The organism is Phenylobacterium sp., assembly GCF_030651755.1.
GTDB lineage: Bacteria > Pseudomonadota > Alphaproteobacteria > Caulobacterales > Caulobacteraceae > Phenylobacterium.
This window is the reverse complement of the sequence record NZ_JAUSBZ010000121.1, coordinates 1-55,928: the sequence shown is the minus strand read 5'-3', so window position 1 is coordinate 55,928 and position 55,928 is coordinate 1. Positions and strand designations below refer to the sequence as shown.

At 67.4% G+C, this 55,928-nt stretch carries 51 protein-coding genes and 1 tRNA gene (1 of these 52 running past the window's edge); 24 read left to right on the top strand and 28 right to left on the bottom strand.

Annotated features, from left to right (window positions below):
• Nucleotides 1–237 carry the 3' portion of an RNA polymerase-binding protein DksA gene (gene dksA, locus Q7V15_RS11320; RefSeq protein WP_304755669.1) on the top strand. The gene continues 189 nt to the left of window position 1, outside the view, so only the last 237 of its 426 coding nucleotides appear in the window; the start codon falls outside the window, past its left edge; the stop codon is at nt 235–237.
• Between the two features lie 45 nt (nt 238–282).
• Here the strand turns inward: dksA and Q7V15_RS11315 are convergent, their stop codons facing one another.
• Entirely contained in the window at nt 283–891 is a 609-nt protein-coding gene (locus Q7V15_RS11315) for a TIGR00730 family Rossman fold protein (RefSeq protein ID WP_304755668.1), read from the bottom strand.
• 100 nt (nt 892–991) lie between these two features.
• Between Q7V15_RS11315 and Q7V15_RS11310 the strand changes: the two genes are divergently transcribed.
• Nucleotides 992–1,756 (top strand): hypothetical protein, encoded by a 765-nt coding sequence (locus tag Q7V15_RS11310; RefSeq protein ID WP_304755667.1) that lies wholly within the window; start codon nt 992–994, stop codon nt 1,754–1,756.
• Between the two features lie 91 nt (nt 1,757–1,847).
• On the top strand, nt 1,848–3,602 hold the full coding sequence (locus Q7V15_RS11305; RefSeq protein ID WP_304755678.1) for an ABC transporter ATP-binding protein/permease: 1,755 nt from the start codon (nt 1,848–1,850) through the stop codon (nt 3,600–3,602).
• A 4-nt stretch (nt 3,603–3,606) separates the two neighbouring features.
• Here Q7V15_RS11305 and Q7V15_RS11300 read toward each other — a convergent pair whose 3' ends face one another.
• Together Q7V15_RS11300 and Q7V15_RS11295 are read right to left on the bottom strand one after the other, a co-directional pair.
• Nucleotides 3,607–6,843, bottom strand: coding sequence for an efflux RND transporter permease subunit (locus tag Q7V15_RS11300; RefSeq protein ID WP_304755666.1), 3,237 nt, complete (start codon nt 6,841–6,843; stop codon nt 3,607–3,609).
• 27 nt (nt 6,844–6,870) lie between these two features.
• On the bottom strand, nt 6,871–7,932 hold the full coding sequence (locus Q7V15_RS11295; protein ID WP_304755665.1) for an efflux RND transporter periplasmic adaptor subunit: 1,062 nt from the start codon (nt 7,930–7,932) through the stop codon (nt 6,871–6,873).
• Between the two features lie 245 nt (nt 7,933–8,177).
• Between Q7V15_RS11295 and Q7V15_RS11290 the strand changes: the two genes are divergently transcribed.
• A complete protein-coding gene (locus tag Q7V15_RS11290) occupies nt 8,178–8,618 on the top strand; it encodes a VOC family protein (RefSeq protein ID WP_304755664.1) in 441 nt (146 codons plus the stop codon).
• A 39-nt stretch (nt 8,619–8,657) separates the two neighbouring features.
• Here Q7V15_RS11290 and Q7V15_RS11285 read toward each other — a convergent pair.
• Nucleotides 8,658–8,733: transfer RNA gene (locus tag Q7V15_RS11285), tRNA-Asn, on the bottom strand.
• A gap of 311 nt (nt 8,734–9,044) precedes the next feature.
• Between Q7V15_RS11285 and Q7V15_RS11280 the strand changes: the two genes are divergently transcribed.
• The 5 genes from Q7V15_RS11280 (at nt 9,045) to phnE (Q7V15_RS11260) (ending at nt 13,668) form a co-directional block, all read left to right on the top strand.
• On the top strand, nt 9,045–10,019 hold the full coding sequence (locus tag Q7V15_RS11280; protein WP_304755663.1) for a sensor histidine kinase: 975 nt from the start codon (nt 9,045–9,047) through the stop codon (nt 10,017–10,019).
• A gap of 142 nt (nt 10,020–10,161) precedes the next feature.
• Entirely contained in the window at nt 10,162–11,109 is a 948-nt protein-coding gene (phnD, locus tag Q7V15_RS11275; RefSeq protein ID WP_304755662.1) for a phosphate/phosphite/phosphonate ABC transporter substrate-binding protein, read from the top strand.
• A complete protein-coding gene (locus Q7V15_RS11270; protein ID WP_304755661.1) occupies nt 11,106–11,963 on the top strand; it encodes a PhnD/SsuA/transferrin family substrate-binding protein in 858 nt (285 codons plus the stop codon). The genes phnD and Q7V15_RS11270 overlap by 4 nt, the downstream gene beginning before the upstream one ends.
• Nucleotides 11,960–12,847, top strand: coding sequence for a phosphonate ABC transporter, permease protein PhnE (gene phnE / locus Q7V15_RS11265; protein ID WP_304755660.1), 888 nt, complete (start codon nt 11,960–11,962; stop codon nt 12,845–12,847). Before Q7V15_RS11270 ends, phnE (Q7V15_RS11265) begins: the two co-directional genes overlap by 4 nt.
• Complete coding sequence (gene phnE, locus Q7V15_RS11260) at nt 12,847–13,668, top strand: phosphonate ABC transporter, permease protein PhnE (protein WP_304755659.1); 822 nt, start codon at nt 12,847–12,849, stop codon at nt 13,666–13,668. Before phnE (Q7V15_RS11265) ends, phnE (Q7V15_RS11260) begins: the two co-directional genes overlap by 1 nt.
• On the opposite strand, the gene Q7V15_RS11255 is transcribed toward phnE (Q7V15_RS11260), so the two are convergent.
• Entirely contained in the window at nt 13,665–14,537 is an 873-nt protein-coding gene (locus Q7V15_RS11255) for a PfkB family carbohydrate kinase (RefSeq protein WP_304755658.1), read from the bottom strand. The two genes, phnE (Q7V15_RS11260) and Q7V15_RS11255, sit on opposite strands and share 4 nt — an antisense overlap.
• Before the next feature lie 182 nt (nt 14,538–14,719).
• Here Q7V15_RS11255 and phnC point away from each other — a divergent pair, with 182 nt between their 5' ends.
• From phnC to Q7V15_RS11230, 5 genes are read left to right on the top strand one after another with little or no spacing between them, the layout of a single operon-like run.
• Nucleotides 14,720–15,502: a phosphonate ABC transporter ATP-binding protein gene (gene phnC / locus Q7V15_RS11250; RefSeq protein WP_304755657.1), complete on the top strand. Its 783-nt coding sequence runs from the start codon at nt 14,720–14,722 to the stop codon at nt 15,500–15,502.
• Complete coding sequence (locus Q7V15_RS11245; RefSeq protein WP_304755656.1) at nt 15,502–16,194, top strand: hypothetical protein; 693 nt, start codon at nt 15,502–15,504, stop codon at nt 16,192–16,194. The genes phnC and Q7V15_RS11245 overlap by 1 nt, the downstream gene beginning before the upstream one ends.
• A complete protein-coding gene (gene phnN / locus Q7V15_RS11240) occupies nt 16,121–16,741 on the top strand; it encodes a phosphonate metabolism protein/1,5-bisphosphokinase (PRPP-forming) PhnN (RefSeq protein ID WP_304755655.1) in 621 nt (206 codons plus the stop codon). The genes Q7V15_RS11245 and phnN overlap by 74 nt, the downstream gene beginning before the upstream one ends.
• 60 nt (nt 16,742–16,801) lie before the next feature.
• The gene (locus Q7V15_RS11235; protein WP_304755654.1) at nt 16,802–17,776 is read left to right on the top strand and encodes a sodium-dependent bicarbonate transport family permease; all 975 of its coding nucleotides are present in this window, start codon (nt 16,802–16,804) and stop codon (nt 17,774–17,776) included.
• A 5-nt stretch (nt 17,777–17,781) separates the two neighbouring features.
• The gene (locus Q7V15_RS11230; protein ID WP_304755653.1) at nt 17,782–18,090 is read left to right on the top strand and encodes a hypothetical protein; all 309 of its coding nucleotides are present in this window, start codon (nt 17,782–17,784) and stop codon (nt 18,088–18,090) included.
• On the opposite strand, the gene Q7V15_RS11225 is transcribed toward Q7V15_RS11230, so the two are convergent.
• From Q7V15_RS11225 to phnG, 8 genes are read right to left on the bottom strand one after another with little or no spacing between them, the layout of a single operon-like run.
• On the bottom strand, nt 18,087–18,791 hold the full coding sequence (locus Q7V15_RS11225; RefSeq protein ID WP_304755652.1) for a DUF1045 domain-containing protein: 705 nt from the start codon (nt 18,789–18,791) through the stop codon (nt 18,087–18,089). The genes Q7V15_RS11230 and Q7V15_RS11225 overlap by 4 nt on opposite strands.
• Nucleotides 18,788–19,930: an alpha-D-ribose 1-methylphosphonate 5-triphosphate diphosphatase gene (locus Q7V15_RS11220; RefSeq protein WP_304755651.1), complete on the bottom strand. Its 1,143-nt coding sequence runs from the start codon at nt 19,928–19,930 to the stop codon at nt 18,788–18,790. Before Q7V15_RS11220 ends, Q7V15_RS11225 begins: the two co-directional genes overlap by 4 nt.
• 2 nt (nt 19,931–19,932) lie before the next feature.
• Nucleotides 19,933–20,637 (bottom strand): phosphonate C-P lyase system protein PhnL, encoded by a 705-nt coding sequence (phnL, locus tag Q7V15_RS11215; RefSeq protein ID WP_304755650.1) that lies wholly within the window; start codon nt 20,635–20,637, stop codon nt 19,933–19,935.
• Nucleotides 20,638–20,641: 4 nt separating this feature from the next.
• Complete coding sequence (gene phnK, locus Q7V15_RS11210) at nt 20,642–21,439, bottom strand: phosphonate C-P lyase system protein PhnK (protein WP_304755649.1); 798 nt, start codon at nt 21,437–21,439, stop codon at nt 20,642–20,644.
• Complete coding sequence (locus tag Q7V15_RS11205; RefSeq protein ID WP_304755648.1) at nt 21,436–22,365, bottom strand: alpha-D-ribose 1-methylphosphonate 5-phosphate C-P-lyase PhnJ; 930 nt, start codon at nt 22,363–22,365, stop codon at nt 21,436–21,438. The genes phnK and Q7V15_RS11205 overlap by 4 nt, the downstream gene beginning before the upstream one ends.
• Complete coding sequence (locus Q7V15_RS11200) at nt 22,362–23,471, bottom strand: carbon-phosphorus lyase complex subunit PhnI (protein ID WP_304755647.1); 1,110 nt, start codon at nt 23,469–23,471, stop codon at nt 22,362–22,364. The genes Q7V15_RS11205 and Q7V15_RS11200 overlap by 4 nt, the downstream gene beginning before the upstream one ends.
• 1 nt (nt 23,472) lies before the next feature.
• On the bottom strand, nt 23,473–24,090 hold the full coding sequence (gene phnH, locus Q7V15_RS11195; protein WP_304755646.1) for a phosphonate C-P lyase system protein PhnH: 618 nt from the start codon (nt 24,088–24,090) through the stop codon (nt 23,473–23,475).
• Nucleotides 24,087–24,560: a phosphonate C-P lyase system protein PhnG gene (phnG, locus tag Q7V15_RS11190; RefSeq protein WP_304755645.1), complete on the bottom strand. Its 474-nt coding sequence runs from the start codon at nt 24,558–24,560 to the stop codon at nt 24,087–24,089. Before phnG ends, phnH begins: the two co-directional genes overlap by 4 nt.
• Nucleotides 24,561–24,726: 166 nt before the next feature.
• On the opposite strand from phnG, the gene phnF reads away from it, so the two are divergent.
• Both phnF and Q7V15_RS11180 read left to right on the top strand, forming a co-directional pair.
• On the top strand, nt 24,727–25,434 hold the full coding sequence (gene phnF / locus Q7V15_RS11185; RefSeq protein ID WP_304755644.1) for a phosphonate metabolism transcriptional regulator PhnF: 708 nt from the start codon (nt 24,727–24,729) through the stop codon (nt 25,432–25,434).
• 27 nt (nt 25,435–25,461) lie between these two features.
• Complete coding sequence (locus Q7V15_RS11180) at nt 25,462–26,595, top strand: alpha-D-ribose 1-methylphosphonate 5-triphosphate diphosphatase (RefSeq protein WP_304755643.1); 1,134 nt, start codon at nt 25,462–25,464, stop codon at nt 26,593–26,595.
• A 288-nt stretch (nt 26,596–26,883) separates the two neighbouring features.
• Here Q7V15_RS11180 and Q7V15_RS11175 read toward each other — a convergent pair whose 3' ends face one another.
• The 3 genes from Q7V15_RS11175 to Q7V15_RS11165 all read right to left on the bottom strand — a co-directional run bounded on the left by Q7V15_RS11175 (nt 26,884) and on the right by Q7V15_RS11165 (nt 31,090).
• Nucleotides 26,884–29,583, bottom strand: a complete 2,700-nt coding sequence (locus tag Q7V15_RS11175; RefSeq protein WP_304755642.1) for a TonB-dependent receptor — start codon at nt 29,581–29,583, stop codon at nt 26,884–26,886.
• A 166-nt stretch (nt 29,584–29,749) separates the two neighbouring features.
• The gene (gene wrbA, locus Q7V15_RS11170; protein WP_304755641.1) at nt 29,750–30,349 is read right to left on the bottom strand and encodes an NAD(P)H:quinone oxidoreductase; all 600 of its coding nucleotides are present in this window, start codon (nt 30,347–30,349) and stop codon (nt 29,750–29,752) included.
• 42 nt (nt 30,350–30,391) lie between these two features.
• Nucleotides 30,392–31,090, bottom strand: coding sequence for a pirin family protein (locus Q7V15_RS11165; RefSeq protein ID WP_304755640.1), 699 nt, complete (start codon nt 31,088–31,090; stop codon nt 30,392–30,394).
• A 100-nt stretch (nt 31,091–31,190) separates the two neighbouring features.
• Here Q7V15_RS11165 and Q7V15_RS11160 point away from each other — a divergent pair, with 100 nt between their 5' ends.
• Complete coding sequence (locus Q7V15_RS11160; RefSeq protein WP_304755639.1) at nt 31,191–32,129, top strand: LysR family transcriptional regulator; 939 nt, start codon at nt 31,191–31,193, stop codon at nt 32,127–32,129.
• 14 nt (nt 32,130–32,143) lie between these two features.
• On the top strand, nt 32,144–33,349 hold the full coding sequence (locus Q7V15_RS11155; RefSeq protein WP_304755638.1) for a patatin-like phospholipase family protein: 1,206 nt from the start codon (nt 32,144–32,146) through the stop codon (nt 33,347–33,349).
• A gap of 3 nt (nt 33,350–33,352) precedes the next feature.
• On the opposite strand, the gene Q7V15_RS11150 is transcribed toward Q7V15_RS11155, so the two are convergent.
• The 5 genes from Q7V15_RS11150 to Q7V15_RS11130 all read right to left on the bottom strand — a co-directional run bounded on the left by Q7V15_RS11150 (nt 33,353) and on the right by Q7V15_RS11130 (nt 41,409).
• The gene (locus Q7V15_RS11150) at nt 33,353–33,823 is read right to left on the bottom strand and encodes a polymer-forming cytoskeletal protein (protein ID WP_304755637.1); all 471 of its coding nucleotides are present in this window, start codon (nt 33,821–33,823) and stop codon (nt 33,353–33,355) included.
• A 62-nt stretch (nt 33,824–33,885) separates the two neighbouring features.
• On the bottom strand, nt 33,886–35,751 hold the full coding sequence (locus Q7V15_RS11145) for an acetyl-CoA hydrolase/transferase C-terminal domain-containing protein (protein WP_304755636.1): 1,866 nt from the start codon (nt 35,749–35,751) through the stop codon (nt 33,886–33,888).
• Nucleotides 35,748–37,865, bottom strand: coding sequence for a 3-hydroxyacyl-CoA dehydrogenase NAD-binding domain-containing protein (locus tag Q7V15_RS11140; RefSeq protein ID WP_304755635.1), 2,118 nt, complete (start codon nt 37,863–37,865; stop codon nt 35,748–35,750). The genes Q7V15_RS11145 and Q7V15_RS11140 overlap by 4 nt, the downstream gene beginning before the upstream one ends.
• A gap of 11 nt (nt 37,866–37,876) precedes the next feature.
• Nucleotides 37,877–39,160: an acetyl-CoA C-acetyltransferase gene (locus Q7V15_RS11135; RefSeq protein ID WP_304755634.1), complete on the bottom strand. Its 1,284-nt coding sequence runs from the start codon at nt 39,158–39,160 to the stop codon at nt 37,877–37,879.
• Entirely contained in the window at nt 39,157–41,409 is a 2,253-nt protein-coding gene (locus Q7V15_RS11130) for an acyl-CoA dehydrogenase (protein WP_304755633.1), read from the bottom strand. Before Q7V15_RS11130 ends, Q7V15_RS11135 begins: the two co-directional genes overlap by 4 nt.
• 162 nt (nt 41,410–41,571) lie before the next feature.
• Here Q7V15_RS11130 and Q7V15_RS11125 point away from each other — a divergent pair, with 162 nt between their 5' ends.
• From Q7V15_RS11125 to Q7V15_RS11115, 3 genes are all read left to right on the top strand, one after another.
• The gene (locus Q7V15_RS11125; protein ID WP_304755632.1) at nt 41,572–42,027 is read left to right on the top strand and encodes a hypothetical protein; all 456 of its coding nucleotides are present in this window, start codon (nt 41,572–41,574) and stop codon (nt 42,025–42,027) included.
• Nucleotides 42,028–42,091: 64 nt separating this feature from the next.
• Nucleotides 42,092–43,048 carry a bifunctional enoyl-CoA hydratase/phosphate acetyltransferase gene (locus Q7V15_RS11120; protein ID WP_304755631.1) on the top strand — a complete coding sequence of 319 codons (957 nt, stop codon included), beginning with the start codon at nt 42,092–42,094 and terminating at the stop codon, nt 43,046–43,048.
• 11 nt (nt 43,049–43,059) lie between these two features.
• Entirely contained in the window at nt 43,060–44,235 is a 1,176-nt protein-coding gene (locus Q7V15_RS11115) for an acetate/propionate family kinase (RefSeq protein WP_304755630.1), read from the top strand.
• Between the two features lie 61 nt (nt 44,236–44,296).
• On the opposite strand, the gene Q7V15_RS11110 is transcribed toward Q7V15_RS11115, so the two are convergent.
• Nucleotides 44,297–44,944 (bottom strand): OmpW family protein, encoded by a 648-nt coding sequence (locus Q7V15_RS11110; RefSeq protein ID WP_304755629.1) that lies wholly within the window; start codon nt 44,942–44,944, stop codon nt 44,297–44,299.
• 176 nt (nt 44,945–45,120) lie between these two features.
• Between Q7V15_RS11110 and Q7V15_RS11105 the strand changes: the two genes are divergently transcribed.
• Both Q7V15_RS11105 and Q7V15_RS11100 read left to right on the top strand, forming a co-directional pair.
• The gene (locus Q7V15_RS11105; protein WP_304755628.1) at nt 45,121–45,447 is read left to right on the top strand and encodes a hypothetical protein; all 327 of its coding nucleotides are present in this window, start codon (nt 45,121–45,123) and stop codon (nt 45,445–45,447) included.
• 123 nt (nt 45,448–45,570) lie between these two features.
• Nucleotides 45,571–46,416 carry a universal stress protein gene (locus tag Q7V15_RS11100; RefSeq protein WP_304755627.1) on the top strand — a complete coding sequence of 282 codons (846 nt, stop codon included), beginning with the start codon at nt 45,571–45,573 and terminating at the stop codon, nt 46,414–46,416.
• A gap of 17 nt (nt 46,417–46,433) precedes the next feature.
• Here Q7V15_RS11100 and Q7V15_RS11095 read toward each other — a convergent pair whose 3' ends face one another.
• The gene (locus tag Q7V15_RS11095; RefSeq protein ID WP_304755626.1) at nt 46,434–47,378 is read right to left on the bottom strand and encodes an iron-containing redox enzyme family protein; all 945 of its coding nucleotides are present in this window, start codon (nt 47,376–47,378) and stop codon (nt 46,434–46,436) included.
• Nucleotides 47,379–47,453: 75 nt separating this feature from the next.
• Between Q7V15_RS11095 and Q7V15_RS11090 the strand changes: the two genes are divergently transcribed.
• Nucleotides 47,454–48,059 (top strand): flavodoxin family protein, encoded by a 606-nt coding sequence (locus Q7V15_RS11090; RefSeq protein WP_304755625.1) that lies wholly within the window; start codon nt 47,454–47,456, stop codon nt 48,057–48,059.
• Here the strand turns inward: Q7V15_RS11090 and Q7V15_RS11085 are convergent.
• The 5 genes from Q7V15_RS11085 to Q7V15_RS11065 all read right to left on the bottom strand — a co-directional run.
• Complete coding sequence (locus Q7V15_RS11085) at nt 48,053–49,936, bottom strand: response regulator (RefSeq protein WP_304755624.1); 1,884 nt, start codon at nt 49,934–49,936, stop codon at nt 48,053–48,055. The two genes, Q7V15_RS11090 and Q7V15_RS11085, sit on opposite strands and share 7 nt — an antisense overlap.
• Nucleotides 49,933–51,567, bottom strand: a complete 1,635-nt coding sequence (locus Q7V15_RS11080) for a response regulator (protein ID WP_304755623.1) — start codon at nt 51,565–51,567, stop codon at nt 49,933–49,935. The genes Q7V15_RS11085 and Q7V15_RS11080 overlap by 4 nt, the downstream gene beginning before the upstream one ends.
• Nucleotides 51,564–52,631, bottom strand: coding sequence for a chemotaxis-specific protein-glutamate methyltransferase CheB (cheB, locus tag Q7V15_RS11075; RefSeq protein ID WP_304755622.1), 1,068 nt, complete (start codon nt 52,629–52,631; stop codon nt 51,564–51,566). The genes Q7V15_RS11080 and cheB overlap by 4 nt, the downstream gene beginning before the upstream one ends.
• Nucleotides 52,628–54,808: a response regulator gene (locus Q7V15_RS11070; RefSeq protein WP_304755621.1), complete on the bottom strand. Its 2,181-nt coding sequence runs from the start codon at nt 54,806–54,808 to the stop codon at nt 52,628–52,630. Before Q7V15_RS11070 ends, cheB begins: the two co-directional genes overlap by 4 nt.
• 9 nt (nt 54,809–54,817) lie before the next feature.
• Nucleotides 54,818–55,928: methyl-accepting chemotaxis protein (locus tag Q7V15_RS11065; RefSeq protein ID WP_304755620.1), on the bottom strand; the 1,111-nt coding region annotated here is incomplete at its 5' end.

Sequence of the window (55,928 nt, the reverse complement as noted above, 5' to 3'; positions counted from 1 at the left end):
CGGGCCTGGTCGGCGACCGACCGGGCGCTGGAGCTGCGCACCCGGGACCGCCAGCGCAAGTTGATCTCGAAGATCGACGAGGCCCTTCGCCGTATCGAGGATGGCAGCTACGGCTATTGCGAGGAAACCGGCGAACCCATCGGTCTGGCCCGTCTTGAGGCTCGCCCCATCGCCACCCTGAGCCTTGAGGCGCAGGAACGCCATGAGCGGCGCGAGCGGGTTCACCGCGACGACTGAGGTCAGGCGCTGACAAGTCGCTGACCATCGCGCCGCGGCGGGGGGTCAGGTGATCCGGGTTGTGGTCAGGACGGCGTCCTCGGCGTCGCCCACGGTCAGGCGGCCGTCCAGCTTCGGCAGGATGTCGGCGACCCTCGCGGCGACGGCCCAGCTGTCCATGAAGTCGGCCGGCGTGAGGTTGGCGGCCACGGTATGCTCCAGCAACTTGAACAGCGGGTCCCAGAATCCTTCGGGGCTGTAGAAGACCACAGGCTTGCGATGCAGATCGAGCCGGCGCCACGACAGCAGCTCGATGATCTCCTCAAGGGTGCCGATGCCGCCCGGCAGGACGACAAAGCCGTCGGACCGCTCGAACATGATCTGCTTACGTTCGTGCATGGAGCGCACGACGATGGTCTCCACCACCTCCAAGGCCCGCTCACGGCTGGTGAGAAACTGAGGGATGATCCCCAGCACGTCGCCGCCAGCCTCATGAGCGGCCCGGGCGCAGGCGCCCATCAGCCCAACCCCGCCGCCTCCATAGATCAGGCGGCGGCCGTCGGCGGCCAGGGCGCGGCCCAGCCCGGCGGCGTCAGCCAACAGGCTGGGGGCCGCGGCGTCGGAAGAGCCGCAGAAGACACAGACAGACTCGATGGCGGGGGGCGAAGCGCCCATAGGGTGTTGACTCCTGGAACGTCGTCGGCGCGCCAAGCGGGCCGGGGAATCTGTGTAGCTAGGGTCTGACATGATGCGATTCAAGCAAACCCTCCTCAGGATGGCGCTGGCCCCGACCCTGGCCCTCCTGGGTCTGGCGGCCTGCGGCGAGGCGCCTGTGGGGGCCGGCTCTCCGCTGAACCGGGAGCCTGCGCCCCGCTCGACCTATCTTTCGCCGCCCCAGGCCCTGACGATCGATCCCGCGGCTGAGGGGCTGGTCCTGATCGGCAAGGCTACGCCGGGAGCCAGCGTGCGCCTGGCGACGCCGGACGGGGAGGTGCGGACGGCCGAGGCGGGAGGGGATGGGGGCTGGCGGATCGCCCTGGACGCCAGCACGGCCCCGCAGATCTTCGGCCTGTCCATGACGATCGCCAACCGCACGGTGCAGGCCGAAGGCTATCAGCTGGTCCTTCCGGACGGCCGGCTGGTGCTGTTGAGAGCCGGAGCGGGCGCCATCGTGGTCCAGGGCGCCGAGGCTCCGGGCATCCTGGCCTTTGATTTCGACGAAGAGGGCGGGGCGGTGATCTCCGGGATCGCCGCGGCGGACGCCAGCCTGTCGGTCAGAATCGACGGCCGCACTGTTTCCACCAGCGGCCGGGCCAACCCCCAGGGGCGCTTCAATCTGCCTTTCGGCGCGCCCGTTCCGTCGGGAACGCACCAGATCCGTGTTCAGGGGGAGTCGCTGGATCTCAGCGCCGAGGTGGACGCTACACCTGCCCCCGCCATCACCGCCGGCGCTTTTCGCGCGGCGCGGACACCCCATGGATTGAGGGTCGATTGGCTGACTCCTGGCGGCGGTCTGCAGTCGACCCTGTTGCTGGACTGATGGGAGAGGCGTCTTGAATCCCCCAGGACTCGCCCGAGGGCGGGGCAATGGCGAGCCGGCCGTGTCCGCCGACTTTCGCTTCTGGCCCGCCATGGCCGACCTCGGGGCCCTGGTCATGCGCTCGGGCGCGCCGCAGCTGCGCCTGCGGCTGACCGCCGCCGTCATCCTCGTGCTGATCGGAAAGGTGGCCGCCGTGCTCGCCCCGGTCATGCTGGGGGAGGCGATCAACACCCTGTCGGTCTCCAGCGGCGCGGTGGTGGTCGGAACGACCTTTGTGGGCCTGGCGGTGGCCTTCGCCGGGCTTCGGCTCCTGTCGGCCTGCGCCCCCTTCGCCCGGGATGCGGTGTTTACGGCGGTGTCCCAGTCCACCATGGCCACCGCCGCGGTGGAGGGGTTTGGCCATGCGGTCTCCCTGTCCCTGGACTTTCATCAGAGCAAGCAGACGGGAACTCTGGCGCGGGTGATCGAGCGGGGCGCGCGCTCGACGGACTTCCTGATCCGCAGCGTGGTCTTCAATCTCGGCCCGACGGCGGTGGAACTGCTGCTGGCCATGGGCGTGATGATCGTGCGGCTGGACTGGCGATTCGCCGCCACGGCCTTTGTGACCGTGGTCATCTATGCCGTGGTCACCTTCAAGATCACCGACTGGCGGCTGTCCCATCGCCGGGAGCTCAATGAGGCTGACGCCAGCGCCGCGGGGCTGTCGGTGGACGCCCTGATGAACTTTGAAACCGTCAAGACCTTCGGGGCCGAGACCCGGGCGGTGGACACCTATCGCACGGCGCTGAACCGTTATGTCGGGGCCGCGGTCAAGGCCAACACCTCCCTCTCCCTGCTCAATGGCGCTCAGGCGGTCATCCTGAACCTGGGGCTGGCGGTGATGACGGTCCTGGCCGGCCTTGAGGTTGCGGCCGGAACCATGCGCATCGGCGATGTGACCATGGCCATCCTGCTGCTGATCGGCATCTATGCGCCGCTCAACATGCTGGGATTCAACTATCGCGAGATCCGTCAGGCCTTCATCGACATGGAGCAACTGGTGGCCCTGACCGGCCGGACCCCCGACATCCTTGATGCGGCCGGGGCCCAGGACCTGCCGCCCGCCTCGCCGGACGGCGCCCGGCTGGAATTCCGCGAGGTGGGTTTCCGCCATGACGCCCGCAGCCAGGGTCTGCTCGATGTCAGCTTCGTCGCCGAGCCTGGCGCCACCGTGGCCCTGGTCGGTCCGTCAGGGGCGGGAAAGACGACCGCTGTGCGCCTGGCCCTGCGCCTGATCGACCCTCAGGAGGGCGCGATCCTGCTGGACGGGCTGGACCTCCGTCAGGTCCGTCAGACCGCCTTGCGCCAGGCTGTGGCCCTGGTGCCCCAGGATGTGGCCCTGTTCAACGACACCTTGCGGGCCAATATCGCCTTTGGCCGGCCGCAGGCGGGCGCGGCGGACATCGAGGCGGCCGCCCAGGCGGCGGAACTGGGTCCGTTCATCGAAGGCCTGCCGGACGGCCTCGACACTCAGGTTGGGGAGCGGGGGCTTAAGCTGTCTGGGGGCGAACGCCAGCGGGTGGGGATCGCCAGGGCCCTGCTGGCCGATCCACGCCTGCTGATCCTGGATGAGGCCACCAGCGCCCTGGACGGACGCACTGAGGAAGCCATTCAGGCGACCCTTCGCAAGGTGCGCACGGGGCGGACCACACTTGTGGTCGCCCACAGGCTCTCGACCATCGTTGACGCCGACCTGATCGTGGTGCTGCGCCGGGGCCGCGTCGTCGAACGGGGAACCCACGACGCCCTTCTGGCTGCGGCGGGCGAGTATGCGGCCCTATGGCGGCGTCAGACCCGCCAGCGCTGACGTCCTATTCGGCGGCCCTGGGCAGGGTTTCCTCGTTCGCCGCCGCACGCCCGGACCGGGGCCGCAGGCCGAGCTTGCGCCCGCCCCAGCCGGCGGCGCGGCGCAGCCGCTCACCATAGACCTTGGGCGCAGCCAGCATGACGGGGGTCAGGACGAGGGTCAGCAGGGTGGCGAAGGACAGCCCCCAGACCACGGCGGCCGACAGTTGCACCCACCATTCCGATCCTGGCGCCCGATACTCGATATGCCCGACCCGGAAGTTGGGATGCAGCTGGAACATCAGCGGAAGCAGGCCGACCACGGTCACCACGGTGGTCAGGATGACCGGCCGGAACCGTTGGGTGGCCGCTCGCACAGCGGCGTCGTCGGCGGCGTACCCTGAACGGCGTAGCTGATAATAGGTGTCGACCAGCACGATGTTGTGGCCCACCACCACCCCAGCCAGGGCGACGATGCCGGTGCCCAGCATGATCACCGAAACATAGTTGAAGGTGCCCAGCAGGTTGATCTGCACCCCCAGAAGCACCCCGACGGTGGATAGCGCCACTGCCGATAGGGTGACGACCACGCCGTAAAAGCTGTTGAACTGCCAGAGCAATATGATGCCCATCAGGAACAGGGACACCGCCATCGCGACCACGAAGAACTGCGCGGCCTCCTGGCCCTCCTGATCGGCGCCAGTGAATTTCCAGCGAACCTCATCGCTGATTTCAGCCTGCTCCAGCCAGGGGCGCAGTTCGGCGATCTTCTGGTTGGCGGCGACTCCCTTGATGGCGTTAGCCTGGACGATCACCAGACGCTGGCCATCCCGTCGCTGGATGGTGGTCACCTGCTGGGCCGGCGCCTGGCGGATGAAATAGCTGGCCGGAACGGGGCCGAGGGCGGTCGAGATCTTCAGGTCGTCAAAGGCCGCAATATTGCGCGCCTCCGGCGGGAAGCGCACGCGGATGTCCAGTTCGTCGTCCGCATCATCGGGGCGGAAGCGGCCCACCAGCACGCCGGTCGTGACGAACTGGATCGCCTGACCCACTGAAAGAACGTCGACCCCATAGCGTCCGGCGGCCTGACGGTCGACCGTCAGGTTGAGTTCGATGCCTGGGGAGGTGCGGTTATCCTCCAGTTCGAACAGTTGGGGATCGGAGGCCAGCCGCGCGCGGATCAGGTCGGCCGCGGCGTTCAGCGCTTCTGGATTCTGGCTGCGCAGCTCAACCTGCACGTCCTTGCCCACCGGCGGACCGCCCTGGGGCTCACGCACCTCGATCTGCACCCCCGGCAGGTCGGTGAGGCGCGTGCGAATGTCATTGACGATGTCCGCCCCGCGCAGCCCAAGCTCGCCACGCTCTTCGAAGTCGAGCAGGTCGACCTGCAGCCGTCCAACCGTGTCGTTCGGCGGCCCGCCGCCGCCGCCGCGGGAACTTGCGGCCCCGGAGCGGGTGTAGATGGAATCGACGCCGCGAACGTCCAGCAGCCGTTCTTCCACCTGCCGGACCAGGACGTCATGGGCTTCAGGCGACAGGTTTCCCCGCGCCTTTACATAGACCTGGGCCCATTCGGGATCCTCATCGAGGAAGAACTCCGTGCGATGGGTCGACATGGCGAACCAGGCGACGATCGCCACGACGATCAGCAAGGTGGCGGCGAAGGTTCGGGTGGGAGCAGCCCCCAGGGTCCACAGGGCGCGGGCGTACCAGCCCATGAAGCCGGACATGTCCCTGGGATCGCCGCGCTCGGATTTTTCAATCTCCGCCAGATGCGCCTCGTCCACCGCGGTCTTGCGGCCAAAGATCGACCCCAAGGCAGGGGTGAAGATCAGGGCCACAAAGATCGAGGCGCCGAGAACGTACATGAGCGTCAACGGCAGGAAGCTCATGAACTTGCCCGGGATCGAGTTCCAGAACATGAACGGCAGGAAGGCGCAGAGCGTCGTCAGGGTGCCGTTCAGGACCGGGAAGAACATCCGCTTGCCGGCGGCGGCGAAGGCCTCTTCCTTGGGCAGGCCCTCGGCCATTTTGCGGTCAGCGTATTCGACCACGACGATGCCGCCATCCACCAGGATGCCGACGGCCAGGACGAGGCCGAACATCACCATCTGGTTCAGGGTCACGCCAGAGGCGTTGAGCATCAGGAAGGCCAGCATGAAGCAGGCCGGAATGGCCGCGCCGACCATCAGCCCCTGACGGATGCCCAGGGCCGCGACAATGATCATCATCACCAGGATGGTGGCGATCAGCAGGCCCGACTCCAGGACGACTAGGGTGCGGTGAATGAAGTCGCTCTCATCGAAGGTGTAGGAGACCTTGATCGTCTCTGGCCACCGAGCCTGTTCCTCGGTCACCGCGGCGCGGACGGCGTCGACGGTGTCAAGAATGTTGGCGCCGCTGCGCTTGGAGACCTCCAGCGACATGGCCGGCTGCCCGTTGTAGCGGGTGATGAAGTTGGGTTCTTTGAAGGTGCGGCGGACATCGCCGATGTCGGCGACCGTAATGACCCGGTCGCCGCTCTTCTTGATCGGCAGGCTCAGGATGTCGGCCGGCTCTTCGACGACCCCCGGCACCTTGACCGCAAACTGGCTGCCGCCTGTGCGAAGGCTGCCTGCGGCGACCAGCTGGTTGTTGCGGCTGATCACCTGGGCCAGCTCACCGGTCGTGACGTTGTAGGCCTCCATCCGCAGGGGATCGATGGTGACCTCAAGCATCTCCTCGCGCCCGCCGGTGAGGTTCACCTCAAGCACGCCTGGGGCGGATTCCAACCGATCTTTCAGCGCCCGGGAGATGCGATAGAGCTCCCGTTCCGGCGCCGCGCCCGAGAGCACGATGCCGATCACCGGCTCGCCGCTGAAATTAGCCTCCTGGATGATGGGTTCTTCGGCGTTCGGGGGGAACTTGCCCCGGGCCAGGTCCACCTTGGCGCGAACCTCAGACAGGGCCCTGTCCTTGTTGAAGTTCACTTCGAATTCGAGATTGACGATGGCCACGCCCTGGCGGGCGGACGAGTTCATTTCTTTCAGCCCCTCGATGGACTGCAACTCCACCTCGAGGGGCTTGACCAGCAGGCGCTCGGAATCCTCCGGGCTGACGCCGGGATAGGGCACGACCACCGACACGAACGGGAAGTCGATGTCCGGGTTGGCCTCCCGGGGCATGGCCAGATAGGCGAACAGGCCAAAGATGCTGGCGATCAGGGTGACGCCCAGCACCACCTTCCGCCGCTTGATGGCGCCGTCGATCAGCGGACCGATCATACTCTCAAGCCTCCTGTGCGGCGCGCCCTAGCGGGCCAGCGCCACGCGAACCTTCTGGCCCTGGTCGACATAGGACTGGCCCACTGTGATCAGCCTGACGTCTCCGCTCAGGCCCCGCACCCAGACGCCGTCCGGCGTTTCCTCGGTCACCTGCACGGGCGTGAAAACGACGAGGTCGCCCGGCCCCACATGGCGAACGCCCTGCCGTCCCTCGGCGTCGAGCACCATGGCCGACGGCGGAACCAGATGCGCGGGACCAGAGGCCGTCGTGATCCGCACATCGGCCGAGAGACCCGAACGGGTCGCCATCTGCGGGTTGTTCGCGATGATCTCGAGGCGATAGGTGCGGGTCTGGGGGTCGGCCTCGCGACCCACAAAGCGGACCTGGCCAGACAGGACTTCTCCTGACACCAAGGTGGCGGTGGCGGGCTCGCCGCTGCGAATTCGACCGGCCTGGGTCTCTGGCACGTTGCCGACAATAAGGATCGGGTTCAGCTCAATCAGGGTGCCGCAGGGCTGACCAGGGGACAGATAGGTCCCGATCTCAGCTTCGCGGTTGTCAAACACGCCGGCGAAGGGCGCGCGGATATTGACCTGCTCCAGGGCGATTTCCGCCTGCCGGACGGCCGCCGCCGCAGCATCCAGACTGGCCTGATCCTGCAGCACCTGGGTCTCGGAGCGATAGCCCTTCTCGGCCAGGGAAGCCGAGGCCTTGTGTTGCAACTCACGGGAGCGGAGCGCGGCCCTGGCCTGGTCGAGGGAGGCCTGGCGGGCGTCCACCGACAGCCTGCACAACACCGCGCCCCTTTGGACAAAGGCGCCCTCCCGGGTCGGCGTTGCGGCCACCACGCCCGATGTTTCGGCCCGGACCACGACGCTGCGAGCCGCCTCTGTGCGTCCGCGCAGGGTGACGACATAGGGCCGTATGGCCTCTGGGGTCAGGGCGACCTGAACCTGCGGAGTCTCGGAGGTTTCGGCGGCGGTCTCGGCTGGCGCGCTGTCGCCGCCCAAGAGAGACATGCCAACGAAATAGACCACCAAGACGCCGAAAACGGCGAGGATAAAGATATGAGACGCCTTGAGACGCATGCTGTTTGTTTCCCCCAGCCTCTCCGGCGGCGTTAAAGCCCGGCGCGACTGCATTCCCACGTTCTTTGGGACACCGCCGCCGCTTGTGAGGCGCACTCGGCACACGTGCAAATGAATTCGCAGACAGGATGCGATTGACGCCGCGACTGTGCCTGACGAACCTCAGTTGAGGGCATAGAATGGTCCTGTAGCCCGTTGGTCCTGGCCGGCGCGCCCACACCTCAGAGTAACGACGGAGCCCCTTGATGCGATATCTCCACACCATGGTTCGGGTGCGCGACCTGGACGCGTCCCTGGACTTCTATTGCGCTAAGCTCGGGCTGACGGAGGTCTCACGGGTTGAGAACGCCGCGGGGCGATTCACCCTGGTCTTCCTGTGCGCCCCTGGGGACGAGGACCTGGCGCGGACACAGCGCGCACCGATGGTTGAGCTGACCTATAACTGGGATCCGGAGGACTATCAGGGCGGCCGAAATTTCGGGCACCTGGCCTATGCGGTGGACGACATCTATGCCGCCTGCAAGCGGCTCATGGACGGCGGGGTGGTGATCAACAGGCCGCCCAGGGATGGCCACATGGCGTTTGTGCGATCGCCGGACGGCATTTCGGTCGAACTGCTGCAATCGGGCGCAGCCCTGCCGCCGGCCGAGCCCTGGGCGTCCATGGGCAATCAAGGGCAGTGGTGAGGCGAGGGGACATCCGGCCAGACGGCGGATGAAGAACGGTGGCTCCCCGAGCAGGACTCGAACCTGCGACAAGTCGGTTAACAGCCGACTGCTCTACCAACCGAGCTATCGGGGATCAGCACCGTAGGGCGGCGGCTATACGCCGGGTGGCCGGGCGGTGCAAGTCTCCGGTGGCGTCCTATCCACAGGCCCGGTCAAAAAAGAGCCCGGCCGAAGCCGGGCTTGAGAAGGTTGGTGATGGTGGGGTGTCTTCAAAGAAGACCTCTCGAAGGTGGTTGTTTATGGTTAAGGCAAGGTTAACGGCGCCGGCGACCGCTATCTCGCCTTTGGCATTGTCGGCGGACCGATAGACAAGCAATCTCCGAGGCCCTAGAGCGCATGGCCACGGCGATAGGCCCACCGGCCGCCTAGGGGTGGGCAACCAAATTGATTCGGATATTTCAGCAGCACCCGGTTCTTGCCTACGCCCTCGCCATCCTCAGCGCCGGCTTGGGCTTCTATGTGCGCTGGGCCCTGGATGGCGTGCTGCCGCCGGGCTTTCCGTATCTGACCTTCTTTCCAGCGGTGATTCTCACAGCCTTCCTGGCGGGGCTCTGGCCAGGGATCCTCTGCGCGATTTTGTCGGGCCTTTCGGCCTGGTGGTTTTTCATCCCACCGACCGGCTTTGGTCTGTCAGGCGCGAGCGCCCTGACCCTTGTCTTCTTCGTTTTCGTCGTGGCCGTCGACATCGCGGTGATCGAACTGATGCGCCGGGCCCTCGTCAGCCTTGGCCATGAGCAGATCCTGACCGCGCAGCTTTATGAGCGGCAGCGGGTGATGTTTCAGGAGTTGCAGCACCGGGTGGCCAACAACATGACCTTCGTGGCCGCACTGCTGCAGATCAAGAAGCGGTCCATCGACAACCCGCAGGCCTCGGAAGCTCTGGACGAGGCCCGCGAGCGTCTGGTCACCATGGCCCAGATCCATAGGCGGCTGTACGATCCCGCCACCATTGAACTCAGCGTGTCGGCGTCGTTGCGGGAGCTTTGCGACGATCTGATCCAGGCCGCAGGCGTTGGCGGGGTGACCTGTTCGGTGGAGGCCGATGACGTCAATCTCGACACCACGCGGCTGGTGACGCTCTCCCTGCTTGTGGCTGAGGTGGTCACCAACTCCCTGAAGCACGCTTTTGGGAGCCGCCGAGAGGGACAGATCACCTTGCATCTCGCCCCACGGGGCGATGGGCGAGCGGTGCTGACCATCGCCGATGATGGGCCGGGCTTTCCGGCGACCATCCCAGACCTGGAGGGGCGCAGGAGTCTGGGCTTCGGCATCATGCACAGCCTGGCCACCCAACTCGACGGCCAACTTGAATTTCCCCATGGCGCTGGCGCCCAGGTGCGCCTGACCTTCCCAGCTTAAGCGGCCCGGACCCGACAAGTGCGGCGGCCATTGGCCCGCCGTCCCATGGCGGTGTCACCGCGGCTTCACGTCCAGATGCGAAACCTCGGCCCCGACGCCGGGTCGTTCGCGGCGCCGCGACTTGACAGCGTAGAGGTTCCCCATGCGGCGACGATCCGGTGCGATCCTGGCGGCGATCGGCCTTGGCCTTGCGGGATGCGGCGGCGAAGCCAAGACCACCGACGGCGCCTGGCAGAGCCAGATGCGGGAGGTCCGGATGGCGGTCCGCGGGTCGGAGGACGACCCGATGATCACCCGGCGCCTGACCGCCTATAAGACCTATATCGGCAAGGCCACCGGCCTGCCCGTCAAGCTCTACGAATCCTCGGACTTCAATGGCACTATCCAGGCGCTTTCCAGCGGCCAGGTGGACATCGCCACCATAGCTGGCGGCGGCTACGCCAATGTGGACGCCCAGATTGGCGATCTGGCCCAGCCGATCCTGACGGTCCGCCAGGCGGAAGGTGACACCGGCTACTATTCCGGCCTGCTGGTCATGGCCGACAGCCCCTACCGTTCGATTCAGGACCTGAAGGGCAAGACCCTGGGCTACGTGGATTTCAACTCCACCTCCGGCTACCTGTTCCCCCGAAAGATGATGCGTGATCAGGGAATTGATCCGGACACCTTCTTCGGCCGGTCGAGCTTCGCCGGCGGGCACACCCAGGCGGTGATGGCCCTGGACAACGGCCAGTTTGACGCCACGATTATCCAGGCCGGGGGCGGGGACCCCGAGCACGGCTTCACAACAGGCGCCCACTTCACCATGGCCCGGCGGGGCGTGGTCGATCTCGACGATTTTCGGATCATCTGGACCGCTGGCCCGATCCCAAACAGCGCCATTGTTGTCCGCACCGACCGTCCGCAGCCGTTCATTGACGCGGTCCGCGGAGCCATGGCGGCCTTGCCCTACGACGATCCGGAGGTCTGGCGCGACATCGGCCAGCCCGACGGCGCGGCTTACACCGCCGTGACGCGCGAACACTACGCCCCGATCATCAAGCTCCGCGCCGAAGACATCGCCGCGCGTCGCAGCGGAGTGCGCCAATGAGACGCATCGCCTTGGCCGCTGGCGCGGTCCTGTTGAGCGCCGCCCAGGCTCAGACGCCGGTTCTACCCCTGCGGGTCGCCGACATCACCGGGGAGGCCGGGCCCTGCGGGCCTCTGCCGCCCAGCGCGCCCGCCGGTCAGAAGGCCTATTTCGATCTGCTGGCTGAGCGGCTCCAGACCGATGTCCTGAACTGTCCGATGGCCGACGCCGCGACCGCAGCCGTGGCCCTGGCGGCGGGGGAGATTGATCTGGCCAGGCTTGATGGCGCGGCCTTTGCGCCGGTGGCCGGCAAGACACGCAATGTGCTGACTGTTCGGGCGGCCGGGGCGCTGAACCGAATCCCCGTGGTGGTGGCTGCGGCCCAAGGGGCGCCGTTCCGGACCCTGCCGGATATGGCCGGGGCGAGCCTCGTCTTCGGCGGCCCCCTGAAGGCCAGCCTGGACGTCCCTCGTCGGGCCCTGTCCGACTACGGCGCCGACGAGGCCTTCTTTGGTCCGCAGACCGTCGCCCGCGACTATGACGAGGCCGCCGTCCGCCTGCGCGCCGGCGAGGCTCAGGCCATGGTGCTGCATGCGGGCGCCTGGCAGAAGCTCTGCCGCGGCGACCACCCGGGCGAAGATCGTTGCCAGGACCTGCGGGTCATCTGGCGCCAACGGCCGGTGGCCGACCAGGCGTGGTCGGTGCGAACCGATATAAGCGATGACCGTCGCTTTCGACTGATCGGCATCCATGTGGCGCTGCATAACGAGGCGCCGGAGGCCTTCGCCTGGGCCGTGGGGAGGGCAGGGGGCGAAGAGTTCGAGCCTACCGAGGCTCAGGCCCTGCTGCACCAGGGACCCACGGTCGGGTCATGAGCATCCAGCATCCGGCCGTCGAGGCCTTTGAGCGGGAGCGTCGACGTCTGCTGATCCGCCAGCGGACCCAGGCCGCCGTCGGCCTGGCGATTTTCTCGGTGCTGCTCCTGGTCTCATTCCAGCGCAGCCAGTTCTTCGGGTCTGAAATCGGTGGTGATCCCCTGGGACGCATGGCCGACTTCCTGCAGCGGATGAATCCTGGCCTGCAGGCCGATCTCCTGCTGGAGGATCGTCAGACCCGCGGCTCGCTGCATTCCTGGTTCTACGCTCTGCCGATCTGGCTGCGGGCGGCCTGGCAGACTGTCGAGATGGCGATACTCGCCACAGCAATGGGCTCGTTTCTGGCGCTTGGCGCGTCCTTCCTCACCGCCCAGAATCTGATGCCCTTCGCGCCTGTGCGTTTTGTGGTGCGTCGCATCCTCGAGGCGATCCGCACCCTGCCGGACCTGATCATGGCCCTGATCCTGGTGGCGGCCTTCGGGGTTGGCCCTCTGGCTGGCGTGCTGACCCTGACCATCTCGACCATGGGGAGCCTCGGCAAGCTGTTCGCCGAGATCAACGAGGAGATCGATCCCCGCCAGATGGAGGCCCTGCAGGCCGCCGGCGCCGGATCCTTGAAGAAGATCCGCTATGGGGTCATGCCCCAGGTTCTGCCCAACTACGCCTCCTACGCCCTCATTCGGCTGGAGGGGAATCTGGCCGGCGCCGCAGCCCTCGGCATCGTTGGGGCAGGGGGCATCGGCCTCGAGCTGCAACGGGCCATCACCTACACCGAGTTCGACACCTATCTGGCGATCCTGATGATCATCATCGCCATGATCTTCCTGATCGACCTGTTCTCAGAAGCGGTGCGTCATCGCCTCATTGGTCTGGAGAAGGCCTGATGCCGCGGCAAGCCTATGACCAGGCCTTGAACATCGCGCCGGACGCCCTGCGGGCGCCCTGGACCCGCCGGGCGCGCGACGCCGCCCTGTTGGCGCTCGCCCTGGCCGCCCTGGTGGCCATGGCGATCGATCTGGAGATGGCGCCGGGAGCGCTGATGGCCGGATTTGGCAAGCTTGGCCGCTTCCTCGGCGAGATGTTTCCGCCCTCATCGGGCGGTCAGTCCGAGCGGATTCTGAAGGCTCTGGCGGAAACCTTCGCCATGGCCTTCGCCGGCACCGCCATTGCGGCGGTGATCGCCCTGCCCTTGGGGATTATCGGCGCCAAGACCGTGGTGTCCAACCCGGTGCTGCACTTCGTGTTTCGGCGGTTCCTGGATATCTTCCGAGGGGTTCCGGCGCTGGTCTGGGCGTTGATCCTGGTCTCGGCCTTCGGACTTGGCCCCTTCGCCGGGGTGGTCGCCCTGGCGCTCGCCGACATTCCCAACCTCGCCAAGCTGTTCTCCGAGGCCCTGGAGAACAGCGACCCCAAGCCGATCGAAGGCGTCCGCTCGGCCGGCGCCCCGCCCCTGGCGGTGATGCGTTTTGGCCTGGCCCCGCAGTTCGCGCCTGTGGCCACCAGCCAGACCTTGTTCTTCCTGGAGGGCAATTTCCGCAACGCTGGCGTCCTGGGAATCGTCGGCGCCGGCGGCATCGGCTTCGAGCTGGACGAGCGGATCCGCATCTTCGCCTTCGACGAAGTGGCCTTCATCATCCTGCTCTACATGATCGCCGTGGCCTGCCTCGACACCCTGTCGCGGGCGCTGCGCAACCGTCTGGCCTAGGCGAAGGGTCGGTAGGCGCCAGGGCCGGCGTCCACGGGCGCCGAACTGGCCAACCCGACCGTGACGGCGCCCCAGGCGCAGGCGTGCTGGAGCGCCGCCTCCATGCCGGCGCCGGCCGTGAGGGCCTCCAGCAGGCCGGCGGCGAACACGTCGCCCGCGCCGGTGGAGTCTATGACCATTGCAGGGGGTGGGCGCACGATGATCGGCGCGCTCATGCTGTAGGCGCTCGCTCCGCCAGCCCCGTGGGTGACGACAATGGCCGAGAGGCGCGGCCCAAAGACTGCCCTCGCGGCCTCGAACGGCGAGGCGAGGACGCCAGGATCAAGGTCGTCGGCCGAACAGATCACCACGTCGGCGGGCCCGGCATAGGTCGGCGCCGGCCAGTGGACCACCACCGGGCCGCGGCTGTGGCTCGCCCAGGCGTCGGATCCTGGATAGGCGGCGCGCACATAGACGCCGTCTGGCTGAACCTCTGGATGGTCCGAGGGCGAGGGAAGCGCCGGCAGGGTGATGCGGGCCCGGTCGAAATCCAGGCCAAGCACCAGGCGCTCGCCGTCAGGCTCGATGAGGATCAGGGTTGTCCGGCTGGCGCCTGGCCGGCGCCCCACCAGGGTGATGTCGAGGCTGGCGGCTTTCGCCATGGCGATCGACTCGTCGCCGCCGTCGTCCGCGGAGACCAGGCTCGCGAGCCTGGCGATATGGCCGGCCTTGGCCAGGGCGACCCCCGCATTGGCGCCACCGCCGCCGAGGCGCGGTCCGAGCCGGCCCATCAGGCTGCGGCCCGCCATACGACCACCACGTTCCAGCCTGCCCTCCAGCCAGACCGGACGGTCCAGGGCCAGCGCGCCGATCACCAGAAAGTCCGCCATGGGGTCGCCTCCGCCGTCCTCCTTAGGCTTGGCCGGTGACGCGGGCGAGACACCTCGCCGCAGTCCGGCCGACAAATCCCCCCTTGGTGCGCCCGGGGCTCTCGGAGGCCGTCATGCTGAGGTCACTGGGGCGGGCTAAACGGCAAGGGATCAAGAGCTTACCGCCGAACCCTGGAGGCAGGATGCTGGAGCTGCGCAACGTGACCAAGCGGTTCGGGGAGGTCAGCGCCGTCGACGGCGTGTCCTTCAGATGCGACCGCGGCGAGTTCATCGGGGTGATCGGGCGCTCGGGCGCCGGCAAATCGACCCTGTTGCGCATGATAAACCGTCTGGCTGAGCCCACCTCGGGGCAGATCCTCTGGGACGGCGAGGATGTGGGCAGGCTGAGGGGCAAGCCGCTGCGCCGCTGGCGCCGCCGCTGCGCGATGATTTTCCAGCAGTTCAATCTCTGTCCGCGCCTGGATGTGATCACCAATGTACTGGTGGGCGTCCTGGCCGAACGACCGACGGCCACGTCTCTGCTCAAGATCTTCCCCGCGGAGGACCGCGCCCGCGCCATCCTGGAGCTCGACCGTCTGGACATGGCCCAGGCGGCGCTGCAGAGGGCCGCGACCCTGTCTGGCGGACAACAACAGCGGGTGGCCATCGCCCGGGCCATGCTGCAGGAGCCGGACATGCTGCTGGCCGATGAGCCAGTGGCTTCTCTCGATCCCATCAACACCGAGGTGGTGATGGAGGCGCTCGAGGATGTGTGCCGTGAGCGGGGCATCCCCGTCATCGTCAACCTTCACAGCCTGGACATCGCCCGGCGCTATTGCACGCGCATTATCGGCATGTCTAAGGGCAAGATCATCTATGACGGCGCCCCTTCGGGCCTGACGCCAGATGTGGTCGACAGGATCTATGGCGTGCGCACCGGCCGCGCCGGGCGGGCCTTCGCCACCCAGGCCGTGGCCGCCGCCTGATGGGTCTGAGACTCGCCGACCGGCCCCTGTCGCCGGGCTATCGCTATTTTGAGCGTTTCACGCCGCCGGCCGAACCCGCCGAGAAGACGGGGGGGCCTGAACCCGCCATCAGCGCCCAGGCCCAGGTGCATGACAGCATCCTTGGCCCTTGGTGCCGGGTGGGCGCGCGCACCAGCCTGTCGGAAACCGCCATGGGGACGTTCAGCTATATCGTGAACGACTCCAGCGCAGCCTATGCCGAGATCGGCAAGTTCTGCTCCATCGCCCGGGACGTGCGGATCAATCCGGGCAACCACCCGACCTGGAAGGCGGCCCAGCATCACTTCAGCTATCGGGCCATCTCCTATGAGCTTGGGGACGAGGACGACCAGGACTTCTTTGAGTGGCGGCGGTCCCATACCGTGACCCTGGGCCATGACGTGTGGCTGGGCCACGGGGTGACCGTGCTGCCCGGCGTCACCGTGGGCACCGGCGCGGTTGTCGGGGCCGGCGCGGTGGTGTCCAAGGATGTGGCCCCGTTCACGATTGTGGGCGGGGTGCCGTCCAAGCCGATCCGTGAGCGCTTCCCCAAGGCGGTGCAGGACGGCCTTCTCGCGATCGCTTGGTGGGACTGGGATCATGAACGCCTCGCTGACGCCCTCGACGACTTCCGCGCCCTCGACGCTGAGGCCTTCGTCGAAAAGTACGCCTGAGGCCGGCCTGCTGGTGCTGGTGGTCGGCCCTTCAGGGGTCGGCAAGGACACCCTGATCGACGGGGCCCGGGCGGCCCTGGCCGACAATCCCGCCGTCGTCTTCGTCCGCCGCGACATTACCCGCCCGGCCGAGGCCGGGGGCGAAGACCACCAGCCGGTCAGCGAGGCTGACTTCCAGCGTCGCGAGGCGGCCGGCGACTATGCGCTGTTCTGGCGGGCCCACGGCCTTTCCTACGGCGTGCCGGTGGACATCCTGCAGGATCTGGCCCTGGGCCGCCGGGTTGTCGCCAATGTATCCCGCGGCGTGATCGACGAGGCCCGACGGCGTTTTGGCGGGGTTCGCGTCGTCTCGGTCACCGCCGATCCCGAACAACTCGCCGAACGCCTGCGTCGCCGCGGCCGGGAGACGGAGGCCGAGATCGCCGACCGCATCGCCCGCGCCCGGGCCTACAGTATCGCCGGCGATGATGTGATCGTGCTGCGCAATGACAGCTCCCGCGAGGCCGGCGTCATGGCGATGATGAGCGCCATTCTGAGAGCCAGTTGAGCCTGGAGCCCGTTGATGGTTCTGCTATGAGGGCTGGTCCCTGAACCCTTGGAGCCGCCCGTGGTCGAGTCGCTGCAACTGGCCCTGACCAACCTGCTGACGCCAGCCATCCTGTTCTTCCTGCTGGGCTTCGGCGCCGGGTGGTTCAAGTCCGACCTGACCGTGCCGGAGGGCGCAGCCAAGACTCTGGCCCTGGTGCTGATGTTGTCCATTGGCTTCAAGGGCGGCGTGGAGGCTGCGCGAGCGGGCCTGAGCGCGGACTTTCTCAAGGCGGCTGGCGTCGGCCTGACCCTCAGCTTCGGCATCCCGATCCTCGCCTTCGGCGTCCTGCGGCTAATCAGCCGCCTGGACCGGACGACGGCGGCGGCCACGGCGGCCCACTATGGCTCGGTGTCCATCGTCACCTTCGTGGCCGGCACGGAGTTCCTGCGGGTCAGCGGCGTGCCTTTCGGAGGCTACATGGTCGCGGTCGTGGCGCTGATGGAGACCCCGGCCATTCTCTCGGCCCTGATCCTGGCGGGCGGCGGCGCGGCCGGCCGGCAGGGCCTGCGCGGTGAGCTGTTCCGTGAGGTGGCGCTGAACGGGTCGGTGGTCCTGCTGATCGGCGCCTTCCTGGTGGGGCTGCTCAGCGGCGATGCGGGCATGAGCAAGATGGAGGTCTTTGTCGGCCCGGTCTTCCAGGGGGTGCTGGTGCTCTTCCTGCTGGACATGGGGCTGGTGGCGGCCCGGCGGCTCAGCGCGGCGCGGTCGCTGACCCTGCCGCTGGTCGCCTTTGCGATCCTCATGCCGCTGGCCTCCTCAGTGCTGTCGCTGGGCCTGTCATTGCTCCTTGGACTGTCGCCGGGCAATGCGGCGGTCCTGGCTATCCTGGCGGCCAGCGCCTCCTATATCGCCGTACCGGCCGCCATGCGGATCGCCCTGCCGGACGCTGATCCCGGCGTCTATCTGACCCTGTCCCTGGCGGTGACCTTCCCGTTCAACCTGGTCTTTGGCATTCCCCTCTACACGGCGGCGACCGCCGCCCTCTTCGGGTGAGATCCATGCAACTGTCGAAACGGAAGAAGCTGGAAATCATCGTTGAGGCGCCGGTGCTGCGGCGGGTGGAGGCCTTCCTCGCCGAGGCCGGGGTGCGGGGCTGGACCGTGCTGCCCAGTCTGGCGGGCAGCGGCGACAGCGGCGAATGGCGTAGCGGCGACTTCACGCCGGGCCAGGAAAAGCGGCTGATCTATGCCCTGGTGACCACCGAGGTGGCCGACCGGGTCCTGACCCGTCTGGCCGACTTCTTCGCCGATTATCCTGGGGTGGCGGCTGTCTCTGACGTCGAGGTCATGCGCGGCGACAAGTTCTAGACCGCCGCCCGCTCAACGGCGAAGCCGAAGCGCGACATCACCTCGAACGGCGCGTCGCGGTCGGCCTGACGGTAGATGGCGACGCTGTCAAAGCGGTGTGGGCCTGTCACATAGGCGAACAATTGCGAGAGGGTCTCCAGCACCCGGGCGCGCACCGTGTCATCGGCGATTCCGCTGGTCAGTGTCATGTGGAAGCGGAAGTCATCGAAGATGTAGGGATAGCCCCACTCCAGCATCCGGGCGTCCTGGGCCGGCGTCAGGTTCGCCTTGCGGCGACGGGCGATGTCGGCCTCCGACAGGGGCGCGCGGAACGGGTCGAAGTCGCGAACGCAGGCCTCGGCCAGGGCGTCCATGGCCGGGCAGGGATCATTAAGCCGGAAGGCCAGGAAGCGGCCCAGCGCCTGGGGGGAAATCAAGGCCTCGAAGGCGGTCCACTGGCTGGCGAAGCCTTCGGCGAAATCCAGCAGGTCCCGCTCGCTGGCCCCGTCCGCCAGTTCGAACGGCGCCTTCAGCGTCGCGTGGAAGCCATAGCCCCGAGGACTGGCGGTCAAGGCGTCCAGGTCGAGGTCGGCGAGCGCCGGCGTGGCCGGCCGGACGCAATCCACCTTGCGATGCGGATCGCGGCCGAGCCAGGCGCAGGCCAGGTCCCAGAGGTCCCCTTGCGGATCAGGCGCGTAATAGACGGCGTAGCGGGGGCTCATGCCACGCGGACGCCTTGGCGCCAGACTTCCACCGGGACGGGCCAGCCCTGGCTGCGGCGGGAGACGCGAACCAGGTCGGCGCGCTGGCCGACGACGATCTCGCCGCGATCCTTGAGCCCTAGGCTGCGGGCCGGCGCCGCGCTGACCGTGGCCATGGCGTCCTGCGGCGCCCAGCCGAGGTCGTCGATCAGCATGAAGGCGGAGCGCAGCATGGAGAGGGGCACATAGTCCGAGGCGAGGATGTCGAGCACGCCGGCCTGGGCGCTCTCACGGGCCGACAGATTGCCTGAATGCGAGCCGCCGCGCACGAAGTTCGGCGCGCCCATGGCCACGAACATGCCCAGTTCCTTGGCCTTGCGGGCCGCGGTCAGGGTGACGGGAAACTCCGCGATGATGCAGCCGTCGTCATGGGCCTCTTCCACATGCTCCAGGGTTTCGTCGTCATGGGCGGCGAGCGGCACGCCGTATTCCCGGGCGAACGCCACCACCTTACGGCGGTTGTCATAGGCGACACCGGGATCGCGGCCGGCATGGCGGCGGGCCATGATCTCTTCGATCTCGTCTGCGCTGCGACCGGCCGCCACCATGCGGGCCTGGAGGCGCTCCACATTGGCGGTCTGCCGCTGGCCCGGCGTGTGGTCCATGACCGACAGCAGCTTCAGCCGCGGATTGTCGGCGTGGGGCTCCAGCAGGGTGAGCAGTTCGGGATTGGTCACCTCGCAGCGCAGGTGCAGCAGGTGGTCGGCGCGCAGGGCGCCGTCGGTCTGCGCCTGGTCCATGCCGGCGATCATGGGGCCGAGCGCGTCCTTGCGGTCCAGGCCATCCTTGCGCCCATGCAGGCTGAGGGAGTCCAGCACGGTGGTGATGCCGGCGGTGACGCACTGGCCGTCGTGGGCCAGCGCCGCCCCATAGGCGTCCCACAGGGCGCCAGGGCGGGGCTGGTAGTGCTTTTCCAGATTGTCGGTGTGGATGTCGATCAGGCCGGCGACCAGCACGTCGCCGGTCCAGTCCAGCGCGCCTGCTGGGCAGGCGTCCCGGGCCTCCACGGCGGCGATGACGCCGTCGCGGAGGATCAGTTCGGCGGCGATCTGGCCTGAGGGCGTGATCACCTGGTCGGAGAAGATGCGGGTCTCGGTCATGGTCAGGCGGCCGCCTTGAACTGGGACACCTCAAACAGCCGGCTGGCCACGGCGTCGCGAACGTCGAGATCGTGGAAGATGCCGATCATGGCCGCGCCCTCGGCCAGGGCCTCGTTGATCAGCCGCACGACGATGGCCCGGTTCTCCGCATCCAGGGAGGCGGTGGGCTCGTCGAGCAGCAGGACCGGATACTTCCGGATGAAGCTGCGGGCGATGTTCACCCGCTGCTGCTCGCCGCCGGAGAAGGTGGCCGGCGGCAGGTCCCAGTGGGCCTGGGGCAGGCGGAGCGCCGAAAGCAGCTCGCTGGCCCGGTCCTTGGCCTCGTCGAACGCGACGCCGTTCTCCAGCAGGGGCTCCATCACCAGCTGCAGGGTCGGCACCCGGGGGATGACCCGCAGGAACTGGGAGACATAGCCCAGGGTCCGGCGGCGGACCTCCAGCACCTCGTGGGGATTGGCCCTCGTGATGTCCACATAGGCGCCGTCATGCCAGACCTTCACCGCCCCTTGGGTCGGCAGATAGTTGCCGAAGATGGAGCGCATGAGGGTGGACTTGCCGACGCCGGACTCTCCGGCCAGCACCACGCATTCGCCGGCGGCGACCTGCAGGGTCAGGTCCTGGAAGACCGGGATGGTAGCCTGCTCCGCATTGTGCAGAACGAAGGTCTTGGCCAGGTCTTCGACGATGATCAGGGGTTTGTCGGTCATGGCTCTAGATCTGCAGGACGGAGGAGACGAGGAGCTGGGTGTAGGGATGCTGGGGATCGTCCAGCACCTGGTCGGTCAGGCCGGTTTCCACCACCTCGCCGCCCTTCATGACCATCAGGCGGTCGGCCATCAGGCGGGCCACGGCCATGTCGTGGGTGACGATAATCACCGCCAGGCCCAGATCGCGGACCAGTTCACGCAGCAGGTCGAGCAGGCGGGCCTGGACCGAGACGTCGAGACCGCCGGTGGGCTCATCCATGAACACCAGGCGCGGGCCGTGGATCAGGTTGCGGGCCACCTGGATCCGCTGCTGCATGCCGCCGGAGAAGTTGCGCGGCTTGTCGTCGATGCGACGGGTGTCGAGTTCGACCCGGTCCAGCCAGTCGATAGTGGACTGACGCATCTTTCCATAGTGGCGGGCGCCCAGGTTCATCAGCGGCTCGGCCACATTGGCCCCGCCGGAGACCCGCATGCGCAGGCCATCGCGGGGGTTCTGGTGGACGAAGCCCCATTCCTCCCGCTGCATCCGGCGGCGGTCGGGTTCGGACAGGCGGTAGATGTCGGTCAGGCCGAAGCGGCGGGTGTCGAAGCGGACCTCGCCGGAGGTGGGCGTCAGCTTGCCGGAGATGCAGTTGAGCAGGGTGGTCTTGCCCGATCCGCTCTCACCGACGATGCCCAACACCTCGCCGGGACGCAGGTCGAAGGCCACATCGCGGCAGCCCAGCACGTGGCCGTACCACTTGGTCAGGCCCTCGACGCTCAGCAGCGGGGCAGGCGCAATTCTGCCAGGGATGGCGTTCATTGGGCGGGCTCCTGCAGGGCGGCGTCCTGATCCAGGGTGTGGCCGGCCATGGGGCCGACATGGCCGGCCGCGCGGCGTTCGGCGCAGTGGTGGCTGTCGGAGCAGACGAACATCTTGTCGCCGGCGTCATCGAGGATGACCTCGTCGAGATAGGAATCCTTGGCCCCGCACAGGGCGCAGGTCTCTTCCCAGGTCTGGGTCTCGAAGGGGTAGTCCTCGAAGTCCAGGCTGCGGACGCGGGTGAAGGGCGGCACGGCGTAGATGCGCTTCTCCCGGCCGGCGCCGAACAGCATGACCGCCTCGTTCTGGGCCATTTTCGGATTGTCGAACTTGGGGATCGGCGAGGGCGACATCAGGTAGCGCTCCTCCACCATCACCGGATAGCCGGCGGTGGCGGCGATGCGCCCATAGGCCGAGATGTTCTCATAGAGCGAGACGTACTGCAGGCCGTATTCCTCATAGGCGTGCATGGCGCGGGTCTCTGTCTCCCGGGCCTCCAGGCCGCGCAGGGGCTCGGGCTGCGGCACCTGATAGATCAGCACCTGGCCTGCTTTCAGGGGCTTTTCCGGGATCCGGTGGCGGGTCTGGATGATGGTCGCCTCCCCAGTGTCCTCGGTGGTGGCCACGTCGGCCACATTGGCGAAGAAGCGGCGGATGGAGACAGCGTTGGTGGTGTCGTCGGCGCCCTGATCGATGCACTTGTAGACATCGTCGGGGCCGATGATCGCCGCGGTCAGCTGGATGCCGCCAGTGCCCCATCCATAGGGCACGGGCATTTCCCGCGAGCCGAAGGGCACCTGGTATCCGGGGATGGCCAGGGCCTTGAGGATCGAGCGGCGGATCATCCGCTTCGTCTGCTCGTCGAGATAGGCGTAGTTGTAATAGCGCTCGGGCGCATTGGCGCGAGCCGGGACGGGCGTACTCATTCTGCGGCTTCCTTCAGGGCGGCGCGGCGCTCGAAGTGCTCCTTGCGGAGCCGGCGGATCAGTTGCAGGTCGGCCTGGAAGTCGACGTAGTGGGGCAGCTTCAGGTGCTGCACGAAGCCCGAGGCTTCCACATTGTCGGAGTGGTAGAGGACGAACTCCTCGTCCTGGACCGGGGCGTCGGCCTGTTCGCCCACTTCGCGGTGACGCAGGGCGCGGTCGACGATGGCCATGCTCATGGCCTTGCGCTCGCAATGGCCGAAGGTCAGGCCATAGCCGCGGGTATATTGCGGCGGACGCTCGGCCGAGCCTGCGAAGCCCGACAGCATGGTGCATTCGGTCAGGGTGACCTCGCCGATCTCGATGGCGAAGCCCAGCTCGTCAGGCACGAATTCCACGGCCACCTCACCCATGCGGATCTCGCCGCAGAGGGGGTGGGTTGAGCCCCAGCCGCGCTGCGAGGAATAGGCCAGGCTGAGCAGGAAGCCCTCGTCGCCGCGGGCCAGGGCCTGCAGGCGCTGGTCGCGGTCGGCCGGGAACTTCATCGGCTCGCGGGTCAGGTCGTAGGGCTCAGGCCCCTCGTCGGCGCGGACGTCGTGCTCCAGCAGATCCTCATGGCGGAACACCGAGGCGATGTTGGGCATGGGATAGGCCTGGGGCTCCTCGGCCTGGGGCGCGGGCTCAGGCGCCACGCCGCCTTCAGCCGCCAGGGCGAAGTCCAGCAGGCGGTGGGTGTAGTCGAAGGTGGGGCCAAGCACCTGGCCGCCGGGAATGTCCTTGAAGGCCGCCGAGACGCGGCGACGCACCGCCATGGCCTCGGTCTCCACGGGCAGGGAGGCGCCGAAGCGGGGCAGGGTGGTGCGATAGGCCCGCAGCAGGAAGATGGCCTCGGGCAGGTCGCCGCGGGCCTGCTTGATGGCCAGGGCGGCCAGGTCGCGGTCGTAGCAGGAGCCTTCGCTCATCACCCGGTCGACGGCCAGCGACAGCTGTTCGCGAACCTGCGCCACCTCCAGCTCACTGACGCCAGGATCGCCACGGCGATCTTCGGCCAGCCACTGGTGCGCGTGGGTGATCGCCTTCTCGCCGCCTTTGACGGAAACGTAGGCCATGTCAGCCTCCCTTGATCTGAGCGGTGGTGGTGCGCGGCAGGGCGAGCAGCTGGTCGCCAGCGACCAGCAGAACGTCCACGCCGAACTGGAACTGCGCCTGGTTGGTCTCGATCTGCGTCCAGAAGTCCTGGGGCAGGCCCTGGGGCGCGATGTCGGTGGTGGTCTGGATGCCCGGACCGCTGAGGGTCACCGTGGGGCCGCCCTCGAGGGACGCAACCTGCAGGATCACCGTGGTGGAGCGGTCGGGGTACTTGGCGTCGCCCTGACTGAAGGCGGCCAGGTTCGGGGCCTTGGCCGCGTCGGTGACGATGGCGAAAGCCGCCTCCTGAGCCTTCGTCGTGAGCGGGCAGCCGCAGTGGAAGCGGAGCCAGGCCTCGGCCTCTGAGTCGGCCAGCGCCGGATCGAGCCAGACCAGGGTCTCGAAGTCGAACAGGGTCAGGGCCACGGCGCCCGCGGCCTTGCTGAGACCGTTCGGGGCGTCGGGGGCGCGGTCGAAGCGGGTGATGCGGCCGGGCCGGGCCATGCATTCCATGACTTCGCGGAACACCGCCTGGCTCTCACGAACCGGATCGGCGAAGGCCGGGGCGATGCGGCTGAGATCGAGGGTGGCGACGCTCATTGGGGGCCTCGGGTGCGAACCATGGTGAAAAAGTCGACCTTGGTGGCCGCCGCCTTGCGGGCGGTGGTGTCGCGGCGCTCGGCCTGGGCGCGGGCCAGCTTGGCGACCACGGCGCCCTCGACCACCGGGCGAAGGGCCGGAGCCTGCATCATGGCGTCAACGGCCGCGGCCAGTTCAGCGTGGCGACGGTCGCGGCCGGCGACGTAGCCGATGCCGGTCTCGCCGCTCTCCAGCCGCACCGCGGCGCGGGTGACAGTCATCTCGCCCATGTTGAAGGCGTCGCCGGCGCCGCCCATGCGGCCCCGCACCAGAACCAGGCCGGTCTCCGGCGCGCGGAGCGCCGAATAGGCCGGCGGCTGGGCAAGGGTGTCCCAGGCTGCGCTGACCTCGTCGGGCTGCGCCTTGGCCAGGATGGACAACCACTGGCGGCGCTCTTCGCTCGCCGTCTCGTTGACCGGGTCAACCTGCATCCCTCACCTCGACAAGTAAGTAAAATGTTGTATTCGTCCTATGCATTGGGTATTCGAAAGCCCAATTGACGACAACAAGCCAAGTATGAAACTTATTTTACAGTAGTAAAACTTGTCTAGGACATCCGACGTAGACTGATCACGAGGTGGTGGAATGTCAGGTGGAATGCCGTTGTGGCGCGAGATCGCCCAGTCCCTGGAACAGCAGATCCGGTCGCGTGAGCTGACGCCCGGCGATAAGTTACCGACCGAACACGAGCTTTCGCGCCAGTTCATGGTCAACCGCCACACGGTGCGCCGCGCCCTGTCTGACCTGCAGGAAAAGGGGATCGTGGAGTCGACCCAGGGACGGGGCAGCTTCGTGCGCCGGCCCTCGCGTCCGGCGCGGCTCCAGAAGCGGCCCCGCTTCACCGAGGCGGTCCTGAGAAGCGGCGCGGAGCCGACCACCCAGATCATCAAGCTGGAGGTTCGTCCGGCGACCAGTCCGGTGGCCGAGGCCCTGGGCCTGAAGATCGGCGCGCCGGTGATCTTCATGGAGCGGCGACGTTTCGTCGATGGCGAGCCGACGGCGCTTGGCCTTCACCACTTCAGCTTCGAACGCTTCCCGACCTTCATCGAGATGTACAAGGTCCGCGGCACCATCACCCAGACCCTGCGCGACAGCGGCGTGCCCGACTATACGCGGCGAAAAACCTCCATATCAGCGCGCCTGCCCACCCCGCAGGAGGCCGAGCAACTGCACGTCCCTCGGCACGTCCCGCTGCTGATCCGCAAATACCTCAATGTCGATGGTCTGGGCCGCCCGCTGGAGTTCGGGGAATCCCGCTCCACCGCGGAGATCGAAATCATCTTCCAGGACCCAGAGCGGGACTGATTGTCTCAAGTTTTCCAGGAGAAGAGTGTGGAACTGGCGTTTCGAAACGCCCGTGTGGTCACGGGCGAAGATGACTTCATCGGATCGGTTCTGGTGCGCGACGGCGTCATCGTCCAGGTGGACCGGGGGGGCGGCGAGGTCGGGGAGGACTTTGAGGGCGATGTCCTGATGCCCGGGGTCGTCGACCTGCACACCGACAGCCTGGAAAAGCACTATTTCCCCCGGCCCAATATCGACTGGAACCCGGTCTCGGCGGCGGTGACCCATGACGGCTGTGGCCTCTCGGTGGGGGTGACCACGGTGCTCAACTCCCTGACCCTGGGCTCCTTCAATCCATCGGCGGCGCGCAACACCGACAATCTGAAACGCCTGGTCGATGGCCTGCATGCGGCGGAAGGCCAGGGCATGCTGCGGGCCGATCACAGGATCCACTGGCGCTGCGAGACCACCGCCGATGATCTGCGTAGCCGCCTGGAGGTGATGGCCGATCATCCGATGACCTCGCTGTTCTCGCTGATGGATCACACCCCGGGCCAGCGGCAGTATCGCAACCTCGAAAAGCACCTGGCCAACTGGCAGGCGGGCGGCATGAGCGAGGCGGCCGCCCTCGACCGGCTGGCCCAGGTGCGGGACCGCCAGGCCCGCAACGCCAATGACAACCGTCGGCATGTGGCGCAGATGGCGCGGGACCGTCAGATCCCCCTGGCCAGCCACGATGATGAGAGCCTCGAGCACATTGATGAGGCCGCGGCGCTTGGCGCGACCGTGGCTGAGTTCCCGGTCACGGCCGAGGCCGCCCATCGGGCGCGGGCGCGGGGCATGGTGGTGGTCATGGGCGGCCCCAACCTGATCCGCGGCGGTTCCTATTCCGGCAACGTCCCGGCCGCTGAGTTGGCCGAGGCTGACCTGCTGGACGCCTTCGCCTCGGACTATGTGCCGCGCAGTCTGGTGGAGTGCGCCTTCGCCATGACCCGCGAGCCTTTTGGCTGGAGCCTCTCGCGGGCCGCAGCCCTGGTCACCGCCGCCCCCGCCCGGGCGGTCGGCCTGTCTGACCGTGGCGAAATCGCCCCCGGCCAGCGGGCCGATTTGCTGAGAGTGCGGCTCGCCGGCGGTCTGCCTCTGGTCCGAGGCGTCTGGACCAACGGCGCCCGGGCGGCCTGAGGCCCATGCGGATCGACGCCCTCGACACCTGGAAACTCGAGGGCGAGTGTGGGCGGCGGATCGCTGGCCAGGCTCCGGACTGCTGTCGGGCGGTGACCTGAACGCCATCGCCGCCGGGCTCAATCATCTGGCCCTGGGTTCCCTCCGGTCACGCCCTCATGCTGGCTGACCTGGCCCGATCTGGACCGATAGCGCCGTCAAAGAAAGGGCGCCCCGGCATGGCCGAGACGCCTGTGCTTCCGCCTGGGACTGGCCGCGCCTGCGCATGGCCAGTCTAGGACAAGGTGTTTAGAAGGAGGCGCGGACGCCCAGGAGATACTTCCGGCCAAAGCCTTCGACCTCATAGGGACGGTCTTCACGGCCCTGGTAGCGCACGCCCTGCTCATTGGTCAGGTTGTTGGCGTCCAGGAAGACCGAGAAGGTGTCGTTGACCTGATAGCGAACCGACAGGTCCAATCGCTGGCTTTCATCCCAGTAGAGGTTGGAATTGGCCGACGATCCGGACGGGAAGACCTCGTCCAGCCAGTCGGTCCGATGCTGCCAGGTCAGGCGGCTGGAAATGCCGTGTTTTTCATAGAAGAGGGTCGCGCTGGTGATCCGGTCAGAGGTGCCCGGGAACTCCACCGTCTCGCCATCGGGGGTTTCGAACTCGCCCTTGGTGAACGACACGCTGCCCTGGAAGCCCAAGCCCGACAGCAGGCCCGGCAGGAAGGTCCAGGGCTGGGTGTAGACGAACTCCAGGCCCGTCAGATGGCCATTTCGACCGTTCTGGAACGAGGACAGGGTGTAGCCGCTCCGGTCCACGCCGTTGAAGTTGTAGCTGGCGTCCCCAACGATCCGCGAGGCGCTGAACAGGACGTCTTCCACTTCGCGATGAAAGAAGCTGACCGCCATCAGGGCGGCGGGGGCGAAGTACCACTCGGCCGAGAGATCTACCCCGTAGGCCCTTTCCGGCACGAGGAAGGGGTTGCCGCCAGAAAGGGTTTCGCTGGTGTCGTTCACCGTCACCGTCGCGCGCTGCCAGTTCATGCTGGGGCGGGCGGCGCCGGTGATGAAGGCGGCGCGGAGTTTCAGATTGTCCGAATAGTCGAAGCCGTAGTGCAGGCTCGGAAAGACGTGGGTGACTTCCGACGAGAAGTTGAGGGGGACCAGGGTTCCGCCCACATTGGCCAGACCATCAGACGCGGTCTCCGTGCGCTCTACCCGGACGCCGCCGGTGAGGGTGTGACGATCCCACTTCCAGCGGTTCATGGCGTAGGCGGAGGCGATCTTCTCGTCGACGGTGTTGCTGAGCTTCCGGTCGATATCATAGACGGCGAAATTGCCGGTTCCAGCGGCGTTGGCGACGCGCGCGGCGTCCATCAGGGCCAGCACCCCATCGCGCATGCGGCGGGTGTCGATGTGGACGGCGGTGAAGCCGCGATCCATGTCCTGGTCCCAGGGGGTCGTCCCAAAGAGGGTCTTCATGTCCCAGGGCAGACCGAGCAGGGCGGCGTTGGTCTCCAGGGGGAAGCCGGTGCGGTTTCCTGTGGCTACGCTGCCGTCCGGGCGGACCAGGTTGGTGATGTCGTTTTCCTGCGTCCGGTCGTCGAACTGGAAGCCGGCGCTGAAAGTGGCCAGGGCGCCGAAGCTGTTCCAGTCGCGGCTGGCGTCGAACTTCACCGTGTAGGCCTCGGTCTCAAGCCGGCTGGTGGATTCGGTGGCGAAGGATTCGGGCAGCGACATCTGGTTGATGGAGGTGCGCTGTTGGCCCCGGGTCGGCTGTCCATTGACCAGAACCGTGTCGTAGAGCGTGTGGTAGGGGAAGCCGCCGGAGACCGCGTTGACGGTCACATTCATGGACGGGAGGAAGACGGTGTTGGCGATCGAAGGCCGCGACGTGGCCGTTGAGGTCGTCTGGCCGACGCTCGGGTAGAAGTTGTTGAACTCCGTGGTGGCGTAGGCGAGGTCCCAGTTCAGATCCCAGGCGCCCACGCGGTGGTCGCCGTGCAGCACGTTGAAGACCACGCCATTGGTGTAGATCCCGTAGGCGAAGGAGGCGGTCATGGGGACGCCGACCAGATCCGCGGTCTCAAAGTTCCGCGTGCCAGAGAAGGCGTTGGCGTAGCTGAAGACGTACCAGTTCCGCTCTTCGTAGTCGGCGAACTCGGTCGACAGGTGAGAGAGTGAAATATAGTGGTCGTCGCTGGGCGAGTATTCCAATTTCGCGGAATAGGACTCGGTCACCCGCTCGATCACATACTTGGTGAATCGCAGCGAGGAGAGCCCGATGTCGTCGAAGCGCGGCTCGTCATTGTCGGTGTGCTGCTCGAAGGAGTAGTGGGAGCCGATCAGGCTGGCGCCCCAGGTCCCGTTGGACCAGGACAGGCGGCCGGAATACTGCTTCACCGGCCCATCGCCCATATCGACGAACCCGCCGCCCACATCGAACGACCCATGGAAGCCCGGCAGGGTCAGGGGCGAGAAGGTCTCGATGTTCACCCGGCCAGCCAGGGCTTCGGCGGGCATGTTCGGTAGCAGGGTCTTGTTCAGCACCACCTGGCTGATCTGAGCGGCCGGCACGGAGTCGAACCGGAAAATGCGGTCTTCGGCGCCGATCAGGTTGACGCCGTCCAGCGCCATGGTGGTCCAACGGGTGGGCGCCCCGCGGATCTGGATGTAGCGCTCCTGGCCCTGGTCGCGCTGAACGCCGACGCCGGGGAGGCGGGCGAGCGCGCCGGCCGCGGTGGCGTCGGGAAAGCGGCCGATCGTGTCGGAGGCGATGACGTTGACGATGTTGTCCGACGCCCTCTGGATCTCCAGCGAGGCCTCGATGGAGTCACGGATCGGGGTGGCGGTGACCACCAACTCGGAGACCTCGGCGTCGTCGGCCAGGGCTGGGGCGGCTGCGGCCGCCAGGATGGGCAGGGAGGCCGAGACGGCCAGCAGAGCGCGGCGTGTACGCGCGCCGGCGAGACGCGCCGGGTGGCGCAGGTGATTGGATGACATGGTCCGTCCCCCTTGTTGCTGTGATCAGCGGACGGGGGCCTCCACTAGGCTAGGCCAGTGTCATCCATTCGTGGTTTCAGTGATGTCTCAATGTATTGGCCGCCACTTGTTGGCTAGACAGGAGGGCGGCGTGCGTGCCCCGGTAGGGACAAGCACGCCTTTCGACCTAGCCTTTTAGCTTCTTGGCCACCTCGGCGATGCGACGGCCCTGATAGCGGGCGCCGTCCAGTTCGGTCTGGCTGGGCTGGCGCGAACCATCGCCGCCGGTGATGGTGGTGGCGCCATAGGGGCTGCCGCCGGTCACCTCGTCCAGACGCATCTGGGCCTGATAGCCATAGTCCATGCCCACCACCACGAGCCCAAAGTGCATCAGATTGGTGATGATGGAGAACAGCGTGGTTTCCTGGCCGCCGTGCTGGGTGGCGGTGGAGGTGAAGGCGCCGCCGACCTTGCCGTTGAGCGCGCCGCTGGCCCACAGGCCGCCAGCCTGATCCAGGAAGTTGGCCATCTGCGAGGCCATCCGGCCAAAGCGGGTGCCGACGCCGATGATGATGGCGTCATAGTCGGCCAGATCCTGGATGGTCGCCACGGGCGCGTCCTGGTCCATCTTGTAGTGAGCGGCCTTGGCGACCTCTTCCGGCACCAGATCGGGAACGCGCTTGATGTCCACCTGGACGCCGACCTCGCGGGCGCCCTCGGCCACCGCCTTGGCCATGGTTTCGATGTGGCCATAGGCCGAATAGTAAAGGACCAGAACCTTGGTCATGGGAACTCCTGCAACTTGGGATTAGGGGGAGGGGGCGCGGCCTCAGGCCGCGTCCACCAGGACGAGCTCGGAATCTTCCAGGGCGGTGATGGTCAGGGACGTCTCACCGGTGATCGCCGCGCCGTCGCGGGTTTCCAGAGTCACGCCATTGACCTCCACCCGACCCTTGGCCGGCACCAGATAGGCATGGCGGGCGGCGTCCAGGACGTGCTCGGTGGTCTCGCCCGCCTTCAGGGTCGCCCCCAGGACGCGGGCCGGCGTGCGGATCGGCAGGGCGTCGGCGTCGTCGTCGAAGCCGCTGGCCAGGGTCACGAAGCGACCGGTTCGGTCGTCCTTGGGGAAGGGCTTGGCGCCCCAGGCCGGCGCGCCGCCCGTCCGCGCCGGCTCGATCCAGATCTGGAAGATACGGGTGGCGTCGCTCTCCAGATTGTATTCCGCGTGGCGGATGCCGGAGCCGGCGCTCATCACCTGGACGTCGCCGGCCTCGGTGCGGCCCTTGTTGCCCAGGCTGTCCTGGTGGGTGATGGCGCCCTCGCGGACATAGGTGATGATCTCCATGTCGGCATGAGGGTGGGGCGGAAAACCCGAATTCGGCGCGATCTCGTCGTCGTTCCAGACCCGGATCGGCCCCCAGCCCATGCGCTTGGGGTCGTAGTAGTTGGCGAAGGAGAAGTGGTGGCGCGCCTTCAGCCAACCGTGGTCGGCGCCGCCCAGTCCGTCAAAACCTCTGCGTTCGATCATCTCGAAACCTCCGCGCCCAGCGGGGCGCTCTTGCCTGAGACCAAGATAGGGCGGATGATCGATATAGAAATAGAAACTACGGAAAGTCATAGTTTCAAAAATGACCGCATTGCCAGACCTCGAGGCCATGGCGATTTTCGCCAAGGTGGTGGAGTTGAAGTCTTTCTCCGGCGCGGCCGACGAGCTGAAACTCTCCAAGGCGACGGTTTCCAAGGCGGTGACGCGCCTTGAGGCCCGCCTTGGCGCGCGGCTGTTCAATCGCACCTCGCGACGCCTGGCCCTGACCGAGGCCGGGCTGAGGCTGGCGGAGCCGGCCACCCGCCTGCTGGCGGACGGACAGGCTGCTGAGGATGAGATCCTGGCGCAGTCGGCCCAGCCCAGGGGGCTGGTCCGGTTGGCCTCGCCCATGTCCTTCGGGCTGCTGGAGGTGGCGCCGCTGCTGCCGGACTTCCTCACCGCCTATCCGGAGGTTTCGGTCGACCTGCACATGAGCGACGAGGCTGTCGATCTGATCGGCCTTGGCTTTGACATGGCCTTGCGGATCGCCGCCCTGCCAGATTCGTCGCTGCTGGCCCGCAAAATCGGACAGGTCCCGCGGCACGTGGTGGCGGCGCCGGCCTATCTCGCCGCCCGAGGGCGTCCGACCCATCCGGCCCACCTCGCCGAGCACGCCTGCCTGGGTTACGCCTATCTGCCGACCCCCGAAACCTGGCGGTTCATCAATGGCGCAGGCGAGGAGGTTTCGGTCCGTCCCGCAGGCCCCCTGCGCGCCAACAACGCCGAGGCCCTCGTGCCCGCTCTTGAAGCCGGACTTGGCCTGGCGCTGCAGCCGGACTTCATTGTGGGTGAAAGCCTCGCCGCCGGCCGCCTGGAGGCGGTGTTGACGGACTGGCGTCCACCGCCCGTGGCCCTGCACCTCGTCATGCCGCCCGGGGGACCAAGACCTGCCCGGGTGGAGGTCCTCGCCCAGTTTCTGGTCCGTCGGCTCTCTGAACGGTGCGCCATCCGGGGGCCGGGCTCGACAGGGTCCGCGGTTTGAGTCAGGGGAACTGAATGCTGACACGGGGACAGTTCAGGGATTGGGGCGGGCCGGCCGTCGCTATGCTCGCGGGCGTCCTGGCGCTGACCCTGGCCGGTTGCGGGTCGATCTCTCGACCGGAGGCGGAGCCCGCCCGCATCGGCGTGGCGGCGGCGGCTTCGTCCCTGGACCCGTTCCGTTTCGTCGCCGACAGCGAGGGCGCTGGTCAGGCCTTTCTCAACGCCTGGCAGGCCCAGCGGGAGGCTGGCGGCGCGCAGTCCGTCACCGCCCTGGCGGTGTCGGGGGGCGGCGCCAATGGGGCGTTTGGCGCTGGTGTGCTGGTCGGGTGGACGCAGACTGGCGAGCGGCCAGTCTTTGATCTGGTGACCGGCGTCAGCACGGGGGCCCTGATCTCACCGTTCGCCTTCCTGGGTTCAGATTGGGACGAGCGGCTTGCGGCGGCCTACAGGGACGAGGACGCCTCGCGGCTCACCGCCGGTCGCTGGGGTGCGCTGCGCCGGCCCAGCCTGTATGGCGACCGGTCGCTCCGAGCCCTGGTGGGCAAATATGTGCAGCCAGATCTGTTGACGGCGATCGCCGCTGAGCACCAGGCGGGACGGCGACTGCTGGTGGCGACCACCAATCTGGACGCCCAGGCGACGATCCTCTGGGACATGGGGGCCATCGCCCTGGCTGGCCAGGCGCCAGGACAGGAGGCCGCAGCCCTGGCCCTGTTTCGCAATGTCCTGGTCGCCTCGGCGAGTATCCCCGGCGTCTTTCCGCCCGTCATGATGGAGGCGGCGGGGCCCTTCGGGACAGTGAGCGAGATGCATGTGGACGGGGGTGTCAGCACGCCGTTTGTCCTGGCGCCGGCCGGCCTGACCTTTTGGCGGCCCGAAGGGGTGATGCGTCCCAAGGACCTCTATGTGATCATCAACGGCGAAATTGAACCGCGGCGAACCATCACCAAGGGCGCGACCTTGCCGATCCTGATGCGCAGCTTCGACACCCTGTCCAAGTCTGACCTTCGGGCGCATCTGATCGCCGCGGTCGCGTTTGCGTCCCGCAATGAGGCGCGCCTGCGATATGCGGCCATCCCCACCGCCCTGGGGGCGGACAGTCTGGCCTTCGACAGGGCGTCAATGCAGCGATTGTTCGACGCGGGTCTGGCGACCGGCGCCGACGGTACGGCCTTCGAAGAGGTGATACCGGAGGCGCAGCCGCCGCCCGTCGCCCCCTGAGACTCAGGCGGCGCTGGATACGGCCGGCGGAGCCGGAACAGCGGCGGGGGCGTCAGCCTCCGCAGGCTTGGCCAACCGCACGCTACGACCCTCGAAGATTGCGCCGGTCTCCATGGCCAACTGCTCATGGGCGATGTCGCCCTCCACATGGGCCGTCCCATAGAGGCGCACCTGACGCGCCTTCATCGGGCCTTTGATATGGCCGCGAATCTCAGCCACGACGGCGACGACCGAGCCCTCAATGCGACCCTGGGGGCCCAGGCTGAGCTTGCCGACCCGAACGTCGCCGCGCACCAGACCATCGATCTGAACCTCGGCCTCACCAGCCACATTGCCTTGCACGCAAAGGCCTGGGCCAATCAGCGACGGGGCCTTGGGCTTGGCTGGCGCGGGCGAAGGCGCTGCAGCGTTGCGCGACGGCGGATTGTCCTCCAGCAGCGGGCGAGGGGAGGTCTTGTTGGCTTTCTCGAACATGGCGGCGTCCCTTCTCGGTACGGTTTGGAGGGAGCTCTGCAAGCCTGGGGCCGCGGTGAAGCTTAGGACCGCGCCATGGCGCCTCGAACGAGACGCGCATAGAGACGTTCCTCCACGCTCCTGGGGCGTTCCAGCCCCAGTCGCTCCAGCGCCTGGCGAACCTGATCATCGGGCCGTCCCGCCGTCAGGCCGCGCAGGACCAGGGCGGCGATGTCCGCCTTGGAGGCCGACGCGGCTTTGATCTTCTGCAAGGCCGGAGCCAGGGCCTGCTCCACCTCGGTCATCTCCGTGCCGAATGGGAAGGGCGGCAGGTCGCCGGCCTCACGGAAGGGCGCCAGGCGGGTGGCCAGGGCGTCGGCGGTGTTGTTGGCGGCCGCGGCGCTGATCTGGTGGTCGCCAGCCAGCTTTCCCGCGGACTTGGCCTGGCCGGTGAGGACGTCGTGAAAGCCCGCATCGGCCACCTCCAGCATCCGGGCGATCACCTCGGCGTCGCGGGCGCCGCGCAGGTCGGCCACGCCGTACTCGGTCACCACCATGTCGCGCAGGTGGCGGGGAATGGTCGTGTGGCCATAGGACCAGCGGATGTTGGATTCCGGGCCGTCGCCCCCTTGGCGGCTGGCCGGGAGGGTCATGATCGAGCGGGCGTCGGGCAGGGCGAAGGCCTGGGCGACGAAGTTGTACTGGCCCCCCACCCCGCTCACCACGCGGCCGTCCTCCAGGGCGTCAGAGGTCACGGCCCCCAGCAGGGTGGCGATCATGGCGTTGTTGACGAAGCGCGCCCCCTTGCGGTCTGCGACACGCTTGTCGAAGTCCGCGCCGTGCAGCTCATTGACGAAGCCCACATCGGTCATGCGGAACTTGGCGCGCTCCTCCAGGGGCATGTCGCGCAGGGCGGCGTAGAAGTCCCGCGGCGCCAGGAAGAAGGCGGCGTCCAGCACCGCGCCGTCCACCTCGCGCTTTAGAACGCCCGCGCGATAGAGCTCGAGAAAGGCGTCCACGAACATCTCGGTGGCTCCGTAGAGCCCCTCTTCGAAGGGTCCGGTGTGGCGCTCCAGAGGATCGTCGGGCGGAGTCAGGGCCTTGAGGATGGCGGCGAAGCGTGTCGGCTTTTGGTGACGCAGGATCAGAGCGTGGGCCACCGCGTGGCCCATGGAGCCGATGCCGATCTCCAGGGTGCCGCCGTCGGGGATCAGGCTCGCGACGTGGAAGCCCATGGCGTAGTGGGTCAGGCTGACCGGCTGCTTGGGCGGGCCGGGCAGGGGAAACTCCACCTCCGGGCTCTCCAGCATGATGGTGAAGGCCTCAGGCGCCAGCTCGGCGGCCCCGGGCATATAGGGCAACTCAGAATTGACCTGGCCCACCAGGATGAGGTCGGTGCGGCCCTCCGCCTTGGCCTTCAACAGTTCCAGGGTCAGGTCGGTGTTGCAGGACAGGCTGTAACGCTCGGCGCCGTCCCGTTCTCCCTTGGCCACCAGTTGGGCGACCACATTGCAGCCGCGCTCCAGGATGTAACGGCTGGCATGGGTGTAGTTGGCGCTGATGTAGTTCTGCTGCACCTCGGGATCGTTCAGCCACATGCCGGCCTGCAGGAAGAACTCGTCCACCTCGACATTGGGCGGCAGGCCGCCGCGGCGCTGGGCCTGAGCGTAGGCGAGCTCGGGATAGCCCCCCAGGGTGCGCTCCATGATCGGCCCCATGAACCGCTTTTCCAACAGGCTGCCGGGCTCGGGCGGCGTCAGGGTGAGTGCGGTGAAGATGCGCAGGGAGATGGAGCGGTCGGTGGCCGCCCGTGCATAGAGGGCGTTGGCGATATGGTTCGCCTTGCCGAGGCCCAGCGGCAGGCCGAGCACCACCTTGCCGTCCAGGCGTTCGATGATCGCCTTGGCGACATCGTCGGCCTTGGTCATCCGCAGCATCGCCCCACTCACGTCAGAAGCTCCCAGCCCTGGTCAGGACGGAAGCGTTCGCCATGGACCGCGGCCAGTTCCTCCATGCGCGCCTTCAAGGTCTGCGCCCCGGCCTCGCGGGCATAGTGGATGGGTCCGCCGCGGAAGGGGGCGAAGCCGGCGCCGAAGATCATGGCCCCGTCGACAATGTCCTCGTCCTCGACCACACCCTTGCGGAGGCATTCTAGGCAGGCGTCGATCATCGGCAGGATCAGGCGGTCGGTCATTTCCTGAGAGGGCTTGGCGAAGGACTTGGCCTTCTGCGGCTCGCCGTCCTTCCAGGCGTAGATCCCCTTACCGGTCTTGCGGCCCAGATCGCCGGCCGTGACCTTGGCGCGCAGGGTGTCCGGCGGGACGGGCAGGGGCTTGTCGAGGCCCGCCTTCAGGCTGTCGGCGACGGCGATGCCCACGTCCAGGCCCACCTGATCGGCCAGTTCGGCCGGCCCCACGGGCATGCCGAAGGCCTCGGCTGCGGCGTCGATCGTCTCGGGGGCGACACCCTCCTGCATCATCACCATGGCTTCCAGCATGTAGGGCGTCAGCGCCCGGTTCACGAGGAAGCCCGGCGCGCTGCGCACAGGGGCGGGCAGGCGATCAATGGCGCCCAGGAAGGCCTTGGCCAGGTTCAGGGTGTCGTCCGCCACGCCCTCATGGGTGACGATCTCCACCAGCTGCATCCGCGAGACCGGATTGAAGAAGTGAATGCCGATCAGCCGCTCGGGCTGGGCGAGACCCTCGGCGAGGTCTTCCAGGCGGATAGACGAGGTGTTGGTCGCCAGGACCGCTCCGGACTTCATGCGCGGTTCGAGATCGGCGTAGATTTTTCTTTTGAGATCAAGCTTTTCAGGCGCCGCCTCAATGATCAGGTCGGCATGGCGAACCCCCTGGCCATCGGGGTCGGGGATCAGCCGATCCAGGGCGTCGCGGGTCTTGGCGCTGTCGTGGCCCAGCTTCGGATAGAGGGTCGCGGCCCGGCCAACGGCCTGGGCGATGACCTCGGGCTTGAGGTCGGCCAGGGTCACCTTGATCCCATGCCAGGCCGCCCAGGCGGCGATGTCGCCGCCCATGGCGCCGGCCCCGATGACGTGCAGGTGGCGCGGCGCCTTGGCCTCCACCTCGGTCAGCCGCTTCATCTTCTCCCGCAGGAAGAAGACCCGGATCAGGTTCTGGGCCGCGTCGGTGGTCATCAGCTGGGCGAAGGAGGCGATCTCGGCCTTGCGCAGGGCCTTCAGATCATCCCCGTGCCGCTCCCACAGATCCACCAGGGCGCCCGGCGCCGGATAGTGTTCCGGGGGCGCCTGCTTGGCCGCCTGGCTACGCATGCGATCGGCTGCAGCGCGGCGGGGAATATCGGCGTGCAGGATGCGTTCGGTGACCTGCTGGCGCAGTCGGCCTAGGCGGCCGGGCTTGGATGAGCGGAACTCGCCGCGGGCCACAGCCGCGACGGCCGCTTTCACGTGCCGCTCGTCGGTCACGGCGTCGGCCAGGCCGATGGCCTTGGCCTCGCCAGGACGCTTGGCCTTGCCGGTCAGCATCATCTGCATGGCGTCCAGCGGATCGATCAGATCCAGCAGGCGAGCTGTACCGCCAAGGCCCGGATGCAGCCCGAGCTGCACCTCCGGAAAGCCCAGGCGCGCCTCGTCGCCCACCAGGATGCGGTGATCGCAGGCCAGCGCGATCTCCAGGCCGCCGCCCAGGGCGTAGCCGTGGATCACCGCGACCGTCGGCGTGCTGAGCTTGGCCAGGCGATCGACCACGGCGTGGGCGCGGGTCATGCGCTGCTCCACCTCGGCGGCGTCGCGGGCGCCGACAAAGGCCTTCACATCGGCGCCAGCGAAGAAGCCGCCGGCCTTGGCCGAGCGGATCACCAGGGCCTTCGGCGCGTCCTGCTCCACCTTGGCCAGGATCTGGTCGAGTTCTTCCAGCACCTCTTCGGAGACCGTATTGGCGCTGGCGCCCGGCTGGTCGGCGATCAGCCAATCGATCCCGTCCTCGTCCCGGGTCAGCCGCCAGGTCTTCCAGGGGCCCGGCGCGCCGGTGTCAGGACCAAGCTCCATCAGCCGGGGCTCAAGGGTCTTCCAGGCGATATCCGTCATCGATGTCTCCTTCAGACCGCTTGGAGCAGCATGGCGCCGCCCTGGCCGCCGCCGATGCATTCGGTGGCGACGCCCCGGGGCTGGGACAGGCGTTTCATGGCGTTGGCCAGGTGCAGGACGATGCGCGCCCCGCTGGCGCCCACCGGATGGCCCATGCCGATGGCGCCGCCATCGACGTTCAGCCGCTCCCGGTCGATCTGACCGAAGTCGCCGTCCAGACCGAGGACTTGGCGTCGGACGTCGTCGTCCTGCCAGGCCGCCAGACAGGCCAGGACCTGGGCGGCGAAGGCCTCGTTGATCTCCCAGATCGGCACGTCAGCCAGGGTCATGTCGTGGGCGCGCAGCAGTTCGGTCGCCGACATCACCGGACCAAGCCCCATGATCTTCGGATCCAGCGCGGCCCAGCGGCTATCGACGATTTCAGCCAGGGGCTCCAGGCCGTGGTCCTTGACCGCGGCCTCCGAGGCCAGCACCACCCAGGTCGCGCCATCGGTGATCTGCGAACTGTTTCCCGCCGTCACCTTGCCGAACGGCGGCTCGAAGGCGGGCTTCAGCTTGGCCAGCTTGTCGGGGCTGGAATCCGCCCGCACCCCATCGTCGCGGTCATAGAGCTCGCCGTCCGGTGCGAAGGCGGGCTCCAGCTCGCCCTTGAACCAGCCCTCGGTGTGGGCGCGGGCGGAGCGGAGTTGGCTTTCGGACGCATAGACGTCCGCCTCATGACGGGAGATGTCGAACATCTGCGCCAGGATTTCGGCGGTCTGGCCCATGTTCAGGTCGGTGATCGGATCGGTCAGGCCGCGTTCCAGGCCGATGACGGGACTAAGGAAATCTGGCCGGAAGCCTATAGCCGCCTTGGCCCGGGCCATGGGGTTTCGGGCGCCGTTCAGCTCGGCGAACCATTCGGTGGCGTCATGGTTCAGGACCAGGGGCGCATGGCTTAAGGATTCCGCGCCGCCGGCCAGGATCAGGTCCGCCGTCCCCTGCTGGATGTAGCGGAAGGCGGTGTCGATCGACTGCATGCCCGAGCCGCAATTGATCTGCACGGTGAAGGCGACCATGGCCTCGCCCATGCCCAGCCGCAGGGCCGCCACCCGCGCCGGGTTCATCTCATCGGCCACCACGTTCACGCAGCCCAGGATGACCTGGTCGAAGGCGCTCGGCGCAAACGGCTGACGAAGCAGCAGGGGGCGGCCGCACTGGACGGCCAGATCCACCGGGGTGAAAGGGCCGGGCCGCCCGCGGGCCTTGATGAACGGGGTACGGGCGCCGTCTACGATATAGACCGGCCGGCTCATTCTGCCGCCTCGACGCGCACCTGCTCGGCTGGCGTCGCCTTGCCGGTGATCTCTTCGGGCGAAAAGTCATCCACGGCGACGACTTTGGCGACGGCAATGGCCACCTCGGCCAGCTTGTCGTGGTCATCGCGGCTGATCAGCCCCTGGTCGAGGGCGGCGGCCGGGTCGCGGACCCGCAGCTTCTTCATACGGTCGCGGATCGGTTCGGTGGAGACCACAAGATCCAGGGCATGTTCCAGCTCGGCCACGGCGTCATCGCCGACGCCCAGATAGACGCCCTCAGTGAGGCGGTCGCGGGTCGCCGACGGCTCCATGATCAGCCGGGCGCAGGCGCGGGTGATCCGGTCGCTGGGGCCGCGGCGGATGATCCCGAAGGGCAGGACGAACAGGCCGAGCAGCCAGGCGACCGGCTGGTTGGGGAAGTTGTCGAGTATTTCCTTCATGCGGCGCTCGATGGTCAGGAAGCCGTCCTGCATGATCCATTCGACCAGCGGCAGGTCCGCCTCCTGGCGGCCATCCTCCTCCCAGCGCTTCAGGGTGGCGCTGAGCAGATAGAGCTCGGCCAGGATGTCGCCAAAGCGGGCCGATAGCATCTCCTTGCGCTTCAGAGAGCCGCCCATGGTCAGGAGGGCCGCGTCGGAGGCCAGCGCAAAGCTGGCCGCATAGCGGCTGAGCTTGCGGTAATAGCGCTTGGTTGGACCGGTCTCCGGCGCGGGACCCAGCAGCCCGTCGCTCCAGGAGCGGATGAAGGCGTTCTTGGCGGTGCGCAGTATGTGGCCGGCATGGGCCCAGACGGTGACGTCAAAGGCGGCCAGCCCTCGCTGCGTATCCTCGTCGGCCAGGGCCTCCATCTCCTTGAGGATGAAGGGGTGGGCGCGGATGGCGCCCTGGCCGAAGACGATCAGGCTGCGGGTGAGGATGTTGGCGCCCTCCACCGTGATCCCCACCGGCACGGAACGGTAAAAGGTCCCAAGGTAGTTCTTCGGGCCATCGATCACAGCCTTGCCGGCATGGACGTCCATGGCGTCGTTGGCGCTGATGCGCATGCGCTCGGTGGCGCTGTTCTTCATGATCGCCGAGACCACCGACGGATGGTGGCCGAGCGCCAGGCCGGCGCAGGTGAACCGGCGGGCGGCGTCCAGCAGATAGGCGTTGGCGGCGATGCGCCCCAGACGCTCCTGCACGCCGTCGAACTCGCCGATGGGAATGCGGAACTGGGTGCGGACCCTCGAATAGGCGCCGGTGGTGCGCGCCGCCATGGCCGCGCCCGCGGCCGACAAGGAGGGCAGGGAGATGCCACGCCCGGCGGCGAGCGCCGCATTCAGCATCATCCAGCCCTTGCCGATCTGGTCCTGCCCGCCAAGGATCGCATCCATGGGCAGGAAGACGTCGTGGCCGGAATTGGGGCCGTTCTGGAAGGCCTGCATGGCCGGAATATGCCGTCGGCCGATCTCGATCCCGGGCGTGTCGGTGGGCGCCAGGATCACGGTGATGCCCAGGTCCTCCTCGCCGCCCAGCAGCCCGTCGGGGTCCTTGACCTTCACCGCCAGCCCGAGAACCGTGGCGATAGGGCCAAGCGTGATGTAGCGTTTGGCCCAGTTCAGCTTCAGGCCCAGCACCTTCTGGCCCTTGTACTCGCCTTCGCAGACCACGCCGGTGTCGGTCATGGCCGTGGCGTCGGAGCCGGCCTCGGCGCTGGTCAGGCCAAAGGCGGGGATGTCGCGGCCATCGGCCAGCCGCGGCAGCCAGAAGGACTTCTGATCGTCCGTGCCGAACTTCATCAGCAGTTCGCCGGGGCCGAGCGAGTTGGGCACCATCACCGTGACTGCGGCGGCCACCGAGCGGGTGGAGATTTTCCGCACCACTTCGGAATGGGCGTAGGGGCTGAAGCCCAGGCCGCCATATTCCTCGGGAATGATCATCCCAAAGAAGCGCTCGCGCTTGATGAAGTCCCAGGCCTCGGGCGGAAGGTCACGGTCCTCCCAGTTGATCTTCCAGTCGTCCAGCATGGCGCAGAGCTGGTCGACGGGGCCGTCGATGAAGGCGCGCTCGGCCTCGGTCAGCTTGGCTGCGGGAATATCCAGCATGGCCTGCCAGTCCGGATCGCCGGAAAAGAGGTCGGCGTCCCACCAGACGTCGCCGGCGGCGATGGCTTCGGCTTCGGTGTCGGACATCTCGGGCAGGACGCCCTTGGCCATGTGATAGATCGGCCGCGTGACAAAGTCGCGGCGCAGGGCGGACCTGTCCATGCAACACCTTCCTGGTTCGGGTTCAGCAAGGCCAACGCGCCAGGGCCGCTTAGGTTCGCCGTGATCGCCGGCAGCCCAAGGGCGGAAAAACTGCGGTTCAAAGCGAACGGAGATCGGGGCCAGGTGTTCTCAGATGAACGCCCATAGCCCCTGGAGATTCCCATGCCCCCCATTCCCGAGCAGCCGGATTTCGAACCGCAGGACCAGGCTGAGGTCTTTGACGAGGACAACACCGTCGGCGCGGGCGACGACATTCCGCCCGCCGAGATGCGCACCTTCGAGGAGATGGCGCAGGTGCGCGACGAGACGGCGGCCATCGGTGACTCCGACGACGATGAGGCCCAGTTCGCTGAGGATTTGACGGACGACGAGATCGTCGCGTTGGGCCGTGACGAACAGGATGGTCTCGCCAGGGACGGTGATCGGCCTGTGTTCGACGCCGCCCAGGACGGCGGCGGCCCGGGTCGGGCTGAGAGCGAGGCGCCGCTGATCGACGCCGGCGACATGCAGGCCGCCCCCGACACCCCACGTGCCGATCCTGCTGGGCTTGAAGCCGAGCGGCTGAGCGATGCTGATCTCCAGGACCTCGGCTATCAGGACAAGTCCTCTAAGGGATGACCCGGGGTGGGCGGCGGCCATCGCCCGTGACAGGCTGCGACCTCGCCACTGACGGAGTTTCCCCTTGACCCTGAGCAACCTGACCGACGGCGCGCCTGGCTCGCAGCTGGAGCGCCTGCTGGCCCTGGCGGATCGACCAGACCCTGTGCGCACGGTGGTGGTCCATCCCGTGGATGACCTCTCCATCATGGGCGCCTTCGAGGCGGCTGAGCGCAAGCTCATCACCCCTATTCTCGTGGGACCAGAAGGTCGCATCCGCGCCGCCGCAGAGGCGGCTGGCGTTGATATCAGCAGCTTCGAGCTACACGACGCCCCCCACAGTCACGCCGCCGCCGCCCTTGCCTGTCTGATGGCCGGCCGGGGCGAGGCGGAGGCCGTGATGAAGGGCGCTCTGCACACCGACGAGCTTCTGGAAGCGGTGGTGGTCAAGGAATGCGGCCTGCGCACCGAACGGCGGATGAGTCACGTCTTCATCCTGGATGTCCCCACCTATCCAAAGCCGCTGCTGGTCACCGATGCGGCGATCAATATCGCCCCGGACCTCACCACCAAGCGCGACATCGTCCAGAACGCCATCGACTGCGCCCGGGCCATGGGGGTCGGGCGGCCCAAGGTGGCCATCCTGGCGGCGGTGGAGACGGTCAATCCGAAGATGGTCGCCACCCTCGACGCCGCCGCCCTGTGCAAGATGGCCGATCGGGGTCAGATCGTCGGGGGCTTGCTGGATGGGCCACTGGCTTTCGACAACGCCATCTCCCGGGAGGCCGCTGAGCAAAAGCACATCGTCTCCGAGGTGGCTGGCGATGCTGACATTTTGCTGGCGCCGGACATCGAGTCCGCCAACATGCTGGCCAAGCAGCTCTTCTATCTGGCGCGGGCGCAGTCGGCGGGCATCGTGATGGGGGCTCGGGTCCCGATCATGCTCACCAGCCGCTCCGACGGGGTGCTCTCGCGTCTGGCCTCCTGCGCCGTCGCCCTGCTGGTGGCCAAGGCCGGCCGCCTCAAGCCGCCCTCCCGCTAGGGGACGCGGGCATGCAGATCCTGGTTCTGAACGCGGGTTCGTCCAGCCTCAAGTTCGCGGTCTATGACGGTGGGCGCGACGGGCTGGTCCTGCAGATGACCGGCGCGGTGTCAGGCCTGCCCGATCGGCCGCAGTTCCGGGTGACCGGCGTGGACGGGGCGATCCTGGCTGAGGCCGATTGGCCCCAGGCGGCCGGCGGGCTTGCCGACGCGCTCGCCTGCGCCCTCGACTGGCTGGCGGGGGAGGGCGGGGTGAGCGCGCCCGCGGCCATCGGCCACCGCATCGTTCACGGGGGCCTGGCTTTTCGCGCGCCCGTCCGCCTGGATGACGAGACCCTCCATCGCCTTGAGGCGCTGTCGCCCCTGGCGCCCCTGCATCAGCCGTTCAATCTCGCCGCCGTCCGCGCCGCCCGGGACCGCTTTCCCAACGCGGCGCAGGTCGGCTGCTTCGACACCGCCTTCCATGCCGCTCAGCCCCGGCTGGCTCGCCTCTACGCCCTGCCGCGCCGGCTCACCGACGAGGGCGTGCTGGCCTACGGCTTTCATGGCCTGTCCTACGATTTCATAGCCGGCGCCCTGCGGGAGCGGTTCGGACCGACCTGCGGCGGGCGGGTCATCGTCGCCCATCTGGGCAGCGGGGTGTCCCTCTGCGCCCTGGCCGAGGGCCAGAGCCTGGCCACCACCATGGGCTTCTCCGCCCTGGACGGCCCGCCCATGGCCACCCGTTCCGGGGCGCTTGATCCCGGCGTCCTGCTCTATCTGATGGAGGCCAAGGGGATGTCGTCGTCCGATCTGACCGACCTTCTCTATCGGCGATCTGGCCTCCTGGGCGTCTCTGGCGAGAGCGGCGATGTTCGCGTGCTGCAGGCCAGCGGCCGGCCAGAGGCCCGAGAGGCGCTGGACCTGTTCGTCTACCGCCTGTCGCGGGAGATCGGCGGCCTGGCGGCAGTCCTGGGCGGGGTTGACCGTCTGGTCTTCACCGCCGGCGTCGGCGAGAACGCCGCAGAGATCCGCGCTGGTGTGCTGAAGGCCTGCGCCTGGCTAGGCGCCGAGCTGGACGCTGAGGCCAATCTGGCGGGAGCGGAGACGATCACCACGCCCGCCAGCCGCCTCCAGGCGCTGGTCCTGCCGACGGACGAGCAGATCGTCATCGCTCGCGCCGCCAGGGCCCTCCTGCAGGGCGCCTGAAAATGAAAAGGCCCCGGCGGTTAAGCCGGGGCCTCTCTTCAGTCTGCGTTTCAAACGCGGCTTAGAACTTGTAGCCGAAACCCGCCGAGACGACCCAGGGGTCCAGCTTCACCGTGGACTTCAGGCCATTGCGGTTGTCGGTGGCGTCGGTCTCGAAGAACACCTTCTTCACGTCGAGATTGGCGCTCCATGGGCCGCTGACCGCCACGTCCACGCCGGCCTGCAGGGCGAAGCCGAAGCCGTTGTCGATGTCCAGGTCGAAGCCGTTCTTGTCCGAGCCGCTGTAGAAGATCATGTAGTTCACGCCCGCGCCCACGTAGGGGCTGACCTTGGCGGCTGGGGCGAAGTGGTATTGCAGGGAGACCACCGGGGGGAGGACCCAGGTCTCCTTGACCTTCACGTCGGCGCCCGGACCCTTGGCGGTGACCGTGTGCTTGGTGGTCCCGGCGATCACCTCGACGGCGAGATTGTCGGTGAAGAAGTAGCTCAGCCCGATGGTCGGCATCACATCGGCGTTCACCTCGGCGCGCAGGCCCGTCGGGGCGCCGGCCAGGGTGGTGATGGAATCGCCGGCTTCCGGATCGACGGTGGTGACCCGGACGTTGAGCATCTTGGTCCCGGCGGTCTTGGGCTGGAACTCTTGAGCCTGGGCCGCCCCGGCGAGGGTGAGGGCGAGGCCCGCGGCGAGGAGGGCGGCGGTGGTTTTCATGACTATCCCCTAATTGACGGTAGGACCGTGGCGGCGTGATGCGCCTGGTCGGGGAGGGCATCCTTGATCTGGCTCAAGCTTGAGCTTGGACTGAGGCTGCGGTGGTTTGATGCTGGTCAAGGCGTCGCCCGCGGAAAGCGCGCCAGGTGCGGTGCGCAACCCCAAGGAGCCGCCCCATGTCGAAGTCCATCAGCAAAGACCTCCGCGAAGACGTCAAAGACCTGCGGGAGAACATCGACGAGACCCTGGAAGACGTCGCCCGCGCCCTTCGATCTGCGGCCGAGAGTCTGTCGGACGAAAGCGAAGAAGCGATCGCCAAGGCGGCTGTCGCGGTTCGCAAGGCCGCTGATGCGCTTTCGGAAAAGGCCAAGCCCGCCAAGGCCCTGGCTGAAAAGGCGGTCCATGAGGTTAAGGATCACCCCATCGTCTCGGCCGGCGCCGCCTTGACCGCCGCGGCGCTGTTGATCAGCCTGTTGGTCGCTGAGCGTCGCAAGAAGGGCTAGGCCCGCGGAATCGCCCGATCGCCCTTGGCCGGGTCCGGGCCTTGCTCAATCTAAGCGCCTCCGTCTCCTGACCCGCGCGGGCTCAGGGGCGGGGGCGGTCGTTGTCCGGACTGGAGACTAGCCATGGCTTTCAAGGATATCCTGCTGCATCTGGAGTCCTATCCTGACCCCACGCCAGACCAGGCTGTGGAGCAGGGGTTGGCCCTCTGCCGGGCGCTGGGGACACAGGTCACGGCGCTGGCTCCGCAGGTCTCCATTCCGCTGAAGACCAACCGACTGGCCGATTTTGCCTTGAGCCTCGGGGAAATGGCCAAGGCCGAGGAGGCGCGCAGCCGCCAAAACGCCCAGGCGACGCTCGACCTCTTCGAAGCCAGGGCCCAGGCCCTGGGCGTCTTCGGCGGCCGGCTATCGCCCCAGGCTGAAGTCTTTGAAATTCCGGAACTGACCGCCCGTGTAGCCCGAACCCGCGACCTGTGTGTCATTCCCTATGGTCGGGAGGCGGCGACCTATCAGGGGGTGGCCGAGGCGATGATCTTTTCATCTGGCCGGCCGGTCGTCATTTTCCGCCCTGACGGGCCCCGGTTCGAGCAAGGTTTGGGTACGGTGGTGGTCGCCTGGGACAACAGCCGTTCAGCCGCCGCGGCTGTGGCCGCCGCCATGCCTGCCCTGGCTTCAGCGCGTAAGGTCGTGGTCTTGACGGTGACCAACGAGAAGGCCAGTGCTCGCTCAGGCGCTGGATCGGACCTCCTCCGCCACCTGGAACGCCATGGGGTCAGGGCTGAGGTCCAGGAGTTTGACTCCGCAGGCGCCAAGATCGGATCCGTGCTCGACCATGTGGTCCTCCGTGCCGAGGCCGACCTCCTGGTCATGGGCGCCTTTGGTCAGTCACGCGCTCGGGAGTTTATCCTCGGCGGCGCAACCCGCAGCATGTTGGAGGCGCCGCCAGCGCCCGTCTTCCTGGCTCACTGAGGCCGAGAGGGTCGCGCTCAGGCCGACTCCTTCAAGGCGACGGGCTGACTGGCCCGTGCGCCGGCCCACAGAAAGGCGCGATAGGCCTCAAAACACTGCTCGCCGCAGCGCAGTCGCATGATCGCACCCTCGGCGATCGCCGGAAGCACCTCGGGGTGATCCCGGGCCAGGGGCGTCAGCGCCTCTGCGTTCCAGGCCTTGGAATGCTCGACGTCCAGCACGGCGTGGAGATCGAAGTACTTGCGCAGCTTGGGCGCCACGCCGAGACGCTTGAGGCCGGCGGCGACGGAGGCGACCCGGGTCGGGGCCGTCAGCTCCACAACGCCCAGGGCGCCGACGGAATGATAGGCATATCGTCGGGTGGTTGCGAAGGCGGTCATGGTGTTGGCCAGGGCCAGAGCCTGCCACAGCGCCCCTTCAAGGGTCGGGGTGAGCTCCAGTCCCTTGACGGTCAGGTCGAGCATCGGGCCATGCATGCCGCCCATGTTGCCGCGGCCCATCTCGTCCCAGTAGTTGCGGGCCAGTTCGAGCTTGGGGCGGTCCGGCAGCTTGACCTGGGTCATGGCCACGAGGTCATCGAAACCGGCTTCGCCGACGGCTTCCTGGGTCAGGAACCAGCGCATTTGGTCAAGATCGGCCTGGGTGGCCAACCAGTCGAACAAGGGGTCCCATTGACCCGGCCCGGTGTCCTTCAGACCCTCGAACCAGGCGATGAAGCCGTCGGGGTCAGTCGGGACTGCGGACACCTCGTCCTGCACCCGCGCGCGAAACGCCTCAATGAACTCGCCCTCCTTGAGCTGCATCCGCAGGTCGCGGTTCAGCTCCAGGCGCCAGTCGTTGCGCGGGGTCGAGGGTGACAGCCGACTGCGATTCCACCGGGCGAGGCCGCGGTGAAGACTATTGGGGTCGGCGAAACCTGCCGCAGGGGCGCTCTGAAGGCCCAGACCTTGGATCATGCCCATGGAAATCTCCTGTTGGCGGAAGAAAGCCGCAGATGGCTGACTGGGTTCCCGTGTGGAGCTTTCGAGGAAGAAATTTTGCTGGCCAAGCTCGCCACATGGGTCTTCGACCTGGGCCAGCCGACCGGATGGTGGGCGGCCGGGTGTTGGAACCCCGCCTTCAAGGGGCCGGGAGTCGGCTATGCTGGCCCGATGAAGACCTTGCTGATCACCTATCATTCCCGCACGGGCGGTTCGCGGCAGATGGCGCAGGCGGCCGCTGAGGCGGCCCGCGGGGCCGATGAAGTCGAGGTGCGGCTGCTGGAGGCCGAGGCGGGCTGCGCCTCAGACCTCCTGGCGGCGGACGGCTACCTCTTTATCTGTCCTGAGAATCTGGCGGCGATCACCGGTGAGATGAAGGCGTTCTTTGATCGCGCCTACTATCCGGTCCTCGGCCAGATCGAGGGACGTCCCTACGCTCTGATGGTCTGCGCAGGCAGTGACGGGGAGAACGCTGTGCGACAGATGGCGCGGATCGCCACCGGTTGGCGGCTGAAGGCTGTGGCCGCGCCGATCATCATCTGCACCCACGCCCAGACGCCGGAAGCCATCCTGGCGCCGAAGCGCCTCGATGAAACCGCCCTGGGCCGCTGTCGTGACCTTGGAGCAGCGATGGCGGCCGGCCTCGCCCTGGGAATCTACTGAGCCCAGACGCGGTCCAGCGCGGCCTGCAAGGTGGCGTTGCTGAACGGCTTGTGGACCAGGATGATTCCGGGCGGCACAGCGACGTCGAAATAGCCCGTGATGAGGATGATCGGTAGATCGGGCCAAGCGGCCTGCGCACGATTGGCGAACTCCACGCCGTTCATGCCGGGCATGGCGAAATCGACCAGGGCGAGGTCAAAGGCGCTATCTCGCCCCAGCAGGTTGAGGGCGGCGTCGGCGCTGTCGACCTCCACAACCTGACAACCGCGATCACGGAGGAACCCGACCGTGACCGCCCTGACCGGCGTCTCATCATCCACGACGAGAATCCGACGGCCGCCAGTATCAGGGGCGAGGTCCTGTCCGTCGCCGGAGCCAACGTCCGGCATTGCCTCCCGGGGCGAGGCGCGCGGGAGGTAGATCTTCACTTCGGTTCCCTGGCCGGGCTCGCTGCAGATTTCCAGAGCGCCCCCGGAGCGCTGGGCGAAACCATAGGCCATGGGCAGCCCAAGACCGGTTCCCTTGCCCACCGGCTTGGTGGTGAAGAACGGTTCCAGCACCCGAGCCAACACCTCCGGAGTCATGCCTTCGCCAGTGTCCTGCACCGACACCACGGCATAGTCGCCGGGGTTGAGGTCCAGACCTGGTGGCGCGGTCTCAACCGGCTGGTTCCAGGCCGAAATGGTGATCCGTCCCCCGCCTGGCATGGCGTCGCGGGCGTTCACGGCAAGGTTCAGGACGGCGAGCTCGAACTGATCGGGTTCGATGGCCGACATCCAGAGGTCGTCGATCAGATTCCAGCTGATCCGGGCGCCCCCGCCCAAGGTTCGTTCCACCAGGTCGCGGGCCTCGGCGAGGATCTCCGCCAGATTGACGACCTCGGCCCCCCGGCTTTCGGTTTGCCGACTGAAACCCAGAAGGCGTTGGGTGAGGGTCGCGCCCTTCTGGGCCGCCATGGTGGCGTTGTCGAGGTAGCGCCGCACAGCACCCTCGTCCCCCAGTCGTCGGGTAGCCAGTTCGAGGCTGCCGATAATGGCGGTCAGCAGGTTGTTGAAATCGTGGGCCACCCCGCCGGCCAGGGTCCCCAGGGCGCGCAACTTGTCGGACTGGCGCAGATGCATCTCCGCCAGCTTCTCGTCGGTGACGTCCCGCTCAACGATCACCAGATGGCGAACCTCTCCGCTGGCGTCAGGGACGGGCACAATGGCGGTTTCGAACCATTGGGCGCCCGACTCGCTCTCAACCTCTTCTAGGACCTCGATCGTCCGCCCCTCCTGACGGGCGCGGGATTCGGCGTCCGTGCGGCCAAGGCCGCCGCCCAATTCCGGCTCAGTCAGGCCCAGGCCATCCTCGACGGCCACCCCCAGGGAAAGCGCCTTGCGCTGGTTGATGCGGATGAACCGCCCGTCGCGGTCCTTGACCGCCACAGCGGCGGGCAGGTGGGCCATCAGCCCACGCAACAGCGAGCGTTCTTCATTGAGGGCGCGGCGCAACTGATGACGCGAGACCGCCGCGCCCACCATGGCGCTAAGGGCCTCGGGGTCCCACGGCTTGGGCGCATAGCCGACAATGCCGCCCTTGTTCAGGGCCGCGGTGACCGAGCTGAGGTCTGCATAGCCGGTCAGGAGTATGGTCTCGGCCTGTGAATAGCGTCGGGCGTGGCTGAGAAAGACGTCGCCGGTCATTTCCGGCATCCGCTGGTCGGAAATGATCACCGCCACATCCGGCTCACCGGCCAGGAACTCGAGGGCTTCAGCCCCGGAATGCGCCGCCTTGACCCTGAAATCAGCCTCGAACAGGTCTTCCAAAGCCACCAGGATGTCGGGCTCGTCATCGACCAGGAGAATGAGGGGAGGCGGATCTTGCGGCGCGGTCATGCCTGGTCTTCCAGGGGCAACTTGATAGTGAAACGCGCGCCGCCAAGGGGCCCGCTATCGACCGTGATGTCGCCCTTGTGGGCGCGGACGACGGCGTAGGCAATGGCCAGGCCCAGTCCAGTGCCGGCGCCCACGGGCTTGGTGGTGAAAAACGGCTCGAAAATGCGGTCGCGATACGCTTCCGGGACCCCTGGACCCGTATCGTTGATTTCAATCCGATATAGGCCATCGGCCTCGCCTGTGGCGATCTCGATGACGCCCTCGCCGCCCAGGGCGTCAGCGGCGTTCGACAATAGGTTCATCACCACCTGATTGAGCAGCGCCGGCGAGGCCGTCAGGGTTGAGCGCGCTTCCAGGCGACGCCGGACCTGAATGGCGCCCAGTTTGGGCGCCAGCAGAGCAAGAACCGTTTCTATCGCGTCCGGTATGTCCAGGCTCTGGCTCTCGGCCTCGTCGAGACGGGAGAATTTCCGCAGGTTCATCACCAGACCCGAGATGCGCTGCAGGCCCATTCGCATCGCCCCGAGTCGGTCGATCGCCTTGGCCAGGGCCACCTTGTCGTCCTCGGCCAGATCGCCCTCCGCCACTTGTCCAGTCAGGCGTTCGACGGTGTTCTGATGCCCCAGGATGAAGGCCAGGGGATTATTGATTTCATGGGCGATGCCGGCGACCAGCTCGCCCAGGGAGGCCATCTTGGCCGATTGAACCAGTTGGGCCTGCGCCTCGCGCAGCTGCTGATTGGCGGCTTCCAGCTCGGCGTTGGTGCGGGCCAGGGCATCTGCGGCGGCAGCGCGGGCCTCGGCCTCCTCGGAACGGCGTGTCTCCTCGGCCAGGAGCTTCCGACGGACCAGGGCGCGGACCCGCATACGCAGAACTTCGTCATCGTCGCTGCTTGCGGCGACGTCATCGGCGCCAGCGTCAAAGGCGGCAGCCAGGCCCGCCGGATCGCTCGCCGCAGGGCCAATCACCACAATCTGAAACGGAAGCGACATTCGCTCACGCCGACGGTCGAGGCTGCGGCAAAGCTCAAGGCCGTCGAGCCCGGCTCCAAAAGCCGGCATCACGATGCAGTCGATCTGGTCATGGGCGGCCGCCATCGCCCCTTCGGCGCTGGCGGCCTCGCTGACTTCATAGCCCACCTGGGCCAGGACCGCCCCAAGGTGCAGCCGACGGGTGGGGCTGTCGTGGACCACCATGACCCGGGCTGGTCGAAAGTCGGTGTCGGTCGCCGCTTCTCCGCCGCCGGTGCGGCCACGACGCAGCAGGGCCCTCAGCCTGGCGAGCATCACATCCATGTCGGCTGATTTGGACACATAGGCGTCGGCGCCGCTCTCCAGGCCCTGTCGCTCCAGGTCCTGTTCCCGGGCGCTGGTCAGCATCAGCAGGGGCAGTGTCCGGGTCCGGCGATTCAGGCGGAGTTGCCGCGAGAGTTCTCGGCCATCCATCCCTGGCAGATGGAAATCAGCCACCACCAGGTCCGGCAGGGGGCCATTCAGACGCTCAAGGGCGGCCTCGGCGCTGGTCACGGTCTGGACAGTGTATCCCTCCGCCTCAAGGCGACCGCGAAGGGCCATGGCCTGGGTTTCGGAGTCCTCGACCACAAGGATCTTGGCGGTCTGATGCGGGCTCATGTCCGCCCCCGGGCGGCGAGTTGGACAATGCGCGGCCCAATCAGGTCCAGAGGCAGAATGTCCCTGGCCGCCTTCAGGCGCACGGCCGCGGCGGGCATGCCGTTGACCACCGCGGTGCTGGCGTGCTCGGCGATGGTGTGCCCGCCGCCTTGCGCCAATCGCGAAAGGCCTTGAGCGCCATCCTCGCCCATGCCGGTCAGAAGAGCCGCGACAGTTCGGGTCGGGGCGATTTCCGCCAGTGAGCCGAACAGAACATTGGCGGAAGGGCGCTGCCCGCCGGCGGGCGGGTCGCGGCTGATGTGGATGATCCCATCGCCGCGGACGCTCAGATGGCTGTCGCCGGGCGCCACATAGATGTGAGACTCTTTGGCCCTCGCGCCATCCATGGCCAGGACCACGGGCATGGCTGACAAACCGCCGAGCCATTTGGCGAAGCCTTCCATGAACGCCGCCCCCATGTGCTGGACGATGAAGACGGGCGCCGGAAAGTCGGCGGGAAGGGCGCCGATCACCTTGGCGAGCGCCGGCGGGCCGCCGGTTGAAGCGGCCAGAGCCAGGAAGTCCAGCCGTTTGAAGGCGCCCGCGCCCCCTGGCGGCGGCCGCGACAGCGGGGTGGTTGCGCCGCCGATGCTGCGCCGGCGGATCACCGGGACGCTGCTCATGATGAATAGCTGCGTGCAGATCGTGTCGGCCAGGCGCTCATAGCTGGCGTTGGCAGGGCCGGCGGGCTTTTCCACGACCGTCAGGGCGCCGGCGCGAAGGGCGTTCATCGAAATGCGCAGGGCGGCGTCCTCGACAGCGTCTGCGATGACGACAATAGGCGTTGGATAGTCAGCCATGATCCGAGCGGTGGCTTCCAGCCCGTCCATGCCTGGCAGGCGGATATCCATGGAGATGACATCCGGCCGGACCTTGGGGATAGCGTCCAGGGCCTCTTCGGCCGAAGCCACCGCCGCGACGATGAGGAAGCGTGGATCGCGGCCGACAATATGGGTCAGCAGTTGCCGCACGACGAGGGAGTCCTCGACGATCATCACCCGGACCGGGTGGGTGGCGGCGCTCACAAGATTCGTCCGATGGTCGCAAAAAGCTCCCGCTGGTCGAACTTCTGTTTGGTGATGTAGGCCTCCGCGCCCAGATCAAGGCCGCGGCGCACGTCGGCCTCGTCGTTTCGCGAGGTCATCAAGATCACTGGCAGGTTGGCGAGCCCCGCATCGGCCTTGATCGCCTGCAGGAGCGAGAAGCCATCCATGCGCGGCATCTCAATGTCGGCCACCACAAGGTCGATGAGGGCCTCAGACGATCGCAGGGTGTTCAAGGCGTCGACCCCATCGACCGCGAGGATCACCCGGTAGCCCTGAGCCTCCAGAATACTCTTCTCCAGGGTTCGGGTGGTGATCGAATCGTCGACCACAAGGACGGTGCGGACCTGTCGCGCAACATCCTCGCGGTTGGCGAGTCCGAGGGCGGAAATCGACAGACGCCGGGCGTTCCTCAGCCATCGGTCGATCAAGGCCTCAGGGTTGAGCACCAGCAGGGGCCGGTCTTCGCCAAGGATCGCGGCGCCCAAGGTCAGGCCTGGGGCGAGGCGGCTGTCGTCCAGGTCCTGCACGGTGAGTTCGCGCACATCGGTGATTTCATCCACCGCCAGCAACAGATGACGCTCACCGCGATGAATGAGGATCAATGGCGTCGCGGCGTCGGACGCCAGAGGGGCTGGGGCGGACTCATGGATGAGGGTGCTGAGCGGTATCACGGGCGTGACAATGTCTGACCCGTCGATTTGTATCCGTGCGCTGGGCGCGCCTTCGACGATTTCCATATCGCTGGCGCGAAGACGCAACAGGGCCTTGATCGCAAAACTGGGCAGGCCAAAGAGTGCGCCGCCGGCCTCCGCCACGACCAGCGTCTGGCGAGCGGCCGATAGGGGGGCGGAAAGCACCACCTCCGTGCCGGCCGGGCGTCGCTGAAGCAGGCGGGCAGATCCGCCCAGGGCGGTCAGCGCCTCGCTCACGGCCGAGAGCCCCATACCTCGTCCGGAAAGTCGGTCGACGGTCTGTGCGGCCGATACGCCCGGCTCGAACGCCATGGCCAAAATCTCGTCAGCCTGACGAAGCGGGGCGCCAGGTTCACGGGGAGGCAGGAGGCCCCGCTCCACCGCGGCGGCCTCGATCCGGGCCAGATCAGGTCCAGCGCCGTCATCGGCGATGTAGATCTCCAGCCGCCCGCCGCGGGCGAGGGCGCGCAAGGTGACATGCAGGCGTTCGTCCTTGCCGGCGGCGGCGCGGACCTTGGCCGGTTCGCCCCCGTGGCTCACAGCATTGCGCAGCAGGTGGATGATGGGCTCGCGCAGGGCCTGAAGCACCCGGCGCTCAGCCCGGACCTCCAGCCCTTCTATTCGGACGTCAACCTCCAGGCCCTGCTCTCGGGCCAGATCACGGACCATGCGGCCAAGATCGCCAAGCACGCTTTCGGCCGGCGTCAGGGTGACTTCGTTGATCTGCTCGCGCAGCGCCGTCAGGCTCTCAGAGACGGCCCAGTTGGCGCGCGCCTGGCGCCTGGTCAGCTCGCCGAGATTTCTGCTGAGGTTCTGGAGTCCCCGCTCAAACGCCAGGCTCCGGGCGGCGTTTCGATCGCGGCCGCCTTTGGCGCGCATCTCCCCCCAGAGACGTTCAAGTTGCGCAGCTTCGCGGCGCAGCCGCTGCGTCATCTCGAGTTGCGCCGCCTCGATCTGCACCTCGCTGGACAGGTGGTGGAGCGACTCGCTCAGACTGTCGCCGAGCTGGGAATCGATCCGCACATATTCGGGCGCCCGCTCCCCGCTGGGCGGGCCGGCCGGGGAAGCCGGCGCTGGGGCGATGTCTCCTGCGGTCGTCGGTGACGGAGTCGCCCCGAGGGCCGCCAGGGCGCGGCTGGCGTCGGGGAGCGGTTGCCCCTCGCGCTGAGCGGCCGCCTGACCCTCGATAGCGTCCAGACCCAGGTGAATCAGATCCACGCTGGCGGGGTCCAGGCCTCGGCCGGCGTCGATGACCTGGGCCAGGCGCTCCTCCAGCCGATGGGCGAGATGCTCGACCACCTCCAGATCCACCGCGCGGGCGGCGCCCTTCAGGCTGTGCAGCCGCCGGAAGACCTCGCGCAGGTCCGCCTCCGCCGGCGCGGCCAGGGCCCGGCGCACGGATTCGAGGTGGTCGCGGTGTTCGATATCGAACGCCGCCAGGAGCTGGGCGCGGAGGTCAGCCACGGGGAGCGATCAGACCCGGTAGCGTTCGGCCAGGCCCAGCAGCTGCTGGGACAGGCTGGCCAGATTGCCGGCGGCTTCCTCCAACTGGCGGGTCCCGACCGCGGTCTGCTGGCTGGCCTGGCGGATGTTCTGCAGGGCGCCCATGACCTGTTCGATCCCCAGCTGCTGCTGGTTGGTGGAGGCGACGATCTGCTGGAAGGTCTGGACGCTCTCCTGCACCCGGCCGGTGATCTCGGTGATGGTGCGCTGGGTGGTGTCGGTGCGCTCCTTGCCGGCCGCCACCCGCTTGACGGCCTCCTCGGTGAGCATGACCGAGGAATTGATGCCCCGCTGGATGTCGCCGAGGATTGATCGGACCTGGTTGGTGGCGTCCTTGGCCTGATCGGCCAGCAGCTTCATCTCGGAGGCCACGACAGAGAAGCTGCGACCGTTCTCGCCTGCGGCGGCGGCCTCGATGGCGGCGTTCAGGGCCAGCAGGTGCGAGCGCTCGGAGATGTCATTCACCGTCGAGATGATGTCGCCGATGGCCTGGGTCTTTTCGCTGAGCGCGACGATGTTTTCGGCCACGGCCTCGGCCTGGTCGCGGATGGCGTCCATGGCCCGGGCGGTCTCGTCCACCGCGCGCAGACCCTCATTGCTGGTCTGGGCGGTGGCCTGGGCCGAGGCGATGACGTCCTGAGCGCGCTTGCCGATCTGGGCGCCGGAATGAGTGATTTCGTCCACCGTGGCGGCGGTCTCCTGCACCGCGGCCAGCTGTTCCTCGACGCTGGCGGCCTGTTCCTGAGAGGAGGCCCGAATCTCAGCCGTGGCGGCGTTCAGGTTTTCGGTCGCCGCCCGGTTCTGCTGGGCCAGATCGCGGAGCCCATCCACCATGCCATTCAGCGTGGCGCCGAGGCGGCCGATCTCGTCGACCCCGGTAAGCTCGGTGTGGCGGGTGAGGTCGCCCTGACCGACCCGCTCCACGAAGGCCATGAACGAGTTGAGGGGCGTAATGATCGACCTGCGGATCAGATAGGCCACAGCCATGGCGATCAAGACGGCCACAATCAAACCGATCAGGCTGGACAGTCGGCTGAACTGGTAAACCTGTTGCACCCGCAGTTGGCCCAGTTCAATCGCC

Bases quoted from the DNA above. Each gene is read 5' to 3' on its own strand.
- Q7V15_RS11315 (WP_304755668.1), bottom strand. From the start codon at position 891: ATGGGCGCTTCGCCCCCCGCCATCGAGTCTGTCTGTGTCTTCTGCGGC.
- Q7V15_RS11310 (WP_304755667.1), top strand. From the start codon at position 992: ATGGCGCTGGCCCCGACCCTGGCCCTCCTGGGTCTGGCGGCCTGCGGC.
- Q7V15_RS11305 (WP_304755678.1), top strand. From the start codon at position 1,848: ATGGCCGACCTCGGGGCCCTGGTCATGCGCTCGGGCGCGCCGCAGCTG.
- Q7V15_RS11300 (WP_304755666.1), bottom strand. From the start codon at position 6,843: ATGATCGGTCCGCTGATCGACGGCGCCATCAAGCGGCGGAAGGTGGTG.
- Q7V15_RS11295 (WP_304755665.1), bottom strand. From the start codon at position 7,932: ATGCGTCTCAAGGCGTCTCATATCTTTATCCTCGCCGTTTTCGGCGTC.
- Q7V15_RS11290 (WP_304755664.1), top strand. From the start codon at position 8,178: ATGCGATATCTCCACACCATGGTTCGGGTGCGCGACCTGGACGCGTCC.
- phnD (WP_304755662.1), top strand. From the start codon at position 10,162: ATGCGGCGACGATCCGGTGCGATCCTGGCGGCGATCGGCCTTGGCCTT.
- Q7V15_RS11270 (WP_304755661.1), top strand. From the start codon at position 11,106: ATGAGACGCATCGCCTTGGCCGCTGGCGCGGTCCTGTTGAGCGCCGCC.
- phnE (WP_304755660.1), top strand. From the start codon at position 11,960: ATGAGCATCCAGCATCCGGCCGTCGAGGCCTTTGAGCGGGAGCGTCGA.
- phnE (WP_304755659.1), top strand. From the start codon at position 12,847: ATGCCGCGGCAAGCCTATGACCAGGCCTTGAACATCGCGCCGGACGCC.
- Q7V15_RS11255 (WP_304755658.1), bottom strand. From the start codon at position 14,537: ATGGCGGACTTTCTGGTGATCGGCGCGCTGGCCCTGGACCGTCCGGTC.
- phnC (WP_304755657.1), top strand. From the start codon at position 14,720: ATGCTGGAGCTGCGCAACGTGACCAAGCGGTTCGGGGAGGTCAGCGCC.
- Q7V15_RS11245 (WP_304755656.1), top strand. From the start codon at position 15,502: ATGGGTCTGAGACTCGCCGACCGGCCCCTGTCGCCGGGCTATCGCTAT.
- phnN (WP_304755655.1), top strand. From the start codon at position 16,121: ATGAACGCCTCGCTGACGCCCTCGACGACTTCCGCGCCCTCGACGCTG.
- Q7V15_RS11230 (WP_304755653.1), top strand. From the start codon at position 17,782: ATGCAACTGTCGAAACGGAAGAAGCTGGAAATCATCGTTGAGGCGCCG.
- Q7V15_RS11225 (WP_304755652.1), bottom strand. From the start codon at position 18,791: ATGAGCCCCCGCTACGCCGTCTATTACGCGCCTGATCCGCAAGGGGAC.
- Q7V15_RS11220 (WP_304755651.1), bottom strand. From the start codon at position 19,930: ATGACCGAGACCCGCATCTTCTCCGACCAGGTGATCACGCCCTCAGGC.
- phnL (WP_304755650.1), bottom strand. From the start codon at position 20,637: ATGACCGACAAACCCCTGATCATCGTCGAAGACCTGGCCAAGACCTTC.
- phnK (WP_304755649.1), bottom strand. From the start codon at position 21,439: ATGAACGCCATCCCTGGCAGAATTGCGCCTGCCCCGCTGCTGAGCGTC.
- Q7V15_RS11205 (WP_304755648.1), bottom strand. From the start codon at position 22,365: ATGAGTACGCCCGTCCCGGCTCGCGCCAATGCGCCCGAGCGCTATTAC.
- Q7V15_RS11200 (WP_304755647.1), bottom strand. From the start codon at position 23,471: ATGGCCTACGTTTCCGTCAAAGGCGGCGAGAAGGCGATCACCCACGCG.
- phnH (WP_304755646.1), bottom strand. From the start codon at position 24,090: ATGAGCGTCGCCACCCTCGATCTCAGCCGCATCGCCCCGGCCTTCGCC.
- phnG (WP_304755645.1), bottom strand. From the start codon at position 24,560: ATGCAGGTTGACCCGGTCAACGAGACGGCGAGCGAAGAGCGCCGCCAG.
- phnF (WP_304755644.1), top strand. From the start codon at position 24,727: ATGCCGTTGTGGCGCGAGATCGCCCAGTCCCTGGAACAGCAGATCCGG.
- Q7V15_RS11175 (WP_304755642.1), bottom strand. From the start codon at position 29,583: ATGTCATCCAATCACCTGCGCCACCCGGCGCGTCTCGCCGGCGCGCGT.
- wrbA (WP_304755641.1), bottom strand. From the start codon at position 30,349: ATGACCAAGGTTCTGGTCCTTTACTATTCGGCCTATGGCCACATCGAA.
- Q7V15_RS11165 (WP_304755640.1), bottom strand. From the start codon at position 31,090: ATGATCGAACGCAGAGGTTTTGACGGACTGGGCGGCGCCGACCACGGT.
- Q7V15_RS11160 (WP_304755639.1), top strand. From the start codon at position 31,191: ATGACCGCATTGCCAGACCTCGAGGCCATGGCGATTTTCGCCAAGGTG.
- Q7V15_RS11155 (WP_304755638.1), top strand. From the start codon at position 32,144: ATGCTGACACGGGGACAGTTCAGGGATTGGGGCGGGCCGGCCGTCGCT.
- Q7V15_RS11150 (WP_304755637.1), bottom strand. From the start codon at position 33,823: ATGTTCGAGAAAGCCAACAAGACCTCCCCTCGCCCGCTGCTGGAGGAC.
- Q7V15_RS11140 (WP_304755635.1), bottom strand. From the start codon at position 37,865: ATGACGGATATCGCCTGGAAGACCCTTGAGCCCCGGCTGATGGAGCTT.
- Q7V15_RS11135 (WP_304755634.1), bottom strand. From the start codon at position 39,160: ATGAGCCGGCCGGTCTATATCGTAGACGGCGCCCGTACCCCGTTCATC.
- Q7V15_RS11130 (WP_304755633.1), bottom strand. From the start codon at position 41,409: ATGGACAGGTCCGCCCTGCGCCGCGACTTTGTCACGCGGCCGATCTAT.
- Q7V15_RS11125 (WP_304755632.1), top strand. From the start codon at position 41,572: ATGCCCCCCATTCCCGAGCAGCCGGATTTCGAACCGCAGGACCAGGCT.
- Q7V15_RS11115 (WP_304755630.1), top strand. From the start codon at position 43,060: ATGCAGATCCTGGTTCTGAACGCGGGTTCGTCCAGCCTCAAGTTCGCG.
- Q7V15_RS11110 (WP_304755629.1), bottom strand. From the start codon at position 44,944: ATGAAAACCACCGCCGCCCTCCTCGCCGCGGGCCTCGCCCTCACCCTC.
- Q7V15_RS11105 (WP_304755628.1), top strand. From the start codon at position 45,121: ATGTCGAAGTCCATCAGCAAAGACCTCCGCGAAGACGTCAAAGACCTG.
- Q7V15_RS11100 (WP_304755627.1), top strand. From the start codon at position 45,571: ATGGCTTTCAAGGATATCCTGCTGCATCTGGAGTCCTATCCTGACCCC.
- Q7V15_RS11095 (WP_304755626.1), bottom strand. From the start codon at position 47,378: ATGGGCATGATCCAAGGTCTGGGCCTTCAGAGCGCCCCTGCGGCAGGT.
- Q7V15_RS11085 (WP_304755624.1), bottom strand. From the start codon at position 49,936: ATGACCGCGCCGCAAGATCCGCCTCCCCTCATTCTCCTGGTCGATGAC.
- Q7V15_RS11080 (WP_304755623.1), bottom strand. From the start codon at position 51,567: ATGAGCCCGCATCAGACCGCCAAGATCCTTGTGGTCGAGGACTCCGAA.